The sequence below is a fragment of the Streptomyces sp. NPDC038213 genome (assembly GCF_055600495.1).
The window spans coordinates 57672-114329 of the sequence record NZ_JBVJYM010000020.1 but is presented as its reverse complement, the minus strand read 5'-3'; the positions used below and the strand labels follow the sequence as shown (position 1 = coordinate 114329).

50 protein-coding genes and 2 riboswitches (2 of these 52 running past the window's edge) are annotated in these 56658 nt (G+C 73.3%); of the genes, 26 read left to right on the top strand and 24 right to left on the bottom strand.

Translation table 11 applies throughout. From position 1 onward, the window contains the following. On the top strand, window positions 1-214 hold the 3' portion of the coding sequence (locus ACZ7JZ_RS24815) for a hypothetical protein (RefSeq protein WP_470942954.1). 509 nt of this gene lie to the left of the window's left edge; 214 of the gene's 723 nt are visible here — the last part of the coding sequence; its start codon lies off the left edge, out of view; it ends in the stop codon at window positions 212-214. 98 nt (window positions 215-312) lie between these two features. Here ACZ7JZ_RS24815 and ACZ7JZ_RS24810 read toward each other — a convergent pair whose 3' ends face one another. Both ACZ7JZ_RS24810 and ACZ7JZ_RS24805 read right to left on the bottom strand, forming a co-directional pair. Then, window positions 313-1428, bottom strand: a complete 1116-nt coding sequence (locus ACZ7JZ_RS24810; protein ID WP_470942952.1) for a glycosyltransferase — start codon at window positions 1426-1428, stop codon at window positions 313-315. Then, window positions 1425-1964, bottom strand: coding sequence for a WcaF family extracellular polysaccharide biosynthesis acetyltransferase (locus ACZ7JZ_RS24805; protein WP_470942951.1), 540 nt, complete (start codon window positions 1962-1964; stop codon window positions 1425-1427). Before ACZ7JZ_RS24805 ends, ACZ7JZ_RS24810 begins: the two co-directional genes overlap by 4 nt. Window positions 1965-2064: 100 nt before the next feature. Here ACZ7JZ_RS24805 and ACZ7JZ_RS24800 point away from each other — a divergent pair, with 100 nt between their 5' ends. Further along, window positions 2065-3612 carry a hypothetical protein gene (locus ACZ7JZ_RS24800; protein ID WP_470942950.1) on the top strand — a complete coding sequence of 516 codons (1548 nt, stop codon included), beginning with the start codon at window positions 2065-2067 and terminating at the stop codon, window positions 3610-3612. Here the strand turns inward: ACZ7JZ_RS24800 and ACZ7JZ_RS24795 are convergent. From ACZ7JZ_RS24795 to ACZ7JZ_RS24785, 3 genes are read right to left on the bottom strand one after another with little or no spacing between them, the layout of a single operon-like run. Then, a complete protein-coding gene (locus ACZ7JZ_RS24795) occupies window positions 3532-4896 on the bottom strand; it encodes an MATE family efflux transporter (protein WP_470942948.1) in 1365 nt (454 codons plus the stop codon). The genes ACZ7JZ_RS24800 and ACZ7JZ_RS24795 overlap by 81 nt on opposite strands. Continuing rightward, window positions 4893-6638 (bottom strand): lipopolysaccharide biosynthesis protein, encoded by a 1746-nt coding sequence (locus ACZ7JZ_RS24790; protein WP_470942946.1) that lies wholly within the window; start codon window positions 6636-6638, stop codon window positions 4893-4895. Before ACZ7JZ_RS24790 ends, ACZ7JZ_RS24795 begins: the two co-directional genes overlap by 4 nt. Next, on the bottom strand, window positions 6635-7870 hold the full coding sequence (locus tag ACZ7JZ_RS24785; RefSeq protein ID WP_470942945.1) for a glycosyltransferase: 1236 nt from the start codon (window positions 7868-7870) through the stop codon (window positions 6635-6637). The genes ACZ7JZ_RS24790 and ACZ7JZ_RS24785 overlap by 4 nt, the downstream gene beginning before the upstream one ends. A 142-nt stretch (window positions 7871-8012) precedes the next feature. On the opposite strand from ACZ7JZ_RS24785, the gene ACZ7JZ_RS24780 reads away from it, so the two are divergent. Continuing rightward, window positions 8013-8507 (top strand): FAD synthase family protein, encoded by a 495-nt coding sequence (locus ACZ7JZ_RS24780; protein WP_470942943.1) that lies wholly within the window; start codon window positions 8013-8015, stop codon window positions 8505-8507. Here the strand turns inward: ACZ7JZ_RS24780 and ACZ7JZ_RS24775 are convergent. The 3 genes from ACZ7JZ_RS24775 to ACZ7JZ_RS24765 all read right to left on the bottom strand — a co-directional run bounded on the left by ACZ7JZ_RS24775 (window position 8488) and on the right by ACZ7JZ_RS24765 (window position 13192). Continuing rightward, window positions 8488-9210, bottom strand: coding sequence for a CDP-alcohol phosphatidyltransferase family protein (locus ACZ7JZ_RS24775; protein ID WP_470942942.1), 723 nt, complete (start codon window positions 9208-9210; stop codon window positions 8488-8490). The genes ACZ7JZ_RS24780 and ACZ7JZ_RS24775 overlap by 20 nt on opposite strands. Window positions 9211-9392: 182 nt before the next feature. After that, window positions 9393-11324 carry an ABC transporter ATP-binding protein gene (locus ACZ7JZ_RS24770; protein ID WP_470942940.1) on the bottom strand — a complete coding sequence of 644 codons (1932 nt, stop codon included), beginning with the start codon at window positions 11322-11324 and terminating at the stop codon, window positions 9393-9395. Beyond that, window positions 11321-13192, bottom strand: a complete 1872-nt coding sequence (locus ACZ7JZ_RS24765) for an ABC transporter ATP-binding protein (protein WP_470942938.1) — start codon at window positions 13190-13192, stop codon at window positions 11321-11323. The genes ACZ7JZ_RS24770 and ACZ7JZ_RS24765 overlap by 4 nt, the downstream gene beginning before the upstream one ends. 66 nt (window positions 13193-13258) lie before the next feature. Here ACZ7JZ_RS24765 and ACZ7JZ_RS24760 point away from each other — a divergent pair, with 66 nt between their 5' ends. After that, window positions 13259-14521 carry a hypothetical protein gene (locus ACZ7JZ_RS24760; protein WP_470942937.1) on the top strand — a complete coding sequence of 421 codons (1263 nt, stop codon included), beginning with the start codon at window positions 13259-13261 and terminating at the stop codon, window positions 14519-14521. Here the strand turns inward: ACZ7JZ_RS24760 and glgX are convergent. After that, on the bottom strand, window positions 14511-16784 hold the full coding sequence (gene glgX, locus ACZ7JZ_RS24755; protein ID WP_470942935.1) for a glycogen debranching protein GlgX: 2274 nt from the start codon (window positions 16782-16784) through the stop codon (window positions 14511-14513). The two genes, ACZ7JZ_RS24760 and glgX, sit on opposite strands and share 11 nt — an antisense overlap. A 148-nt stretch (window positions 16785-16932) precedes the next feature. Between glgX and ACZ7JZ_RS24750 the strand changes: the two genes are divergently transcribed. The 8 genes from ACZ7JZ_RS24750 to ACZ7JZ_RS24715 all read left to right on the top strand — a co-directional run bounded on the left by ACZ7JZ_RS24750 (window position 16933) and on the right by ACZ7JZ_RS24715 (window position 27794). Further along, a complete protein-coding gene (locus ACZ7JZ_RS24750; RefSeq protein WP_470942933.1) occupies window positions 16933-18153 on the top strand; it encodes a L,D-transpeptidase in 1221 nt (406 codons plus the stop codon). 109 nt (window positions 18154-18262) lie between these two features. Beyond that, window positions 18263-21154 (top strand): SpaA isopeptide-forming pilin-related protein, encoded by a 2892-nt coding sequence (locus ACZ7JZ_RS24745; RefSeq protein ID WP_470942932.1) that lies wholly within the window; start codon window positions 18263-18265, stop codon window positions 21152-21154. Between the two features lie 519 nt (window positions 21155-21673). After that, window positions 21674-22378 (top strand): L,D-transpeptidase family protein, encoded by a 705-nt coding sequence (locus ACZ7JZ_RS24740; protein WP_470942976.1) that lies wholly within the window; start codon window positions 21674-21676, stop codon window positions 22376-22378. A 166-nt stretch (window positions 22379-22544) separates the two neighbouring features. Further along, a complete protein-coding gene (locus ACZ7JZ_RS24735; protein ID WP_470942931.1) occupies window positions 22545-23792 on the top strand; it encodes a L,D-transpeptidase in 1248 nt (415 codons plus the stop codon). Between the two features lie 90 nt (window positions 23793-23882). Further along, a complete protein-coding gene (locus tag ACZ7JZ_RS24730; RefSeq protein ID WP_470942929.1) occupies window positions 23883-24650 on the top strand; it encodes an enoyl-CoA hydratase/isomerase family protein in 768 nt (255 codons plus the stop codon). Between the two features lie 231 nt (window positions 24651-24881). Further along, window positions 24882-25388 (top strand): ATP-binding protein, encoded by a 507-nt coding sequence (locus ACZ7JZ_RS24725; protein ID WP_470942927.1) that lies wholly within the window; start codon window positions 24882-24884, stop codon window positions 25386-25388. Window positions 25389-25797: 409 nt separating this feature from the next. Then, entirely contained in the window at window positions 25798-26601 is an 804-nt protein-coding gene (locus tag ACZ7JZ_RS24720; RefSeq protein ID WP_470942926.1) for a polysaccharide deacetylase family protein, read from the top strand. Next, complete coding sequence (locus tag ACZ7JZ_RS24715) at window positions 26598-27794, top strand: YncE family protein (RefSeq protein WP_470942925.1); 1197 nt, start codon at window positions 26598-26600, stop codon at window positions 27792-27794. Before ACZ7JZ_RS24720 ends, ACZ7JZ_RS24715 begins: the two co-directional genes overlap by 4 nt. 128 nt (window positions 27795-27922) lie before the next feature. Here ACZ7JZ_RS24715 and ACZ7JZ_RS24710 read toward each other — a convergent pair whose 3' ends face one another. Both ACZ7JZ_RS24710 and ACZ7JZ_RS24705 read right to left on the bottom strand, forming a co-directional pair. Then, a complete protein-coding gene (locus tag ACZ7JZ_RS24710; protein WP_470942923.1) occupies window positions 27923-29155 on the bottom strand; it encodes a cytochrome P450 in 1233 nt (410 codons plus the stop codon). After that, on the bottom strand, window positions 29136-29873 hold the full coding sequence (locus tag ACZ7JZ_RS24705; protein WP_470942921.1) for a tRNA-dependent cyclodipeptide synthase: 738 nt from the start codon (window positions 29871-29873) through the stop codon (window positions 29136-29138). The genes ACZ7JZ_RS24710 and ACZ7JZ_RS24705 overlap by 20 nt, the downstream gene beginning before the upstream one ends. Window positions 29874-30174: 301 nt before the next feature. On the opposite strand from ACZ7JZ_RS24705, the gene ACZ7JZ_RS24700 reads away from it, so the two are divergent. Continuing rightward, entirely contained in the window at window positions 30175-30387 is a 213-nt protein-coding gene (locus ACZ7JZ_RS24700) for an EF-hand domain-containing protein (protein ID WP_470942920.1), read from the top strand. A gap of 52 nt (window positions 30388-30439) precedes the next feature. On the opposite strand, the gene ACZ7JZ_RS24695 is transcribed toward ACZ7JZ_RS24700, so the two are convergent. The 10 genes from ACZ7JZ_RS24695 to gcvT form a co-directional block, all read right to left on the bottom strand. Next, window positions 30440-31018 carry a PadR family transcriptional regulator gene (locus ACZ7JZ_RS24695; protein WP_470942919.1) on the bottom strand — a complete coding sequence of 193 codons (579 nt, stop codon included), beginning with the start codon at window positions 31016-31018 and terminating at the stop codon, window positions 30440-30442. Between the two features lie 20 nt (window positions 31019-31038). Next, a complete protein-coding gene (locus tag ACZ7JZ_RS24690) occupies window positions 31039-31866 on the bottom strand; it encodes an ATP-binding cassette domain-containing protein (protein ID WP_470942917.1) in 828 nt (275 codons plus the stop codon). An 8-nt stretch (window positions 31867-31874) separates the two neighbouring features. After that, complete coding sequence (gene cbiQ, locus ACZ7JZ_RS24685; protein WP_470942916.1) at window positions 31875-32624, bottom strand: cobalt ECF transporter T component CbiQ; 750 nt, start codon at window positions 32622-32624, stop codon at window positions 31875-31877. 3 nt (window positions 32625-32627) lie between these two features. Then, window positions 32628-32981, bottom strand: coding sequence for an energy-coupling factor ABC transporter substrate-binding protein (locus ACZ7JZ_RS24680; RefSeq protein ID WP_470942914.1), 354 nt, complete (start codon window positions 32979-32981; stop codon window positions 32628-32630). Next, complete coding sequence (locus ACZ7JZ_RS24675; protein ID WP_470942913.1) at window positions 32981-33736, bottom strand: energy-coupling factor ABC transporter permease; 756 nt, start codon at window positions 33734-33736, stop codon at window positions 32981-32983. Before ACZ7JZ_RS24675 ends, ACZ7JZ_RS24680 begins: the two co-directional genes overlap by 1 nt. 29 nt (window positions 33737-33765) lie before the next feature. After that, window positions 33766-33959, bottom strand: a riboswitch (cobalamin riboswitch). Between the two features lie 131 nt (window positions 33960-34090). Beyond that, window positions 34091-34630: an AMIN-like domain-containing (lipo)protein gene (locus ACZ7JZ_RS24670; protein WP_470942911.1), complete on the bottom strand. Its 540-nt coding sequence runs from the start codon at window positions 34628-34630 to the stop codon at window positions 34091-34093. A gap of 125 nt (window positions 34631-34755) precedes the next feature. Continuing rightward, window positions 34756-36138 carry an L-serine ammonia-lyase gene (locus ACZ7JZ_RS24665; RefSeq protein WP_470942910.1) on the bottom strand — a complete coding sequence of 461 codons (1383 nt, stop codon included), beginning with the start codon at window positions 36136-36138 and terminating at the stop codon, window positions 34756-34758. Between the two features lie 313 nt (window positions 36139-36451). After that, complete coding sequence (glyA, locus tag ACZ7JZ_RS24660; protein ID WP_470942909.1) at window positions 36452-37708, bottom strand: serine hydroxymethyltransferase; 1257 nt, start codon at window positions 37706-37708, stop codon at window positions 36452-36454. 21 nt (window positions 37709-37729) lie between these two features. After that, window positions 37730-38104, bottom strand: a complete 375-nt coding sequence (gcvH, locus tag ACZ7JZ_RS24655) for a glycine cleavage system protein GcvH (protein WP_470942907.1) — start codon at window positions 38102-38104, stop codon at window positions 37730-37732. Window positions 38105-38189: 85 nt separating this feature from the next. Further along, entirely contained in the window at window positions 38190-39305 is a 1116-nt protein-coding gene (gene gcvT, locus ACZ7JZ_RS24650; RefSeq protein ID WP_470942906.1) for a glycine cleavage system aminomethyltransferase GcvT, read from the bottom strand. Window positions 39306-39472: 167 nt separating this feature from the next. Continuing rightward, window positions 39473-39582, bottom strand: a riboswitch (glycine riboswitch). Window positions 39583-39729: 147 nt separating this feature from the next. Between gcvT and ACZ7JZ_RS24645 the strand changes: the two genes are divergently transcribed. The 3 genes from ACZ7JZ_RS24645 (at window position 39730) to ACZ7JZ_RS24635 (ending at window position 42263) form a co-directional block, all read left to right on the top strand. Then, window positions 39730-40506 carry an AAA family ATPase gene (locus tag ACZ7JZ_RS24645; protein ID WP_470942904.1) on the top strand — a complete coding sequence of 259 codons (777 nt, stop codon included), beginning with the start codon at window positions 39730-39732 and terminating at the stop codon, window positions 40504-40506. Window positions 40507-40552: 46 nt separating this feature from the next. Beyond that, window positions 40553-41404: an enhanced serine sensitivity protein SseB gene (locus ACZ7JZ_RS24640; protein ID WP_470942903.1), complete on the top strand. Its 852-nt coding sequence runs from the start codon at window positions 40553-40555 to the stop codon at window positions 41402-41404. A gap of 118 nt (window positions 41405-41522) precedes the next feature. Then, window positions 41523-42263, top strand: coding sequence for an enhanced serine sensitivity protein SseB C-terminal domain-containing protein (locus ACZ7JZ_RS24635; RefSeq protein WP_470942902.1), 741 nt, complete (start codon window positions 41523-41525; stop codon window positions 42261-42263). A 40-nt stretch (window positions 42264-42303) separates the two neighbouring features. Here ACZ7JZ_RS24635 and ACZ7JZ_RS24630 read toward each other — a convergent pair whose 3' ends face one another. Further along, window positions 42304-43284, bottom strand: coding sequence for an ArsR/SmtB family transcription factor (locus ACZ7JZ_RS24630; protein ID WP_470942900.1), 981 nt, complete (start codon window positions 43282-43284; stop codon window positions 42304-42306). Window positions 43285-43957: 673 nt separating this feature from the next. Between ACZ7JZ_RS24630 and ACZ7JZ_RS24625 the strand changes: the two genes are divergently transcribed. The 8 genes from ACZ7JZ_RS24625 (at window position 43958) to ACZ7JZ_RS24590 (ending at window position 53188) form a co-directional block, all read left to right on the top strand. Further along, on the top strand, window positions 43958-44953 hold the full coding sequence (locus ACZ7JZ_RS24625; protein ID WP_470942898.1) for an ABC transporter permease: 996 nt from the start codon (window positions 43958-43960) through the stop codon (window positions 44951-44953). 94 nt (window positions 44954-45047) lie between these two features. Further along, entirely contained in the window at window positions 45048-46832 is a 1785-nt protein-coding gene (locus tag ACZ7JZ_RS24620) for an ABC transporter substrate-binding protein (RefSeq protein WP_470942897.1), read from the top strand. A gap of 125 nt (window positions 46833-46957) precedes the next feature. Further along, window positions 46958-47956: an ABC transporter permease gene (locus ACZ7JZ_RS24615; RefSeq protein WP_470942896.1), complete on the top strand. Its 999-nt coding sequence runs from the start codon at window positions 46958-46960 to the stop codon at window positions 47954-47956. After that, on the top strand, window positions 47953-49062 hold the full coding sequence (locus tag ACZ7JZ_RS24610; protein WP_470942895.1) for an ABC transporter ATP-binding protein: 1110 nt from the start codon (window positions 47953-47955) through the stop codon (window positions 49060-49062). The genes ACZ7JZ_RS24615 and ACZ7JZ_RS24610 overlap by 4 nt, the downstream gene beginning before the upstream one ends. Then, window positions 49059-50150 carry an ABC transporter ATP-binding protein gene (locus ACZ7JZ_RS24605; protein WP_470942894.1) on the top strand — a complete coding sequence of 364 codons (1092 nt, stop codon included), beginning with the start codon at window positions 49059-49061 and terminating at the stop codon, window positions 50148-50150. The genes ACZ7JZ_RS24610 and ACZ7JZ_RS24605 overlap by 4 nt, the downstream gene beginning before the upstream one ends. A gap of 111 nt (window positions 50151-50261) precedes the next feature. After that, on the top strand, window positions 50262-50918 hold the full coding sequence (locus ACZ7JZ_RS24600; protein ID WP_470942892.1) for a trimeric intracellular cation channel family protein: 657 nt from the start codon (window positions 50262-50264) through the stop codon (window positions 50916-50918). Window positions 50919-51005: 87 nt separating this feature from the next. Then, window positions 51006-51887, top strand: coding sequence for a thioesterase family protein (locus tag ACZ7JZ_RS24595; RefSeq protein WP_470942891.1), 882 nt, complete (start codon window positions 51006-51008; stop codon window positions 51885-51887). Between the two features lie 137 nt (window positions 51888-52024). Next, window positions 52025-53188, top strand: coding sequence for a cysteine desulfurase family protein (locus ACZ7JZ_RS24590; RefSeq protein WP_470942890.1), 1164 nt, complete (start codon window positions 52025-52027; stop codon window positions 53186-53188). A 280-nt stretch (window positions 53189-53468) separates the two neighbouring features. Here the strand turns inward: ACZ7JZ_RS24590 and ACZ7JZ_RS24585 are convergent, their stop codons facing one another. After that, window positions 53469-54110 carry an N-acetylmuramoyl-L-alanine amidase gene (locus ACZ7JZ_RS24585; RefSeq protein ID WP_470942888.1) on the bottom strand — a complete coding sequence of 214 codons (642 nt, stop codon included), beginning with the start codon at window positions 54108-54110 and terminating at the stop codon, window positions 53469-53471. A gap of 73 nt (window positions 54111-54183) precedes the next feature. On the opposite strand from ACZ7JZ_RS24585, the gene mnmA reads away from it, so the two are divergent. Continuing rightward, window positions 54184-55317, top strand: a complete 1134-nt coding sequence (mnmA, locus tag ACZ7JZ_RS24580) for a tRNA 2-thiouridine(34) synthase MnmA (protein ID WP_470942887.1) — start codon at window positions 54184-54186, stop codon at window positions 55315-55317. A gap of 101 nt (window positions 55318-55418) precedes the next feature. Here the strand turns inward: mnmA and ACZ7JZ_RS24575 are convergent, their stop codons facing one another. Next, window positions 55419-56342, bottom strand: coding sequence for an NADP-dependent oxidoreductase (locus ACZ7JZ_RS24575; protein WP_470942885.1), 924 nt, complete (start codon window positions 56340-56342; stop codon window positions 55419-55421). A gap of 114 nt (window positions 56343-56456) precedes the next feature. Between ACZ7JZ_RS24575 and ACZ7JZ_RS24570 the strand changes: the two genes are divergently transcribed. Next, window positions 56457-56658, top strand: the 5' end (the start) of a protein-coding gene (locus ACZ7JZ_RS24570) for a GlxA family transcriptional regulator (protein ID WP_470942883.1). 776 nt of this gene lie beyond the right edge of the window; 202 of the gene's 978 nt are visible here — the first part of the coding sequence; it begins with the start codon at window positions 56457-56459; its stop codon lies beyond the right edge, outside the window.

Below are 56658 nucleotides of genomic sequence, written 5' to 3'. Positions count from 1 at the left end.
CGACGGCGTGCTCAAGGACCCGGAGCCGGGCAGCTACCGCGCCCTGACCCCGGGCCCGGACTGCACCTGGCAGGCCAAGGGCAGCGGCGGCAAGAGCCTGGCCGCCGGCCCGGAGCTCGGCGCCAAGGCCGGGGACCGGATCGTCGCCAAGATCCCCTCGGGGACCGCGGAGTTCACCTCCACGGGCTGCTACGCCTGGGTCCCCGTCTACTGACGGCGGTACGTACGGGCGGCCGCGCGCACGTACCCGCAGACCGGCCCCGCACGCGCCAGGCGCGTGCGGGGCCGCGTCGTGTGCGGGGTGCGCGTCCGCTACGGCAGGAGCCTCCCGTAGACCCCCAGCAGGGTGTCCAGCACCGCGTCCATCGAGAAGGACTCCGCGGCCAGCTTGCGGGCGGCCGCCGAGGCGCCGCCGTTCTCCTGCGGGTCCAGCAGCTCCCGCACGGCCGCGGCCACCCCCGCCGGACCCGGCTCCACCGCCCGGCCCGCGCCCGCCGCGGCGATGTCCTTCGCGAGGCCGTTGGAGTGCGTCACCACCGCGGGCACGCCCACCGACAGGGCCTCCAGCACCGACATGGGGAAGGGCTCGTCCACCGACGGCAGCACGTACACGTGCGCCCGCCGCAGCTCCTCCAGCACCCGCTCCCCGGACAGCGCCCCCGGTACCTCGAAGCGGTCCCCGAGCCCGAGCTCCGCGATCCGCCGGTCCACGGCCGCCCGCTCGCCCTCGTCGGGCCCGGCCAGCACGAACCGCGCGTCCGGGTGCGTCCCGAGCACCTCCGCGGCCGCGTCCACGAAGTCCACCGGCCGCTTGCGGGCCTGGAGCCGGGCGGCGTACAGGATCCGCGGCGGTCCGGACAGCGGCGGCCGCTCCTCCTGCGCCGGGGTGCCGTTGACCAGCCGTACCGCGCTCTCCAGCGGACGGCCCACCACGGCGTCCAGACCGGTCCGCTCGTGCGGGGTCAGGTACAGCACCGCGCCGGCGCCGCGCAGCACCCGGCGCACGGCCAGCGCGTCCAGCACCTTCGCCAGCAGCCGGTCGCTGGGGTCCACCATCCCGTGGGTCTGGAGCACCAGCGGCTTCCCGGCCCGCAGCGCCGCCAGCGCCACCGGCAGGGTCACCAGGTCCCGGGCCAGGTGCACGTGGACCAGGTCGGCGTCGCGCACCAGCCTCCCGGCCTGCGCGAGCAGGGCCGGGGAGGTCATCCCGCTGAACCCGAGCGGCAGCAGCCGGCGGGCCGGGTACAGCCGGGCCGGCACCCCCTCCACCCCGGTGGGCCACGGGTCCCCGAAACCCTCCCCGAGGGCCAGCAGACCGGCCTGGTGGCCGCGCGCCCGCAGCCCCTTGGAGAGGTTCAGGGCCACCCGCACCGGCCCCCCGAAGGCATGGGTGGGGGAGTGCAGGGTGACGGCGTGCAGGACTCTCACTTCGGCTCCTCCACGGGGCGGCGGCTGCCGTCCGCCGTCTGCAGGGTCAGTTCGGGCAGGTCCTTGTGGACCACGGAGCCGGCCCCGGCGACCGCGTGGCGGCCGACGGTGACACCGGCCAGGACGGTGGCGCGGGTGGCGATCCAGGCCCCGTCCGCCACCGTGATGGGCGCGTTGCGGTACCGGAAGTCGGCGGCCCGGTGGTCGTGGCTGCCGGTGCACAGCAGCGCCTCCTGCGAGACGCAGACGTGCGCGCCGATCACGACCGGCTCCAGGTTCAGCAGCCAGGCGCCCTCGCCGATCCACGTGTGGTCGCCGACGGTCAGCTTCCAGGGCCACAGCACCCGCACCCGGTGCCGGATCAGCACGCCGGTGCCGATCTGCGCCCCGAAGGCGCGCAGCAGCGAGACCCGCAGCCGGGCCGGGCAGAACCAGGCCATGAAGACGGTGTTCATCACGGCGAACCACAGGGCCTGTACGAGCAGCCCGCGGCCCTTGTCGTAGCCGGCCAGCGTGAAGGCCGGGAGATTGCGCATCGTTACCCCCACTGGCACCGCCCCGGGCGCCGACCGCTCACATTATCGGTTTACGGCGCACTAGACTGCGGCGGAACTCAAGGCACGGGGCGGGAGCACGGTGGCAACGGACACACACACGCCGGCGGCCGGACCCGCGCCCGCACCGGGCCCCGGGACTTCCGCAGCCGCCGCCGGGCCCGCGGCCGACCCCGCGCTCCAGTGGGGGCGGGTCACCACCCCGCGGACCCTGCTCTCGCGCGCCCTGTCCGTCCCCCTGGCCCTCGGCTTCACCGTCTTCCTGCCGCTGATGGTCGCCGTACAGACCGGCGGCGGAGCCAAGGACGGCGCCTTCTACCTCCAGCTCGCCCTCACCATGTACGCCGGCGCCCGGCTCTCGGCGATGGTCCTCACCAGCCGCCGCAAGCTCCTCCAGGGCTCCTTCTGGCTGTTCGTGTACATGGCCCTCGGCGTGGCCCCGCTCGCCCAGGCGGTCCTCGGGCAGGTCCCGACCCCCGTGGTCGGCCCGCGCACCGACCTCACCCAGGCCATCGCGCTGATCCTGCTCGGCTGCATCTGCTTCGACGTGGGCGCCCTGCTCGCCCGCCACCGGCCGGTGCGGCGCACCCGCAGCGGCCCGGCGGAGGTCCGACCGGTGATGGTGCACAAGCGCCGGCTCCAGCTGCTCACCGTGTTCGCTTTCCTGTGCAGCGCCGTCTTCGTGATGAAGCTGGGCGGGCCCGCGGTCTTCTTCAGCAGCCGCCAGGAGATCATCGCCGGCATCGCGGAGGCGGGCGTCTCGGCCGACGACGGCCAGGCCGGGCAGGCCTTCCTGCGCGGGTTCGGCACCGTACCCGCCCTGCTGGCCCTGCTGATCTACACCCGCTGGATGGTCACCTCCACCCGGGCCCGCCGCACCCCCTCGGTGATCGCCACCTGGGCCGCGCTCGCCGCGCTCAACCTGGTGGTCAACAACCCGATCTCGAACCCGCGCTACTGGTTCCTCACGGTCATGTTCGCCCTGCTCTTCACCGTCTTCCCGGTGAGCGCGGCGATGTACCGGGTCGCCCTGTCCATGGGCGTGATCGTGGCCCTGGTGATCTTCCCCTTCGCGGACCGCTTCCGGTACGACGAGAAGAACTACAAGCCGGTCGAGACCACGTCCGTCCTGGAGCCGATGGCCCTCAAGGACTACGACCAGGTCGGCATGTTCGCCAACACCATCACCTTCGTCGAGTCCGGCCCCGGCCACTTCTACGGGCGCCAGCTCGCCGGGTCGGTGTTCTTCGCCGTACCCCGCTCGGTCTGGTCCTCCAAGCCCCGCGACACCGGCGTGATGGTCGGCCAGTGGATGGGCACTGTCAACACCAACCTCTCCTCCCCGATCTGGGCGGAGCTGTGGATCGACTTCGGCCCGGTCGGCATGTCCGGCGGGCTGCTCGGGCTCGGCTACGCGGCGGCCCGGGTGGACCGCCGCTACGCCAAGCGCGCCACCCGGCGCTCACCGCCGGGCAGCCTGATCTCGGTGGTGGTCCCGCTGGTGGCGGGCTACTCCTTCATCCTGCTGCGCGGCCCGCTGCTCCAGGCCTCAGGCCGGGTGGCGATCGCGATGATCTGCCTGGCCCTCGTCGCCACCTACCGCACGGACCGCCGCCAGATGCTCCGCTGAGCCCCCGTCCGGCTCCGCCGGGCCCGCGGGCACGCGCAGCCGGGCCACGCGGGTCCAGGCGGCCAGCGCCTTGAGGGCGGAGCCCGCGGCCAGGCCCCAGGCGGCGCCCGCGGCGCCCGCGAGGGCGTAGCCGGCCAGCAGCAGGGCCACCGAGACCAGGGAGAAGACCACCTGTACGGACAGGGTGGCCTTCGGCGCGAGGACGCGCAGGGTGAGCAGGGCGCAGGTGCCCAGGCCCATGGCCGCGTACTGCGCCCCGGTCGCGGGCAGCAGGGCGGCGGCGGAGGCCCAGGTGTCGCCGAGCAGCTCGCGGCCGAGGCCGGCGGGCAGGGTGTACAGGGCAGCAGCCCAGCCCGCGCCGACCGCGGCCAGGACCAGCCCCAGCGCGCCGGTGGCGCGGACCACCCGGCGCTTGCCGCCCAGCCTGCCGAGGAACGGCGGGCCGAAGGCGTTCGCGGAGTTGAACAGGACGTTCAGCGGCCCGAAGAGGGTGCTGGCGCCGCGCAGGGCGCCGACGGCGAGCGGGGTCGCGAAGAGCCCGAGGCCGAGGACGGCGAGCTGGCTGGAGCCGTTGCCCACGGCGAACTCCACCGCGAAGCGCCGCCCCAGGTGGTCGCGGCGCAGGAAGCGCCGCAGGTCGCTGCGGTGCCCGGCCAGGAAGGGCCGCAGCAGGCCCAGCCCCAGCAGCAGGGCGGGCAGCGCCGACAGGCCCCAGACCAGGACCAGCCGGGCGGGGGAGGACCCCTGGGGCTGGCCGGACAGGGCGCCGACCACGCAGCCGAGCCGCAGGAAGTCGGCGAGGAAGGCCCGGTGGGGCTGGCGCACGGCGGAGAAGCAGTACCGCAGCCCGTCCTGGAGGAGGACCAGCGGCAGTACCGCGCCCAGCGCGAGGAGGGCCCGGCCGGCGTCCCCGGGGACGGCGAGCCCGGCCAGGAGCAGCAGGGTGCCGGCCGCGGTGGAGGCGAGGGCGGTGAAGGAGACGGCCGAGCGGCAGGCCGGACCGACGGCGCCGTCCCGTTCGAGGACGACCGTCTGGCCGACGTAGGCCATGCCCAGGCCGAGGAGCACGCTGAAGGCCACGTACACCATGGAGAAGGCCGCGAACCCGTCCGCGGACGACAGCCGCGCGGCGAGCACGAGCACGAGGATGTTGGTCAGGCTGGAGGCCGCCTGGTCGCCGACGGAGGCCAGCAGGGCCACCGCGCGCCGCGGTTCGCGGGGCAGGGCGCGCGGCGGCTCGGCCCGGGGCCCGGGGATCCGGGCCCCGGAGGGGGAGTCCGTCACCGCTGTCCGGTGCGTACGGTCCGCAGGGCCACCGTGTCGCTGCCGTCGCCCGGGATGTGCTGGTCCGGGTCGGGCATCCGCGGCTCGGGCTGCGGCCGGGGCTGCGGGGCGGGGGCGGGCGCGGGGGCGGCGGGGGCTGCGGGAGCGCTGCCCCGGCGGAGCTTCTTGCCCTTGCCGCCCTTGCGGCCGCGGCCCTCCTTGGGCTGGCCCCCGTGCAGGACGGCGCCGAGGACGGTGCCGCCCGCGCCGCTGATCAGCTCGCGGATGCGGACCAGGTCGGTGCGGTGCACGGCCCGCGGGTCGCAGACCACGAGGACCCCGTCCACGCGGTCGACGAGGGCGAGCGCATCGGCGTAGGAGAGCACGGGCGGGGCGAGCACGACCACGGTGGCGTTGGGGGAGTCGGCCTCGGAGATCAGGCCGCTGGCCCGCTGCGAGGTCAGCGACCGGGGCACGTTGCGCACCCGCTCGCCCGGGATCAGGCCGAAGGAACCCGACTCCCCGGCGTCCACCACGAGCTGACGGCCGTCGGGCCACTCCGCGTCGGCGCCGCCCGCCGACTGGCTCCAGCGGGGCCGGGCACCGGTGTCGGTACGCAGCTGGCTGGCCAGTACGGGGGTGCGCAGGTCCGCCTCGATCAGGAGCACGTCCTTGCCGGTCTCGGCGAAGGAGGCGGCGAGGTTCACCGCGGCGGCGGCCGCGGTCTCGCTGCTGCCGCGCGGGGCCACCACGAGCAGCCGGCGCCGGTCCGCGAACCGGGCGTCGTAGGCGAGGCGGAAGGCCACCGACCGGTACTCCTCCGCGAGCCGCGGATCCGCCTCGCCCGCGGCGAGCAGCGGCCCGCCGCCGGTCCGGTCGCGCGGCAGGGTGCCGAGCACGGGGGCCCGCAGGGCGCGGGCCACGTCGCCGTCGGAGCGCGGGGCCGGGTCGAAGACCAGGCGCACCCAGGCGGCGAGCAGCCCGAGCGCGAGGCCGACGGCCGCGCCGAGGGCCAGGGACATGGGGAGGCCGGGGCCGTCCGTGGAGGTCGGCGGGGTCGCCGTGCTGGTGACCCGGCCGGGGCTCATGTCGAGGGCTTCGAGCTTGGCGATGCTGCCCTGGAGGGTGCTGATCCGGCTGAGCATGTCGCTCTTGGTGGCGTACGCGGAGTCGCGGGCGGGGCCGTCGGGCAGCCCGGATATCTCCTTGACCAGCTCGTCGTGGCGCTTGGCGATGGGGTCGCGCTGGTCTTTGTAGCCCTTGACCATTTTGTCGCGGATGTTCTCGATGGACTCCTGGCGCTTGGCCAGGTACGCCGTCGTCAGGGCGTTGGCCCGCTTGGCGGCGGCCTGCGGGGAGTCCGAGGTGTACGTGAAGCGGAGCACGAGGCTCTGCGGCGGGTTGGTGACCTGGAGGCCGCTGCGCAGTGCGGCGACCGCGGAGTCGGGCAGGCCGAGCTTCTCCGCCGCCTCCTTGGCCACCGAGTTGCTGAGCGCCGTCTGGCGCTCTGAACCGACGTTGATCGCCTTGTCGAGCGAGATGCTCGGGTTGAAGGGGTCGTCGGTGGGTGTGCGCAGGACCACGTCCGCGCTCGCCACGTACGTGTCCGCCGTGCTGATCCCCAGCCAGGCGCCGCCCAGCAGGCCCACGCCGATGCCGCCGGCGATCAGCCGCCGGTAGCGCAGCAGCTGCCGGAACTGGTCCCTGAGGAGGTCCGGCTCGTCTTCGCCCGCGGTCACCGCGGTGCGGTTCGTCTCCGTCACTGCCGGGGACCCCCAAGTGCTTCGTCTACGAGTGCGTCGATGCGGGCCAGTCCCGCGTCACGGCTCAGGTGGGCCGCGACGTGGCGGGGGCCGGCCGCACCCAGCTCGTCCGCTGCCTGCGGGTCCTCGGCCAGGGCCCGTACGGCCTTGAGCAGGGCGTGCGGGTCCTCCGGCGGTACGAGCACCCCGGCGCCGGACCGCTCGACCTCCTGCGCGGTGCCGCCCTCGAACGCCACGGAGGCGACGACGGGACGGCCGGACGCGAAGTAGGAGGTCAGCTTGGAGGGGACGCTCATGTCGAGGACGGCCGCGTGCTGGGTGACGGCGAGTACGTCCGCCGCCGCGAGGATATCCGGGAACTGCCCGTCGGCGGCAGGGGGGATGATGTCCAGATTCGGTACGTCCGCGGACAAGTCCGCCAGAGCGGACCGCTGACTGCCGTCGCCCATCAGGACAAAGCGGACGTCCGGGTCCAGGCGCGCGGCGCCGACCAGGACTTCGAGCCCCTGCTTGAGGCCCATGTTCCCGGAGTGCAGGACCACGGTCTGGTCCGGGGCCCAGCCCAGGTGGTGACGGGTCTCACCCCGCGGCTGGGACGGGCCGGGCACGTGGGACCAGTTCGGGACGAGCCGGATCCGCGCCGGGTCCACGCCCATGGCCACCACGCGGTCCACGAAGGTCTCGTGGATCACGCCGACCAGCGCGGCCCGCTTGAGCGCGTAGGCCTCCGCCCGGCCGGCCAGCGCCGCGGCCTTGTCGCCGCCGCTGATCCCGCTCTGCGCGGCCGCCGCGCCCATGAGGTCCTGGACCACCGGGACGAAGGGCACCTTCCAGCGGGCGGCGAGCCGGGCCGCCAGCACCCCGCCGGCCAGGCTGGGCATCTGCGCCATCACGAGGTCCGGCTTCGGCATCCGGGGCGGGGCCGCGGCCCCGTGCGCCAGGATCGAGCCCTCGAAGAGGGCGCGCTTGACGGCGGTCTGGCGGGTGGGCACGGTGTGCGCGCGCCGGTGCACGGTGACCCCCGCGCGCCGCTCTGTGCGCCGGAGCGCCCCCTTGTACTCCGGTTCGAGGGACCAGGAGGGGTAGTGCGGCATGCCCGCGAGTACGTGGGTGTCGTGGCCGAGAGCCGCCCAGTGCTCGGCGATCTGGGTCGCGTAGGGCCCGATCCCTGCATGCTCGGGAGCGTAGTTGGTCGAAACGAGCAGCAGTCTTCGATGACCGGATATGGACACTGAGCGTCCCCTTCTCCCCCAGCTTGGTGCGGGGGACACCCTAATCGTTCACCCGCGCACCACGGAACGTGCACGCTATCGTCTGATAATCCGCCGCACTGGGGAGTGCGGTCTGTGGGGGGTACCGATGACGGAGCGAGACATGTCCGAGCACAACACGCCCGCGCGCAAGCCGTACCGGATCGGCTATGCGCCGGGTGCCTACGATCTGTTCCATATCGGACACCTCAATATCCTCCGCCATGCCCGCAGCCAGTGCGACTACCTGGTAGCCGGGGTGGTTTCGGACGAAATGGCCGAACTCGCCAAGGGGCGGCGGCCGATGATCCCGCTCGTGGAGCGCCTGGAGATCGTCCGCAGCGTCCAGTACGTGGACGCCGCCTTCGTCGAGACGGTTCCCGACAAGCTGGAGACCTGGAAGCAGGTCCGCTTCGACGTGATCTTCAAGGGCGACGACTGGCGGGACACGCCCAAGGGCGACAAGCTCGAGGCCGACTTCGCCACCGTCGGTGTGGACGTCGTCTACTTCCCGTACACGGTCCACACCTCCAGCACCCAGCTGCGCCGGGCGCTCGACGCCCTCGCGCAGCCGGTGGACCGGACCCTCCCCGAGCAGCTCACCGCCGAACGGCGCTGACCTCCCGGAACCACTTCGCGAGGAAGGCCGCCAGGAAGAGCGCGGCCAGCAGACCCAGCACCGCGTACGCCCAGCGGAACAGCCCCCCGCCGCCCAGCAGCAGGAACACCAGGCAGAACACGCCGTGGTCCACCGGCAGCAGCGCCACCGCGCGCAGGGTGGAGGGGGCTGCCGCGGGGGCGCCCGGCTCGGGCCTCGGCTTCAGCTTCTCCGTCAGCAGCCCGCCGAAGAAGGTCACCACCGAGGCGAACTGGAAGGCCAGCGGCACCAGCAGCCAGCCCGCGCCCGGTATGCCGTACTCCTCCGGGAAGCGGTAGAAGGCGATCAGCACGGCGGCGTGCAGGGCGGTGATCTTCGCGCAGTCCACCACGTGGTCCAGCCACTCGCCGGCCGCGCTGCCCCCGCCGCGCAGCCGGGCCAGCTGCCCGTCGGCCGAGTCGAACGCGAAGCCCACGGCCAGCGCCGCCCAGACCGCGAGCCCCAGCCCCCACGAGGGGGCCGCGAGCGCCACGGCGGCGATCCCGGCGAAACTGAAGGCGGCGCTGACCAGCGTCACCTGGTTCGGGGTGAGGCCCAGTACGTACGACCCGGCGGCCAGGTACCGGCCCGCGGGCCGGTTCACGAACCGCGAGTACAGCGATACGCCCTTCGCCGACTTCTGCGCCCCGCGCAGCTCCTGCAGCGCGGTCCCGACTCTGCCCATCCGCCCTCAGATCCCCTCATGCAGTGGAACGCGGGTGCGAACCGACCCGCTTGGGCGCACATCATCGCAGCACGGGACGACAGCCCCGGCCCGAGTGGTTCGCACGGAACGGTACGGGCCGGGCGAACCGGGAGAACCGCCGCAGACCGCCCCCGAGGCTCCCGCCGGCCCGCGCCGCCCCGTCAGACCAGGCTGTCGCGCCAGGCCCGGTGCAGGTCGGCGAACCGGCCCGAGCCCGCGATGAGCCCGGCCGGGCTGCCGTCCTCCACGATCCGCCCGGCGTCCATGACCAGGACCCGGTCCGCCACCTCCACGGTCGACAGCCGGTGCGCGATCACCACGGCCGTACGGCCCTGCAGCACGGTCTGCATCGCCCGCTGCACCGCCTGCTCGCCCGGGATGTCCAGCGAACTGGTCGCCTCGTCCAGGATCAGCACGGCCGGATCGGCCAGCAGCGCCCGCGCGAAGGCGACCAGCTGCCGCTGCCCGGCCGAGATCCGCCCGCCGCGCTTGCGCACGTCCGTGTCGTACCCGTCCGGCAGCGCCGTGATGAACTCGTGCGCCCCGATGGCCTTCGCGGCCTCCTCGATCTCGGCGCGCGTGGCGTCCGGGCGGCCCAGCGCGATGTTCTCGGCCACGCTGCCCGAGAACAGGAAGGCCTCCTGCGTCACCATCACCACCCCGCGCCGCAGTTCGGGCACGGACAGCTCGCGCAGGTCCACCCCGTCCAGCAGCACCCGGCCGCCCGAAGGGTCGTAGAACCGCGCCAGCAGCTTGGCGAGGGTGGACTTCCCCGCCCCCGTGGACCCCACGACGGCGACGGTCTGCCCGGCGGGCAGGGTGAGCCGGAAGGCCGGCAGCACCTCGGCCCCGCCCTCGCGGTACGCGAAGCGCACGTCGTCGAACACCACCTCGCGGCCGGGCTGTTCCCGCCCGTTCGCGGGCAGCTCCCGCGGCTCCTGCGGCTCCGGCACCGAGGGCCGCTGGGCCAGCAGCCCCGCGATCTTCGCGAGCGAGGCCACCGCCGACTGGTACGCGTTGAGGAACATCGACAGCCGGTCGATCGGCTCGTACAGCCGCCGCAGGTACAGCACCGCGGCGGCCAGCACGCCCAGTTCGAGCGAGCCGGTGGCCACCCGGTACGCGCCCCACAGCACGATCCCCGCCACCGCCGTGTTCGCGATCAGCCGCGAACCCACCACGTACCGGGCCATCTCGATCAGGGCGTCGCCGTTCCTGCGCTCGTGGCGCCGGTTCAGCTCCAGGAACTCCCGGTCGTTCGGCTGCTCCCGGCGGAAGACCCGTACCGGCCGGATGCCGTTCATCGTCTCCGCGAACTTCACGATCACCGAGGCCATCGCGTCCGAACGGGCCGAGAAGATCAGCTCCGAGCGCCGGCGGTACCCCTGCACCAGTACGTACAGCGGGACGAACGACAGCACCGCCACCGCGCCCAGCCCCAGGTCCAGCCAGAGCAGCAGCGCCGAGATGAACACGAACGACAGGACCACGCCCAGGAGTTCCTGGAGCCCCTCGCTCAGCAGCTCCCGCAGCGACTCCACGTCCGTCGTCGACCGCGAGATCAGCCGCCCCGAGGTGTACCGCTCGTGGAAGTCCAGGCTGAGGGCCTGCGCATGGCGGAAGATCCGCCCGCGCAGGTCGAGCAGCACGTCCTGGTTCACCCGGGCCGCCGCCCGGATGTAGCCGTACTGGAAGCCGCCCGCGCCCAGGGCGCACAGGAGGAAGCAGATCCCGACCACCACCAGCGGCCCGTCGTCCCCGGCCCGGAAGGCCGGCACCCCGCGGTCGATGGCGTACGCGACCAGCAGCGGACCGGCCTGTGCGGTGGCCTGCTGGGCCAGCAGGAGCAGCGCGCCGAGCGCCACCCCGCGGCGCCGGTCGCGCAGCAGGGAGCCCAGCAGGCGGCGGGTCTCGCCCGGCGGGGCGTCCAGCTCGTCCCGCTCCACGGCGTCCCCGGCGGCAGCGGCAGCCGCGTCCCCGCCCGTACCCGGGTCCGCACCCGTACGCGCGTCCCGGCCCGAGTCCGTACCCGAGTCGCCGCCCGTAGCCGTACCCGTACCCGTACCCGTGTCCGTCGTCTCCGCAGCGCTCATCGCGCGCCCCCCTCCGTCAGCTCCTCCTGCTCGCCCGGTGCGCCCTGTTCCGGCGGGGGCTGCGCCCCCGACATCAGCCAGGCGTACTCCGCGCTGTCCCGCAGCAGCTCCTGGTGCGTGCCCACGGCCGCGACCCGGCCGCCGGACAGCAGCGCCACCCGGTCGGCGAGCAGCACGGTCGAGGGCCGGTGCGCCACCACGAGGGCCGTGGTGTCCGCCAGCACCTCCCGCAGCGCCGCCTCCACCAGGGACTCCGTGTGCACGTCCAGTGCGGACAGCGGATCGTCCAGGACCAGGAACCGCGGACTGCCCGCCACCGCCCGTGCCAGCGCGAGCCGCTGCCGCTGGCCGCCCGACAGGCTCAGCCCCTGCTCGCCGACCTGCGTGTCGGCCCCCGCGGGCAGCGAGGCCACGAACCCGGCCTGCGCGGTCGCCAGCGCCCGCTCCAGCTCCGGCCCGCCCATGGCCACGTTCTCCGCCACGCTCGCCGAGAACAGCGTCGGCTCCTCGAAGGCCACCGACACCAGGGTCCGCAGCCGCTCCCGCGGCATCTCCCGGATGTCCTCGCCGTCCAGCGTGATCCGGCCGGCCGTCAGCTCGTGCAGCCGCGGCACCAGGGCCGTCAGCGCCGTCTTCCCGCTGCCCGTGGCCCCGACCAGCGCCATCGTCTCGCCGGGCCGCACGTGCAGGTCGACGCCGTCGAGCACGGGCACGGAGTCGGCGGGCGCGTCCGGGAACCGGAACCGCACCCCCTCGAACCGCAGCCCGCCGCCCCCGGAGCCCGCCCCGACGGCCCCCGAACCGCCCCGGCGCGGCCGCGGCACCGCGGCCGCCGCCCGCTGCGCGCCGTCGCCGGGCCCCGAGGGCCCCTCCGACTCCTGGGCCTCGTCCAGCACCTCGAAGTACCGCTCGGTGGCCGTGGCCGCCTCCTGGCACATGGCCAGCAGGTAGCCCAGCGAGTCCACCGGCCAGCGCAGCGCCAGCGCCGTGGACAGGAAGGCCACCAGCGTGCCCGCCGACAGGTCCCCGTCGGCCACCCGCACCGTGCCCAGCACCAGTGCGGTGCCGATCGCCAGCTCCGGCAGGGTGGTCATCACGGCCGAGATCCCGGCCAGCTGCCGGGCCTTGGCCAGTTCGGTGCCCCGCAGCTCCCCGGCCAGCCGGCGGAAGACCCGCGCCTGGCTGCGGTGGCGGCCGAAGCCCTTGATGATCCGGATGCCGAGGACGCTCTCCTCGACCACCGTCGTCAGATCGCCCGACTGGTCCTGCGCCTGCCGGGACACCACCGCGTACCGGCGCTCGAAGGCCCCCGCGAACAGGAACAGCGGCACCGCCGGGGCCAGCAGGACCAGCCCGAGCGTCCAGTCCTGGAGCAGCATGATCACCGCACCGGCCGTGATCGTGACGATGTTGACCAGCAGGAAGGTCAGCGGGAAGACCAGGAACAGCCGTACGGTCCCCAGGTCGGCCGTGCCCCGCGACAGCAGCTGGCCCGAGGCCCACTTGTCGTGGAAGGCCACCGGCAGCCGCTGGAGGTGCGCGTACAGGCCGCCCCGCATGTCCGCCTCGACCCGCGCCAGCGGCCGGGCCACCAGCCACCGCCGGAAGCCGAACAGCAGGGCCTCGGCGATCCCGAGGAGCAGCAGCGCCAGGGACCCGGCCCAGACCCCGGCCGTGTCCCCGCCGGCCACCGGGCCGTCCACCAGCCACTTCAGCAGCAGGGGGATGACCAGGCTCAGGCAGGAGGCCACGATCGCGATGAAGGCGGCGAGCGCCCAGCGGTGGCGCACGGGCCGGACGTACGGCCACAGGCGCAGCAGCGTCCGGACGACGGAGCGTTGTGTGTGGGGTGCATCTATAGAGGGCATCAGGCGCGAGCATACGATTCGCTCCTGACGCTGCCCAGCGAATATCGCGCAGTTCACGGGGGGAACATGAACAGGTTCAGCCGTGCCGTGCCCGTACCGCAGCCGGGAGGGCGGGCGGCCGCCGCAGCCGCCGCCGCCCTGCTCGCCGCCCCGCTGCTGGCCGGCTGCTGGGGGAGCGGCGGCACGGCGCAGGGCGAGGCGGTGTACGGGCAGCCGCTGGCCCGGCAGTTCACCGCCGCCGCCGCACAGACCCGGGCCGCCGGCACCGCCGCCTTCACCTCCGGCCTCGAGTACACCTCCGGCACCGGCACCGCCCGCCTGCTCACCACCGGCTCCGCGGACCTGCGGGCCGGCACCGCCCGCGCCGAGACCGTCCGCGAGATCCCCTCCGACTTCCCCGTCGAGGCCGCCCGGGTGCTCGCCGAGGGCCCGTACGGCCAGCCCCAGGCCTGGGCCGTGCACGGAGCCGACGTCTCCGCCCGCACCGCCGACGGCGGCTGGCTGCGCTGGACCCCGGCCGCCCGCGCCGCCCACGACCCGAAGGGCACCTCGCCCGCCGCCGCGCACGCCCCGGGCCGGGTCCTGCCCCTCGGCGGCACCCTCGCCGAACTCCTCGCCACCGCTGTTCCCGCCCGGGAGCCCGTCATCCGCGAGGACGGCGGTCGCGAGTACGCCGTCCAGGTCCCCGCCGACCCGGCCCTGCGGCTGCTGCCCGCCCACCTCGCCGCCCCCGCCGCGAGCCGCGCCGCCCGCCCGGAGCCCGTACCGCTCACCGTGGTCCTCGACGCCCGCGGCCGGCTCGCCTCCGCCGACCTGGACCTCGGCTTCGCCCTCGACCGCCTCACCGGCCCCACCGGCAGCCGCACCCTGCCCGGGGTCACCGCCCTCCACGCCGTCTTCCGCACCACCGGCTACGGCGTCCCCGCCCCCGAGGCGCCGCCCGCCGGCCGCACCGCCGACGCCCACCGGGCCGTCGTCCCCCTCTTCCGGCAGCCGAAGGGGACCTGCGTGCTGCCCGCCGCCGGCCTCGGGGACGGCACCAGGGTCCTGCGCGCGGACTGCGCCCGCCCGCACACCATGCGGCTGTTCGCCCTCGGCCGCAGCGCCGACATCGGCCGCCTCTCCGTGGGCCGCTACACCGAGCGGACCTGCGGCGGCCCCTTCCGCGCCCTGCCGGCCTCCTGGCGCCGCGGCACGAAACCGGCGTACGAGCGGGTCGCCTCCGTCCGCACCGGCGCCTTCTCCTTCCGGTCCGACGGCTCGGGGAAGGTCTCCGGCGAGCCCCCGGCCGTCTCCGTCACCGTCGCCTGCCTCCTCGTCAGGCGCTGACCCGCAGCAGCAGCACCGAGCGGGCCGGCACCGACAGCGTGCTCCCGCCCCGCACCGCCGTGCCCGGGGCCGCCGCCTGGTCCTCGAGGGAGGTGTCGAGCACGAGCTCGTACTCCTGCGCCCAGGGCGGGCCCGGCAGCTGCCAGGACAGCGGCCGGTCCCCGGAGTGCAGCAGCGCCAGGAAGCTGTCGTCCGTGACCTTCCCGCCGCGGGAGTCGCGCCCCGGGATGTCCCGGCCCGACAGGAAGAGGCCCACGGCCCCGGCGGGCGCGTACCAGTCGCCCTCGGTCATCTCCGCGCCCGCCGGGGTGAACCAGGCCAGGTCCCGCAGCCCGTCCGCCTCCTGCGCGCGGCCCGAGAAGAAGGCCCGGCGGCGCAGCACCGGATGGTCCCGGCGCAGCGCGACCAGCCGCCGGACCAGGTCCAGCAGCGGGCTCCACACGGGGTCCGAGGCAAGGGACCAGTCCACCCAGCCGGTCTCGTTGTCCTGGCAGTACGCGTTGTTGTTGCCGCCCTGGGTCCGGCCGAACTCGTCGCCGGCCACCAGCATCGGCACCCCCGTGGACAGCAGCAGGGTGGTGAGCAGGTTGCGCAGCTGCCGGCGGCGCAGGGCGTTGATCCGGGCGTCGCCGGTCTCGCCCTCCGCCCCGCAGTTCCAGGCGCGGTTGTCGTGCGTGCCGTCGCGGTTGCCCTCCCCGTTGGCCTCGTTGTGCTTGTGCTCGTACGACACCAGGTCGCGCAGGGTGAACCCGTCGTGGGCGGTCACGAAGTTCACCGAGGCGTACGGGCGCCGGCCGCCCCAGGCGTACAGGTCGCTGGAGCCCGAGAGCCGGTAGCCGAGGTCGCGCACGTCGGGCAGCGCGCCCCGCCAGAAGTCCCGTACGGCGTCGCGGTACCGGTCGTTCCACTCCGTCCACAGCGGGGGGAACGCCCCGACCTGGTAGCCGCCGGAGCCCACGTCCCACGGCTCCGCGATCAGCTTGACCCGGCGCAGCACCGGGTCCTGGGCGATCACGGCGAGGAAGGGCGAGAGCATGTCCACGTCGTGCATGGAGCGGGCCAGGGCCGCCGCCAGGTCGAAGCGGAACCCGTCCACGCCCATCTCCGTGACCCAGTACCGCAGCGAGTCGGTGATCAGCCGCAGCACGTGCGGGCGGCCCGCGTGCAGGGTGTTGCCGCAGCCGGTGTAGTCCGCGTAGCGGCGCTGGTCGGACTGGAGCCGGTAGTAGCCGCGGTTGTCGATCCCGCGCAGCGACAGGGTCGGGCCCAGCTCGCCCGCCTCCGCCGTGTGGTTGTAGACCACGTCGAGGATGACCTCGATGCCCGCCGCGTGCAGCGCCCGCACCATCCGCTTGAACTCGCCGACCTGCTGACCGGCCGTGCCGGAGGCGGAGTAGCCCGCGTGCGGGGCGAAGTAGCCGACCGAGTTGTAGCCCCAGTAGTTGCGCAGGCCCCGGCGCAGCAGGTGGTCCTCGTGCGCGAACTGGTGCACCGGCAGCAGCTCCACCGCCGTCACCCCGAGCCGGGACAGGTGCTCCACCGCCGCCGGGTGGGCCAGGCCCGCGTACGTGCCCCGCAGCTCCGGGGGGATGTCCGGGTGCCGCATCGTGAAGCCCTTCACGTGCAGCTCGTAGATCACCGAATCGGCCCAGGGGGTCTTGGGCCGGACGTCGTCCGCCCAGTCGTCGTCATCGTGGACGACCACCCCCTTCGGCACGTACGGGGCCGAGTCCCGCTCGTCGCGCACGGTGTCGGCGATGTACTGCTGCGGCCAGTCCCGCACGTGCCCGTACACCTCGGGGGGCAGGGAGAACTCCCCGTCCACCGCCCGCGCGTACGGGTCCAGCAGCAGCTTCGCCGGGTTGAACCGGGCGCCCGTCCACGGGTCCCAGCGGCCGTGCACCCGGAAGCCGTACCGCTGCCCCGGCCGCACCCCCGGCACGAAGCCGTGCCAGATCTCGTGCGTCAGCTCCGGCAGGGTGCAGCGGGTCTCGACCACCTCGCCCGCCCCGCCCTGCCCGTCGAACAGGCACAGCTCGACCTTCTCCGCGCCGTCCCCCGCCCACAGCGCGAAGTTCGTGCCCGCCACCCCGTCGGGCCCCGGGCGGTACCGGGCCCCCAGCGGGTGCGGGGCCCCCGGCCACACCGGCGGCCCCGGCAGCGGGCGCACCCGCCGCACCTCCGCGGCGGTCCCGGGGGCGGCGGGCACGACCGGCCCGCTCCTCCCCGCCGCCACCGCCTCCTGCTCTGCTGCGCTCGACACTCCGGGCCTCCCGCGGCTCTCGGTACCGGCGGGGTGGTGCTGCGGCGTCCCGGCCGCAGCCCGCCCCCGTCTGGTCCTTCCCCCTGTTCTGCCCGCAACCGGGCCCGCACTCACGTTTCCCCCGGAGGGCCGCACTCGTTGCACGGGCGTGAGCTATGTGAAGAGGCGGCTGCTGGCCGCCACGGTGGTGTGGGCGGCACTGGCCGCGGGGCTGGCCGGGTGCTCCGGATCCGGGGCCCCCGGCGTCGAGGTGGGGCTGCCCGGCCAGCCCAGGGCGCCCCGGGAGGCCATCCGCATCACCCCGGAGGACGGGGCCGAGGGGGTGCCGGCCGGGGGTCCGCTGACCGTGACCGTCCCCGAGGGCCGGCTGGAGCGGGTCGTGGTCACCAAGGTCGAGGACGCGCAGGAGGAGCCCGTCCCCGGCGCCATCGCCCCCGACGGGCTCAGCTGGAGCCCCGATCCCTCCGCCGGGCGGCTGGCCCTGGCCGCCAAGTACACCGTGGACGCGGTGGCCCTCGACGGGCACAACCGCCGCCAGGCCCGCCACACCAGCTTCACCACCTTCGTGCCCGGGGAGCGCTTCATCGGCTACTTCAAGCCCGAGCACCGCTCCACGGTCGGCACCGGCATGATCGTGTCCTTCCGCTTCAACCGCGCCATCGAGAACCGCGCCGACGTCGAGCGGGCCATCACCGTGACCGCCGAGCCCGCCGCCGAGGTCGTCGGCCACTGGTTCGGCTCCGACCGCCTCGACTTCCGGCCCCGCAGCTACTGGAGGCCCGGCACCGAGGTCACCGTCGACATGCGGCTGCGCGACCTGGAGGGCGCCCCCGGCTCGTACGGCATCCAGAGCAAGACCGTGCGCTTCACCGTGGGCCGCCACCAGGTCTCCACCGTCGACGCCGCCAAGCACACCATGGAGGTCCGCCGCGACGGCCGCCTGCTGTCCACCGTGCCGATCAGCGCCGGGGCCCCGAAGACCACCACGTACAACGGCAAGATGGTGGTCACCGAGATGTTCGACGTCACCCGCATGAACGGGCAGACCGTCGGCTTCGGCGGCGAGTACGACATCCCCGACGTCCCCCACGCCATGCGGCTGACCACCTCCGGGACCTTCCTCCACGGCAACTACTGGGCCGCCCCCGAGACCTTCGGCTCCGCCAACACCAGCCACGGCTGCATCGGGCTGCGCGACGACAAGGGCGGCGGCTCCGACACCCCCGCCGGCTGGTTCTTCGACCGCACCCTGATCGGCGACGTCATCGAGGTGGTCAACTCCGAGGACAAGCAGGTGGCCCCCGACAACGGGCTCGGCGGCTGGAACCTGAGCTGGGCCGACTGGACGGCGGGATCGGCGCTCACGTAAGGGTGATTGTCTGACCGGAATGCCGTAGCGGGGAGTGTCGCCCCGCCGTCCGCGCCGTCCGCGCCCGCAGCCTGTCAGGGCAATGCGGCCAGGTAACGGACGGAGTGTCATGACAGGAAGGAAGGCGGGGAGGCTCACCCTCGCCCTCGCGATCGGCGCGGTGCTGGCCACGGCGGCCCCCGCGGTCCCGGCGTACGCAGGACAGGCAGCCGCGCACGGCGCGGCCGCCGCAGCCGCCGGGAGCGCCGGGAAGGGCACCCCGCGGCCGGCCGTCCGGGCCGCGGCCGCCCCGCTCCCCGGCGGCCTCGGCCCCTGCGTACCGGGCCAGTGCCCGGCCACGTGGGACGAGCCCGGCAACATCGGGCCCAAGGGCACCGACAACGCGGTCAACGTCTACGCGGGCGGGGACTTCCTCGTCCGCGAGGGCGCAGCCGAGGCCGAGGGCCGCGTCGTCGTCCTCGGCGACTTCGACATGAACCGCACCCGCGGCGGCAGCGTCTACAACATCGGCATCGTCGGCGTCGGCTCCCAGGTCCAGCCCCCGCTGGGCTCCGACTTCCTCACCACCGGCGGGGACGTCAGCATCACCGCGGGCCAGTCCCTGCTCGCCGACGGCGGCACGGTCCGCTACGCCGGCACCCTGACGGGCACCGTCACCGGCACCCTGGACCAGGACGACGCCGCCGTCGCCCCGTACGCGGACCTGCGGGCCCAGCTCACCGCGGCCAGCCAGTGCTACGCCCGGGTCGACGGCCAGCCCCGCACGCCGACCGGCACCGTCCAGAACCTCGGCTACGAGGTCCTGTTCACCGGGGACAACACGGCACCGCTCCAGGTCTTCAACGTCACCTCCGACATCGCCAACAACGGCGCCCAGACGAGCATCCGCTTCGACGGCATCCCGGCCGGGGCCACCGTCCTCGTCAACGTCTTCGGCGACGACCCGCTGATCAACATCTCCACCGGCGTGCTCGCGAACGTGCCGAAGGAGAAGCTCCTGTGGAACTTCCCCGACGCCGAGCAGGTCGACCTCTTCGGCAGCGGACAGTTCCAGGGCTCCACCCTGATCGCCGAGCCCGCCTCCGTGGCCACCGTCCAGCTGCCCGGCGTCAACGGCCGGTTCTTCACGGCCGGCAGCATCACCCACACCAGCTCCGCGACGGGCGGCGGCGGCCAGGAGTTCCACTCCTACCCCTTCACCGGCGACCTGCCCGAGTGCGGTGACCCGAACCCGGTGACCGGCGAGGTGTCCGTCCGCAAGACCGACGCCGAGTCCGGCGAGGCCCTGCCCGGCGCGGTCTTCGAGCTGTGGGAGGAGACCAACGGCACCCCCGGCCTCCAGATCGCCGGCCCCGGCGCGGACACCAAGTCCGGCGCGGACTGCACCACCCCGGCGGACGGGGTCTGCACCCGCGAGGTGGAGACCGGTACGTACTACTGGCGCGAGACGGCGGCCCCGGCGGGCTACGACCTCCCGGCGAACCCGGTCGCGGGCCCGCTGGTGCTGACCGAGGCGAACGCCTCCGACGGCGTGTCCGTGCCCATGGCGAACTCCCGCACGGTCGTCCCTCCGGTGACCGGGGAGGTGTCCGTCCGCAAGGAGGACGCGGAGACCGGAGCCGTCCTGCCCGGCGCGGTGTTCGAGCTGTGGGAGGAGACCAACGGCGTCTCCGGCCTCCAGACGGCGGGCGCCGACCCGGACACCAAGGTCGGCGCGGACTGCACCACCCCGGCGAGCGGAGTGTGCTCGCGCGAGGTGGAGACCGGTACGTACTACTGGCGCGAGACGGCGGCCCCGGCGGGCTACGACCTCCCGGCGAACCCGGTCGCGGGCCCGCTGGTGCTGACCGAGGAGAACGCCTCCCAGGGCGTCACCGTCACCCTGGACAACACCGCGACCGCCGCGGTCACCGGCGAGGTCTCCGTCCGCAAGAGGGACTCCGCCTCGGGCGAGGCCCTGGCGGGCGCGGTGTTCGAGCTGTGGGAGGAGACCAACGGCGCCCCCGGCCTCCAGATCGCCGGCCCCGGCGCGGACACCAAGGTCGGTGCGGACTGCACCACCCCGGTGGGCGGGGTCTGCTCGCGCGAGGTGGAGACCGGTACGTACTACTGGCGCGAGACGGCGGCCCCGGCGGGCTACGACCTCCCGGCGAACCCGGTCGCGGGCCCGCTGGTCCTGACCGAGGAGAACGCCTCCGACGGCGTGTCCGTGCCCATGGACAACACCGCGAGCGTGGTGCCCCCGGCCAACGGCTCGGTGACCGTGGTCAAGACCGACCCGGAGGGCAACCGGCTGCCGGGCGCCCGCTTCACCCTGTGGCGCGAGACCAACGGCACCGCCGGCCTCCAGACCGGCGGCGCGGCCCCGGACACCGTGGTCAGCGCCGACTGCGTGACCACCGGCACCGGCCAGTGCGCGGCGTCCGTGCCCCCCGGCACGTACTACTGGCAGGAGACCGCGGCCCCCGACGGGTACGACCTGCCGGCCCGGCCCGTCGCCGGACCCCTGGTCCTGACCCCGGAGAACAGCGAGCAGGGCGTGACCGTGACCGCGGTCAACACCCGCATCCCCGCCTACCGCGGCGACATCCTGGTCTACAAGAAGGACCAGAAGACCAAGAGGCCGCTGCGCGGCGCCGTCTTCGAGCTGTGGCGCGAGTCGAACGGGGTCCGCGGGCTCCAGACCACCGGCCAGTCCACCGACACCCGGATGGGCCCGCGCTGCGCCACGGACCGCGTCGGCCTGTGCGTCTTCGAGGACCTGCCGGCGGGTGAGTACTACCTGCGCGAGACGGACGTCCCCGAGGGCTACCAGCTGCCGGACAACCCCGTGACCGGCCCGGTGCGCCTGCCCGGCGCGAACGGCGGCGAGAACGGGAACGTGTCCGTCCAGATCGAGAACAAGCGCGGCGAGGACGGCAAGGGCAAGGGCGGCAAGGGCAAGGGCCGCGGAGACAAGGACGGCAGGGAGGGCCGCGGGGACGCAGGACCCCGCAGCTGACCCCGGCCGGAACCGGCCCGGACCGCCCCGGGCGGGCCCGGGCCGGCCCGGCCCGGCCGCGCCCCCGGTCACCGACCGGGGGCGCGGCCGTCCGTGCGTCCGGGGGAGTGGCGCCGTCACCGCATCGGCGCACGCGGGCGCGCCGGGCCGCCGCCCCCTCGGTTAGCTGGGGGCACGGCGCCCGCCCCCGGGCGCGAGGAGGCCCCGATGGCAACACCCCCGATACGGCGCACCCGGCGGACGCCCCCGCCGGTACCCCGTCACGAGCCCGGCACGCCCCCGCCCGGCGGGCACCCGCCCACCGCCGCGGGCCGCCCCCGGCCGGCGCCGGTCCCGCCGCTGCCCCGGCACCCGCCGCCCCCGCCCCGGCCCGCCGCCCCGCCCGCCGCGCTCCAGCCGCCCGTACCCGTACCGCCCGTACCCCCGGCGCCCGTCCCCCCGCGGCCCCCGTACCCGCCCGCCGCGGCGCCCCCGCCGCCCCCGGTGCGCAGGGCGCGCTCCCGCCCCCTGCGCGGGCGGCTGTCCGCCCGTACGGCCGTGCTCGCCACCGCCGCCGCGGTGGCCCTGGCGCTCCTCGGCCCGGCCCGGGCCGCAGCCGATCCCGCCGCCGCGGCCGCCCCCGCGGCGGAGCCGCCCTGCACCGCCGAGACCGGCCCGTACCAGCGGGAGATGGAGGAGCACCTCGGGCGGCCGGTGGACGGCCGGCAGTCGGCCGCCGACTGCGCCGCGGTCCGCGCCTTCCAGAAGCGCCACGGGATCGCCCCCGCCGACGGCTACCCCGACCTGATGACCTACCGCACGATGGTCGCCGTCACCGCCCGGGCGAACCCGAACGCCGCCAAGCGCTGCCCCGTCCGCCCGCACCGCGTCACCTGCATCGACCTCGACCGGCAGCTGCTCTGGGTGCAGCGCGACGCCCGGATCGTGTATGCGCCCGTCGCCATCCGCACCGGCCGCGACGGACTGGAGACCCGGCTCGGCTGGCACGAGGTCTACTGGCGGAGCAGGGACCACCACTCCACGCTGTACGACGTCCCCATGCCCTACGCCCAGTTCTTCGACGACGGGCAGGCCCTGCACGGCCGGGTCGGCGACCTCTACGACAGCGGCGGCTCGGCGGGCTGCGTCAACCTCACCGTCCCCGACGCCGAGCGCCTGTGGAACCTGCTGACCGAGGGGGACGCCCTGTACGCCTGGGGCACCAAGCCCGGCACCGACGACTGAGGCCGCCCCGCCGCCCTTCCCCGGCGCGCTCCCACGCCCCCTTCCCCCCCTTCCCACTTGGGACGGAACGGTGACAACTCCGTTGCCCGCCGTGACGCACCCGTGTGATTTCCTGTCGGCATGCGCGCGACTGTCCGCGCGCGGGGGACATGGGGAGAAACAACACGTGAACGTGCAGCCGATACCGGCCGCGCCGCGCGCGCGGCGCGGCCGGGCCCGTACCGGGGCGGCCGCCCTCCTGCTCGGCGCCGCCCTGCTGCTCAGCTCCGCCTGCAGCGCGGCGGGCGGCGGCAGCGGCGATGACGCGAAGAGCGGCGGCAGGGGCCCCGCGGCCGGCGGCGGTACGGAGGCCTCGCAGGCCGTCGTGACCGTCGCGCCCGCCGACGGCGCCAAGGAGGTCGCCACCAGCGGGGTCCTGAAGATCACCGCGGCGAACGGCAAGCTCGCCACCGTCACCGTGGCCGACACCAAGGGCAACGCCGTCGAGGGCACGCTCACGGCCGACGGGCGCAGTTGGGAGCCCGTACGCCACCTCGGCGCGGCCACGGAGTACAAGGTGCACGCCGTGGCGAAGGACTCCGCCGGACGGGAGTCCGCCAAGGACGTCACGTTCACCACGCTCACCCCGAAGAACACCTTCATCGGCCACTACACCCCCGAGGACGGCACCACCGTCGGCGTGGGCATGCCGGTCTCCATCAACTTCACGCGCGGCATCACGGACCCGGCGGCCGTGGAGAAGGCCATCAGCGTGACGGCCGTGCCGTCCGTGCCGATCGAGGGCCACTGGTTCGGCAACGACCGCCTCGACTTCCGCCCGGAGAAGTACTGGGCCCCCGGCACCAAGGTCACCGTCAAGCTGAACCTCGACGGGGTCCAGGGCCGCCCCGGGGTCTACGGGAAGCAGACCCGCACGGTCAACTTCACCATCGGCCGCTCCCAGGTCACCACGGTCGACGCGAGCACCAAGCAGATGCAGGTGGTCCGCGACGGCAAGGTGCTGCGCAACGTCCCCGTCACCGCCGGCGCCCCCGCCACCACCACGTACAACGGCCAGATGGTCATCAGCGAGAAGTACAAGGTGACGCGGATGAACGGCGCCACCGTCGGCTTCGGCGGGGAGTACGACATCAAGGACGTCCCGCACGCCATGCGGCTGTCCACCTCGGGCACCTTCGTCCACGGCAACTACTGGGCGCCCCCGAGCACGTTCGGCTCGCAGAACGTCAGCCACGGCTGCGTCGGCCTGCGCGACGTGCGCGGCGCCTGGGACGGGAAGACCCCGGCCGCCTGGTTCTTCGACAACTCGATCATCGGTGACGTGGTCGTCGTGAAGAACTCGAAGGACAAGCAGATCGCCCCCGAGAACGGCCTCAACGGCTGGAACATGCCCTGGTCGGAGTGGACCGAGTAGGACGCGGACACGGGACCGGCCCCCGCGGGCCCGGAGCTGTGACCGACAGCACCGGGCCCGCGGGCGTTAACCGGTACTAACCTTCCCGGCATGACCATCTCTCTCGAAGTCTCCGAAGGCGTCGGCACCCTCCTCCTGGACCGCCCGCCCATGAACGCCCTGGACATCGCCACCCAGGACCGGCTGCGCGAGCTGGCCGCGGAGGCGACCGCCCGTGCCGACGTCCGCGCCGTGGTGATCTACGGCGGCGAGAAGGTGTTCGCGGCCGGCGCGGACATCAAGGAGATGCAGGTCATGGACCACGCGGCGATGATCGCCCGGTCCCGCGACCTGCAGGACGCCTTCACCGCCGTGGCGCGGATCCCCAAGCCCGTGGTGGCTGCCGTCACGGGTTACGCCCTGGGCGGCGGCTGCGAGCTGGCGCTGTGCGCGGACTTCCGGATCGCCGCGGAGAACGCCAAGCTGGGCCAGCCCGAGATCCTCCTCGGCCTGATCCCGGGCGCCGGCGGCACCCAGCGGCTCTCCCGGCTGATCGGCCCCTCGAAGGCCAAGGACCTCATCTTCACCGGCCGGATGGTCAAGGCGGACGAGGCCCTCTCCCTCGGCCTGGTGGACCGGGTGGTCCCGGCGGAGAAGGTGTACGAGGAGGCGCACGCGTGGGCCGCGAAGCTGGCCCAGGGCCCGGCCATCGCTCTGCGCGCGGCCAAGGAGTGCGTGGACGCGGGCCTGGAGGCGGACATCGACACCGGCCTGGCCATCGAACGGAACTGGTTCGCGGGGCTGTTCGCGACCGAGGACCGCGAGCGCGGGATGCGGAGCTTCGTCGAGGAGGGCCCCGGCAAGGCGAAGTTCGTCTGACATCCCCCCTGCGGGTGGCTTAGCGCAGACTTAAAGAAACCTTAAGAGCTTATGGAGATCGACTCGCTGTAGCGATCTCCGCGCTCTGTGTAGTCGCAGGTCAACTCCCCTTTTGTCCTGTGAAGATTGCCTACGGCATATGACAAAACGACCCCTCGGAACCAGCCGTTCCGAGGGGCGTTTTCGCGCGGAACGGCCCGGCGGGGCATCCCTGCACTCCATGATGGGTGCATGGCGGGCCTGGAGGGTGTGGAGCAACCGCGGCAGCGCAGCAGCGCTTCCGCCGCACGGCCGACAGCGGCCTGCGGGGACGAACTGAGCCTGAAGTTAATGGAGTTGTACGGTAATCCCGCCGAGGCGGGAGCGGTACTGCCGTCCCGTCCGGAGTCGGCGGGGGACGCGCGCCGGCTGGCGCAGTACGTGGTCGTCCGGCAGTGGGGCCTGTCCGCCGCGGTCGCCGAGCACGCGGTGCTGCTCGTCTCCGAACTCGTCGGCAACGCCGTCCGGCACACCGGCGCCCGCTCCTTCGGGCTGAAGATGGCCCGCGGCCGGGGCCGGATCCGGGTGGAGGTGCGCGACCCCTCGCGCGGGCTGCCCTGCCTGCTGCCCGTCCACGAGCTCGACATCAGCGGCCGCGGGCTGTTCCTGGTGGACAAGCTCTCCGACCGCTGGGGCGCGGACCTGCTGCCGCGCGGGAAGATCACCTGGTTCGAGATGCGGGTGGCCGACCGGCACTGAGCCGGGCCGCCGCCGGGCCGTATCGCCCCGGGAAACGCAGAAGCCCCCTGTCGCCGTGGTGGGGCGGTGCGGGGGCTTCGTGAGTGCGCCGAGGACCTGAAGGGGGTGTGGTCCTCGGCGGTGAACGACCTCGCTCGGGTCAACGGGGAAGTCGTGGTTCCGACTATGGCAGAAGAGCGCCATGTTCGCCAAAAGTCCCGACTCGGACATAAGTGTGCATATCGTAAGAGTTTCTCGTTAAAGTCAAGGTGAGATGGGCCACGAACCTCTCTTTCGATGAATAACTATCGAATCAGACGGGTGAATCATCACCCTCCAGCCCCTCGGGCGGGTGAACGGACGGTTCCGGCGAAAGTCCCGAATTGGGTCAATCATTACCTTTAGCAGCATCCACCCCTTAAATGGGCTGGTGCCCTGTTACCCGGACCGCCGGGCCGTTCTCGCCGCCGGTGCGGCCGCCGCGACCGGGGCCCTCGCCGCCTGCGGCCCGGGCCGCCCCGCCGCCCCGGCCACCACGCCCGTACGCCCCGCAGCCCCGCCCCCCGCGGCCGCCACCGGCCCCGCAGCCCCGCCCCGCGCCCCGGCCCCCGCCCCGCGCACCTTCGCCGGACAGCCCCTGCAGATCGACCACGGCCCCCGCGACCGCCCCCGCGTCGCCCTCACCTTCCACGGCAACGGGGACCCCGCCACCGCCCGCGCCGTCCTCGCCGAGGCCGAGCGCGCCGGGGCCCGCCTGACCGTCCTCGCCGTCGGCACCTGGCTCGACGCGCACCCCGCACTCGCCCGCCGGATCCTCGACGGCGGCCACGAACTCGGCAACCACACCCAGCGCCACCTGGACATCTGCGCCATGCCCGAGGCCGAGGCCGCCGAGGAGATCGCCGGCTGCGCCCGCCGGCTGCGCACCCTCACCGGATCCGCCGGCAGCTGGTTCCGCCCCTCCCGGGCCCGCTACGCCACCCCGCTGGTCCGCACCCTCGCCCAGCGCGCCGGCTACCCCCACGTCCTGTCGTACGACGTGGACTCCCTCGACTTCACCTCGCCCGGCGCCGCGGCCGTCATCCGCAACGTCACCGGGGCCGTCCGCGAAGGATCGGTGGTGAGCCTGCACTTCGGCTACGCGGACACGGTCGCCGCCATGCCGCCCCTCCTCGACGACCTCGCGCGCCGCGGACTGCGCGCGGTGACCACCACGGAGCTGCTGACCCCATGACCCCCGCCTCCCCGCCCCGCAAGACCACCGCCCTCCTCGCCGGACTGCTCCTCGCCGCCCTGGCCGGCTGCGGGAGCGCCGACCGCAGCGCGCCCGAGGCCCCGGCCGCCGCCGGCAGTCCGGGCGCCCCGCGCCCCGCCCGCGCCGTGCCGGCCGCCCCGCCCGGACTGCCCGGGATGCCGCCCGTCCTCGACCCGAAGGACGTCTACGCGGCCGACCGCCCGGGCCTGCTCTCGCCGGTGGTCAAGGACTTCCCCTCGCGGGTCTACGTGCCCAACACCAACTCCAACACGGTCTCGGTCATCGACCCCGCGACCTACAAGGTGGTCGAGACGATCCCGGTCGGGGTCCAGCCGCAGCACGTGGTCCCCTCCTGGGACCTGAAGACCCTCTGGGTCAACAACAACCGCGGGCACACGCTCACCCCGATCGACCCGGCCACCGGCAAGGCCGGAAAGCCCGTCGAGGTCCACGACCCGTACAACCTGTACTTCACGCCGAACGGGAAGTACGCCGTCGTGATGGCCTCGATGGACCGCGAGCTCGTCTTCCGCGACCCGCACACCATGGAGCGCCGGAAGACGGTCCCGGTCACCTGCTACGGGGTCAACCACGCCGATTTCTCGGCGGACGGGCGGTACTTCATCGTCTCCTGCGAGTTCTCCGGAGAACTGCTCAAGGTCGACACGGAGAAGATGGAAGTCGTCGGCCAGCAGAAGATCCCCTTCGAGGGGTCCATGCCGCAGGACGTGAAGATCTCGCCCGACGGCAAGACCTTCTACATCGCCGACATGATGGCCCACGGCATGTGGGTCCTCGACGGGGAGAAGTTCACCACCCCGAAGCTGCTGCCCACCGGCAAGGGCTGCCACGGCCTCTACGTCAGCCGGGACTCCCGGGAGATGTACGTCTCCAACCGCGGCGAGGGCACGGTCTCGGTCTTCGACTTCCCGAAGAACCGCGTGACGAAGAAGTGGGAGCTGCCCGACGGCGGCAGCCCCGACATGGGCGGGGTCTCCGCCGACGGCAAGGTCCTGTGGCTCTCCGGCCGCTACGACGGCGAGGTGTACGCGATCGACACCACCACCGGGAAGCAGCTGGCCCGGATCCCGGTGGGCGGCGGCCCGCACGGGCTGGCCGTCTACCCGCAGCCCGGCCGCTACTCCCTCGGCCACACCGGCGTCTTCCGGTAGCCGGTCCGCACGCCTGCCCGTACCCGCACGGGTCCCGTACCGCTACGGGTACCCGTACGGACGCGGACGCGGCGGTGCCCCGGGGGCCGTACCGCCCCCGGGGCACCGCCGGCCTCACCGCGGGCCGCTCACCAGGCGACCGGGAGACGCTCCGGCAGCCGCTTGATGAAGCCCGTACGCCACACGAGGTTCTCCGCCGGGACGGCGAGGCGCAGTCCGGGCAGCCGCTCGACCAGCACCTCCAGGGCGATCTCCGCGTGCGCACGCCCCAGCGCGGAGGCCGGGCAGAAGTGCCGGCCCGCGCCGAAGGACAGGTGCGGGTTGGTCTCCCGACCCAGGTCGAGGCGGTCGGGGTCGGTGAACACCTCCGGGTCGAAGTTGGCGCCCTCGACCAGGACGAGCACCAGCTCGCCCTGCTTCACCAGCACGTCCCCGAGCTGCACGTCCGCCATGGCCAGGCGCGGCAGGCCGTCCCCGATGGACAGGTTCCAGCGCAGCAGCTCCTCCACGGCCGCCCCCGTGCGCTCCGGGTGGTCCCGCAGGTAGCCGACCAGCTCGGGCCGCTGGAGCAGTGCCAGCACCGCGAGCACCAGGAACGACGACGTGGACACCGCGCCCGCACCGAACAGGGACACGGCCACCGTCGCGAACATCTCGTCCGTCAGGTGCGCCGAGCCGGGGTCCGCCTCCCGCAGCTCCGCGAACCGGCCGAGCAGGCCCGTGCGCTCCCCGGCCGGCCGGCCCAGCTGGGCGTGGAACCGGTCGACGAAGTAGCCGACGTCCTTGTACCAGTTGAGCGCCGAGTCCTCGAAGGGCTCCGCCGCCGTCATGAACGCCACGTCCAGGCCCGCCATCAGGCGGCGCCAGTCCTCGAAGGGCGTGCCCAGGACCTCGCAGTGCAGCGCCGCCGAGAAGGGGTCGGCGAAGCCGGACCGCAGGTCGGCGGGGCCGCCCTCGGCCTCGAGCGCGTCGAGCAGGGCGTGCGCGGTGCTCCGCAGGAAGTCCTGGAGCCCCTTCTGGCGCGGGTTGAGGGACTTCATCACGGCGTTGCGCAGGCCCGCGCCGTTGATGTTGCCCATGTTGTTGACGACCTCGGGCGGGATCGTCAGCGCGTACTGCCGGGGCACGCCCGCGTTGGCGGTGTCCTTCAGGCTGAACCGCTCGTCCTCCAGCACCTGCTTGGCCAGCGCGAAACTGCTCACCAGCCAGGCCGGGTCGCCGGTGAGGGTGCGGACCCGGGCCACCGGGGCCTTCTCGCGCAGCCAGGCGCACTCCTCGGGGAGCACGTCGCCGCGGCGGGAGAGCGGGAAGTCCAGCAGGGCCTCCCCGGCCCCCGCGGACTCAAGCTGCTCGACACTCATCGGCGTTCCTTTCGGCTGCTTCCGGGCGCACGACCGCGTACGCCTGGTTGCGGGTGGCCCGCAGGCCCCCGCCACGGGCATAGAGCACCTCCGTCAGCGGCATGCTGACGTGGTAGGCGGAGACGGAGGAGGGCACGTCGAGAATGCTCGGCGTGTCCAGGAAGAACGGCAGTTCCGCGGCGATGTAGTCGAAGCACACGCCGAGCTGCTCGTCCGTGACGGCCTCCCCCTCGGGGAGTTTCGATCCGACGAAATGCAGGGCCATCCGCTCACAGCCCTTGCGGAAATCGTCATCGTTCTCCAGGAAATGCAGCACCCGCCGGTGCAGCAATTCGTATACCTGGTTCCCGCGGAATTCGGAGAGCGCCCGCACACGGATCTCCTGGTGTGGGGTGCGGGATTCCTCCACCCCCTTGAGTATCCTGCGCCGTACTGCCTTTATCTCCTTGGCGGCACGCTTCTCCGCGTGCTCCTGCGTGTAGCCGAACGCGGCGAACATGCGGTCCACATGGAGGTCTGCGTAGACGAAGTCGACCTGCGCGAACCGCTCCGTGGCCCAACGGGCGAGACCGGCTATCCGCTCCGCGCTGAAGTAGCTGTTGCCGGGACTCACGCCGATCAGGACGTGGTCCCCGTCTTCCCAGATGTGCTGGCAGGTACGAGTGAAGGGCAGGACCTCGAATGATGCGTCAATTGCAACGTCAGTAGTGATCGTCACCTGTGTGATCGCCCTTGTTGCCGCATGTCCCTGGGAGCCCTGCGCTCCTGGTGTGGCGGCAATGCCGTTAAGTTATCCCGTGGCGTCGGAGCGTGACAAGTGCAGGCCGGATTTGTTGGCTGGAATTATTGCTTCCGCACTACGGAAGGGTAATTGAATACCTGTCGTCTGTTCGGTCGGGAGACGGCGGACGGGCGGGCGGGAGGAGGGCGGCGGGCGGCCGGGACCCCAGGGGTACGGCCGGGCCGCGGCCGCCGCTACCCTGAGCCGGTCAGCAAGCACCAAGAAGGGGTGGATCCCAGTGGCGGACATCGAGAGCGCACGCGAGACCTTCGGCCGGTTCGACGTGAACGGCGACGGCTTCGTGACCGCCGACGAGTTCAAGCAGGCCATGGCTCAGATGGGCGACCCGTTCGTCACCGGCCCGGTGGCCGAGGCGGTCATCGCGTCCAAGGACGCGAACGCGGACGGCCTGCTGAGCTTCGACGAGTTCTGGGCCGCCCTGAACAAGTGAGGCCCGGCCGCGGGCCGGCGCACCGCCCCGGCCCGCGGAGACCGCCCCGCACCTACGCCGTCTCCTCCGGGACACCCTCAGCGGCCGCCCCGGCCCCCGCCGCCTCCCCCACCTCGGCGAGCGCCTCCTCCAGCCAGCGCAGCCAGAAGTGCTCCATGCTGATCCCGCCGCGCAGCACCAGCCGGTGCAGCCGGTCCTGCTCCGAGTCCCGGTCCGGCGGGAAGTCCCGGGCCCCGATGGCCTCGTACATCTCCAGCTGCCGCCGGTGCAGCTCCACGTGCCGCCGCAGCTCCGCCGCCAGCCCGTCCGTACCCACCACGCCCGCCGCGCGCATCCGCAGCAGCAGCGGGTCCCGGATCGGCTTGGGGTCCTGGCTCCCGGCCACCCAGCGGGTCAGCTCCGCCCGCCCCGCGGGCAGCACCTCGAACTCCTTCTTCTGCCCCCGCGTCGGCTGGGCCGAAGGCAGCGCCCGGATCAGCCCGGCCTCCTCCAGCCGGCCGAGCTCCCGGTAGATCTGCTGGTGCGTCGCCGACCAGAAGTACCCGATCGACTTGTCGAACCGCCGGGTCAGCTCCAGCCCCGACGAAGGCCTTTCGAGCAGGGCGGTGAGGATGGCGTGCGGCAGCGACATACGGCCATCGTAGACAGGCCCTAGGCGCGCACCGCGGGCCAGGAGCCCAGCTCCTCCGGGGTGCGGGGCCCCGGCTCGCGCTCCGCCAGCAGCCCCTGCGCCCGCAGGAACCCGGCCACCGCCGGCGCCCAGGCCGGGCGCAGCCGCGCCGAGCGCAGCAGTGCGGCGTCCGACAGCAGCTCCGCGGCCGGGCCCGTGCGCAGCCCGTCCGCGGCCAGTACGGCCGCGTCGTCGGCCCAGCGGACGGCCAGCTCCACGTCGTGCGTGGACATCACCACCGTCGTCCCCAGGTCCCGCAGACCCGCCAGGGCCTCCAGCAGCCGCTCCTGGCCGTCCGGGTCCAGCCCGGCCGTCGGCTCGTCGAGGATCAGCACCCGCGGCCGCATGGCCACCGCCCCCGCGATCGCGGCCCGCTTGCGCTGCCCGTACGACAGCAGGTGCGTGGGCCGGTCCCGCACGGCTTCGATGTCGAGTGCGGCCAGGGCCGCGTCCACCCGCTCCTGCACCTCGGCGGTGCCCAGCCCCAGGTTCAGCGGCCCGAAGGACACGTCCTGGGCCACGGAGGCCGCGAACAGCTGGTCGTCGGGGTCCTGCACCACCAGCTGCACCGAGGTCCGCAGCCGGGTCAGCCCCGCCCGGTCGTAGCGCACCGGCTCTCCGTCCAGCAGCAGTGCGCCCCCGCCGCGCGGCAGCCGCAGCCCCCCGCTGAGCAGCCGCAGCAGCGTGGTCTTGCCGCTGCCGTTGCGCCCCAGCAGGACCAGGGACCGGCCCTCCGGGATGCCGAAGCCGATCCCCGAGAGCACCGGCGGCCCGTCCTCGTAGGCGTACCGCGCATCGACCAGTTCCACCAACGGCCTCACAGCCAGAGCCCTTTCAGTACGAGGGTGACCGCGACGACCGCGCCCAGCAGGGCGCCCGAGGCGGTCAGGAAGCGGCCCGAGACGGCCGCCTGGGGCACCAGCACCCGCAGGGTGCCGTCGTACCCGCGCCCGGCCAGCCCCGACTGGAGCCGCCCGGCGCGGTCGAAGGCCCGGACGAACGCGGTCGCGCCCAGCCCGGCCAGCGAACGCCAGGCCGCGGCCCGGCTCGTGTGCCCCAGCCGGGCGGCCTGGGCGCGCCGCACCTGCGCCAGCGAGTCCAGCAGCAGGAAGCCGATCCGGTACATCACCAGGGCCACGTCGACCACGGGCGCCGGCACCCCCGCCCGCACCAGCCGCGGCAGCACGTCCGAGACGGGGGTCGTGAACGCGAACAGGAGCACGCCGAGGGAGGCCGCCGAGGTCCGCAGCAGCAGCTCGGCGGCCAGTCGCGGGCCGCCGGGGGCCAGGGAGACCCAGCCCGCCGGCCCGCCCACGGCGAACAGCAGCGGCACCGCGCCGGTGAAGCAGAAGCCGAGCGGGATCCGGAAGGCCCGCCACAGCTGGCGGGCAGCCACCCCGGCCGGTCCCAGCAGGACCGCCAGGGTGGCGGCCGCGACCACCGGACCGCCCGGCCAGGGCGGCAGGCACAGCGCACACAGCGTCAGGCCCAGTCCCAGCAGGGCCTTCTCCAGCGGATGGCGGCGGCGCCAGCGGCTGCCGTGCGCCGCGGCGTCGATGGGCAGCACCGGCTACGCGTTCCCGTCCGCGGTGCCCGCAGCGCCCCCGGCGGCGGCACCCGCCGCCTTCGCCTCGCCCTGCCGGCGGCCGCGGCGCACCCCGAAGTAGTACGCGAGCACGCCCGCGCCGATCGCCGCCTGGAGGGCGAACAGCGCCGACTCGACCTCCCCGGACGGGGGCTCGTACAGCGGGGAGAACCAGGGCTCGTAGTCCGGCTTCAGCTCGGTGATGGCCGCTTCCGCCTGTGCGTCCGCACCGGCGAACGGCTCCTCCTTGCCCTCGCCCAGGCCCAGGGCCAGCGGCAGCACCGCCAGGGCGGCGACCAGGAGCAGCAGCAGGGTGTTGATCTTCGCGTTCCGGCTCATCAGACCGAGGCCTCCGTCTTCGTGCCCGACTCCGTACCCCTGCCACCGTCCGCGCCCCCGGCGTCCCCGGTGATCCCGGCGGTCTTCGCGTCCTTGCGGCCGAGCACGCCCAGGCGGATCAGGTCGGCCGCGCTGGACTGCCGCAGCAGCCGCACGACGAGGACGGTCAGCAGGCCCTCGCTGACCGCGAGCGGGATCTGCGTGACGGCGAAGATGCCGCCGAACTTGGCCAGCGCTCCGGCGAAGCCGGTCCCCGGGTCGGGGAACGCCAGCGCCAGCTGCACGCTGGTCACGCAGTACGTGACCAGGTCGGCGAAGAAGGCGCCGAAGAACACCGACACCATGAGCGGGGTGCCCGAGCGGCGCAGCAGCCGGTAGACGGCGTAGCCCGCCCAGGGCCCGGCGATCGCCATCGAGAAGACGTTGGCGCCGAGTGTGGTCAGACCGCCGTGGGCCAGCAGCAGTGCCTGGAAGAGCAGGGTGATGGTGCCGAGCACCGCCATGATGGGCGGCCGGAACAGGATGGCCCCGAGCCCGGTACCCGTCGGGTGCGAGCAACTGCCCGTCACCGAGGGGATCTTCAGGGCGGACAGGACGAACGTGAAGGCGCCGGAGGCGCCGAGCAGCAGGGTGCTCTCAGGGTTGGACTTGACCTCGCGGGTCAGGGCCCGGACGCCGTGGACGACGAACGGAGCGGACGCGGCGCCCCAGGCGGCCGCGTGCAAAGGGGGCAGGAACCCCTCGGCTATATGCATGAGTGGGGAGACCTCTCCAGCACCTCGTGGATGGACAACGCGCCCCGGCCGGTCTCCTGGCTCACGGGTGTTGCCGCCCTGGCTCCGCCTTCCCGGTCTTCGCAGTCACCCGCAGCGGACCAGTGGCTTCCCGCAGGAGTGGAGCCGGACTTCCCGATCACAGTGGCGAGGGCCGCACCGGTTTTCCACCGGTTTCCCGAACACCAAGGCCGTACGACCCTAGTCGGCCGCCCCGCCGCCCACAACCTGCCCCCTCGGCCCGGGTCCCCTGCCGTGACCTGGACGTACGTACCTGCGGGGGCGCTGCGGCCCGCCCGCGGCCGGGTGGATCACCGGCCGCGGGCGGGCCGGTCCTCAGCAGACGTTCCTGTGCTGGACGTCCACGACGAAGCGCTCCGGCTTGTGGAGCTTGAAGGTGGAGTAGGAGGGCTTGGTGGTGAAGGCGGCGCCGAAGGTCACGTACCCCTCGTAGTCGCCGGTGAGGGCGAGGCCCTTGAGCTTGGGCAGCCAGATCCTGGTCAGCTTGGGGCCCTTGTAGACGGACTGCCCGGCGTCGTTGTGCGCCTGGGCCGGGTTCAGCCGGATCTCCAGGAAGTACTTCCCGGCGAGCGGGACCTTCTTCCCGGACCCGTCGTAGCGCAGTTCGGCCACCCGCTTGACGGTCACCGAGGGTATGTAGCCCTTGATGTCCACGACGATCCGGTCGAAGGTGCAGTGCCCGCCCCAGCGGGCGTTGACCACGAGCGGGGTCTGGGTGGCGGCGGTGAGCTGCGGCGCGGCGGCCGCCGGAGCCGCGGCGGCGGAAGCCGGGGCCGCGAGCGCGACACCGGCGGTGAGCAGGACGCCCGTGGCCGCGGCCACGAGTCGCTGACGGCGGACGGAACGGTGAGGCATGACGACCCCCGGTTCTCCTGAGGCGGGGACAATGCTGTCTCCAGAAGAGACATCCCTCACACTCCCGCCGGTTCCCCCCTCCGCCGCCGATTTCCGGCGGCGGAGGGGGTCGGGCGGTCAGGCGGTCAGCACTCGATGACGTTGACCGCGAGGCCGCCGCGGGCCGTCTCCTTGTACTTGACCTTCATGTCGGCGCCGGTCTCCTTCATGGTCTTGATGACCTTGTCGAGGGAGACCTTGTGGCTGCCGTCGCCGCGCAGGGCCATGCGGGCGGCGGTGACGGCCTTGACGGCCGCCATGCCGTTGCGCTCGATGCAGGGGATCTGGACCAGGCCGCCGACCGGGTCGCAGGTCAGGCCCAGGTTGTGCTCCATGCCGATCTCGGCGGCGTTCTCCACCTGCTCGGGGGTGCCGCCCATGACCTCGGCGAGGGCGCCCGCGGCCATCGAGCAGGCCGAGCCGACCTCGCCCTGGCAGCCGACCTCGGCACCGGAGATCGAGGCGTTCTCCTTGAAGAGCATGCCGATGGCTCCGGCGGCCAGCAGGAAGCGGACCACGCCGTCCTCGTCGGCGCCGGGCACGAAGTTCACGTAGTAGTGCAGGACGGCCGGCAGGACGCCCGCCGCGCCGTTGGTCGGGGCGGTGACGACCCGGCCGCCGGCCGCGTTCTCCTCGTTGACCGCCATCGCGTAGATCGTCGTCCACTCGCTGCGGTGCAGCAGCGGGTCGCCCTCGGTGCGCAGCTGGCGGGCCGTGGCGGCGGCGCGGCGCTTGACGCGCAGCCCGCCCGGCAGGATGCCCTCGCGGGAGATGCCGCGCTGCACGCAGGCCTGCATGACCCCCCAGATCTCCAGCAGGCCGGCGCGGATCTCCTCCTCCGTACGCCAGGCCTTCTCGTTCTCCAGCATCAGGGAGGAGATCGACAGCCCGGTCTCGCGGGCCAGGCGCAGCATCTCGTCGCCGGAGCGGAAGGGGTACTTCAGCACCGTGTCGTCGAGCTTGATCCGGTCCTCGCCCACCGCGTCCTCGTCGACGACGAAGCCGCCGCCGACCGAGTAGTAGGTCTTCTCCAGCAGCGGGGTGCCGGCCGCGTCGTACGCGAAGAGGGTCATGCCGTTCGCGTGGTACGGCAGGGAGCGGCGGCGGTGCAGGATCAGCTGGTTCGGCTCGTCGAACGCGATCTCGTGGGCATCGTCTATCTCCGTGCCGAGCAGGCGCAGCCGGCCCGTGCGGCGGATCCGCTCGACCTCGTCGTCGGCGCTCTCCACGTCCACGGTGCGGGGGGAGTGCCCCTCCAGGCCCAGCAGCACGGCCTTCGGCGTGCCGTGCCCGTGCCCGGTGGCGCCCAGGGAGCCGAAGAGCTCCGCGCGCACCGAGTCGGTCTGGGCGAGGACCCCGTCCTTCTTCAGGCGGTTCACGAACATGCGGGCGGCCCGCATGGGGCCGACCGTGTGGGAGGACGACGGCCCGATGCCGATGGAGAAGAGGTCGAACACGGAAATGGCCACGGTGGCGGACTCCCTTGTCAGCTCGTGGGGTGGGAGGGGGCAGGAGGTGCGGGAGGTGCAGGAGGGGGCGTGAGGGGGTGGAGCAGCGGGGCGTTTCGGGGATTTTGTCCGGCAGAAGAGCGTATCGCGGCCAGGTGAACGGCAGCTCTGCCCGAGCCGTCCGCCGGGCGTCGCCCCGGCGTGAGCCGCCTCACGCCGCCCCGGCCCGGCCCGCAGGAGCAGCAGGGGAGCGCGGGCGGCGCGAAAAGAACGACAAGCACGAAAAAGGGGCCCGGCCTGTGGAGAACGAAGGCCGGGCCCCTCCCGTACGCGTCTAGAGCGACGGGTACAGCGGGTGCTTCGCCGCCAGCGCGGAGACGCGGGCCTTCAGCGACTCGCTGTCGTACTCCGGCTTGAGCGTCTCGGCGATGATGTCGGCGACCTCGGTGAAGTCCTCGGCGCCGAAACCGCGGGTGGCCAGGGCCGGGGTGCCGATCCGCAGGCCCGAGGTGACCATCGGGGGCCGCGGGTCGTTCGGGATGGCGTTGCGGTTGACCGTGATGCCGACCTCGTGGAGGCGGTCCTCGGCCTGCTGGCCGTCCAGCTCCGAGTTGCGCAGGTCCACCAGGACCAGGTGCACGTCGGTGCCGCCGGACAGCACGTCCACGCCCACGGCCTTGACGTCGTCCTGCACCAGGCGCTCGGCGATGATCTTCGCGCCGGCCAGGGTGCGCTCCTGGCGCTCCTTGAACTCGGGCGAGGCGGCGACCTTGAAGGAGACCGCCTTGGCCGCGATCACGTGCTCCAGCGGGCCGCCCTGCTGACCCGGGAAGACCGCGGAGTTGATCTTCTTGGCCAGCTCCTGCGTGGACAGGATGACGCCGCCGCGCGGACCGCCGAGGGTCTTGTGCGTGGTGGTGGTGACCACGTGGGCGTGCGGCACCGGGTTCGGGTGCAGGCCCGCGGCGACCAGGCCCGCGAAGTGGGCCATGTCGACCATCAGGTACGCGCCGACCTCGTCCGCGATCCGGCGGAAGGCGGCGAAGTCCAGCTGGCGCGGGTACGCGGACCAGCCGGCCACGATCAGCTGCGGCTTGGACTCCTTGGCGAGGCGCTCGACCTCGGCCATGTCGACCTGGCCGGTCTCGTCCACGTGGTACGGGACCACGTTGTAGAGCTTGCCGGAGAAGTTGATCTTCATGCCGTGGGTCAGGTGACCGCCGTGGGCCAGGTTCAGGCCCATGATCGTGTCGCCCGGCTTCAGCAGCGCGAACATCGCGGCGGCGTTGGCCTGCGCACCCGAGTGGGGCTGCACGTTGGCGGCCTCGGCGCCGAAGAGGGCCTTGATGCGGTCGATCGCGATCTGCTCGACCACGTCGACGTGCTCGCAGCCGCCGTAGTAGCGGCGGCCGGGGTAGCCCTCGGCGTACTTGTTGGTCAGGACCGAGCCCTGGGCCTCCATGACCGCGACCGGAGCGAAGTTCTCCGAGGCGATCATTTCCAGGGTCGACTGCTGGCGGTGGAGCTCGGCGTCGACGGCCTTGGCGACGTCCGGGTCCAGCTCGTGGAGGGGAGTGTTCAGAACAGACATCGGATTCCCTCTAGGTGGTGGTCAGCCCGCGATCTCGGTGTACTGGTCGGCGGTGAGCAGGTCGGCCGGCTCCTCCGCGACGCGCACCTTGAACAGCCAGCCGCCCTCGAAGGGCGCGGAGTTCACGAGCGCCGGGTCGTCCACGACGTCCTGGTTGGCCTCGACGACCTCGCCCGTCACCGGGGCGTACAGGTCGCTGACCGACTTCGTGGACTCAAGCTCGCCGCAGGTCTCGCCGGCGGTCACGGTCTCGCCCACCTCGGGGAGCTGGGCGTAGACGACGTCACCGAGCGCGTTGGCCGCGAACTCGGTGATGCCGACCGTCGCGACGCCGTCCTCGGCGACCGACACCCACTCGTGCTCCTTGGTGTAGCGCAGCTGCTGGGGGTTGCTCATGACCTGATTCTCCTGGATGCGGGGGAGTGCGATGGGACAGAGGTGGTACGGGAGTCCTGCGGTGCGTCCGGGCCGGGCCCGATCGTCACTTCTGGCGCTTGTAGAACGGCAGGGCGACGACCTCGTACGGCTCATGCGTACCGCGGATGTCGACGCCGACGCCGGAGGTGCCCGCCTCGGCGTGGGCCGCGTCGACGTACGCCATGGCGATCGGCTTGCCCAGCGTCGGGGACGGCGCACCGGAGGTGACCTCGCCGATCACCTCGCCGCCGGCGACGACCGGGAAGCCGGCGCGCGGGACGCGGCGGCCCTCGGCGACCAGGCCGACCAGCTTGCGCGGCGGGTTCGTCGCGGCGCGCTCGGCGGCGGCCTCCAGGGCGGCGCGGCCCACGAAGTCCCCCTCCTTCTCGAACTTCACGACCCGGCCCAGACCCGCGTCGAACGGGGTCAGCGCGGTCGTCAGCTCGTGCCCGTACAGCGGCATGCCCGCCTCCAGGCGCAGGGTGTCGCGGCAGGACAGCCCGCAGGGCACCAGGCCGGCGGACTCGCCCGCCTTCGTGAGGGCCTCCCACAGCTGCACGGCGTGCTCCGGCTTCACGAAGAGCTCGAAGCCGTCCTCGCCGGTGTAGCCGGTACGGGCGATCAGCGCCGGGACCCCGGCGACGGTGCCCGGCAGGCCCGCGTAGTACTTCAGCCCGTCCAGGTCGGCGTCGGTCAGCCGGGCCAGGATGCCGGGGGACTCGGGGCCCTGCACGGCCAGCAGCGCGTACGCGTCGCGGTCGTCGCGGACCTCGGCGTCGAAGCCGGCGGCGCGCTCGGTCAGGGCGTCGAGGACGACCTGCGCGTTGGAGGCGTTCGCGACGACCATGTACTCGGTCTCGCCCAGGCGGTAGACGATCAGGTCGTCGAGGATGCCGCCGTCGGCCTGGCAGATGTGCGTGTAGCGGGCGCGGCCGACGCCGACCGTGGAGATGTTGCCGACCAGCGCGTAGTCCAGGAGCGCGACGGCCCCGGCGCCGGTCACGGTGATCTCGCCCATGTGGGAGAGGTCGAAGAGGCCGGCCCTGGTGCGGACGGCGTTGTGCTCGTCCCGCTCGCTGCCGTAGCGCAGCGGCATGTCCCAGCCCGCGAAATCGGTCATGGTCGCGCCGAGCGCGCGGTGGACGGCGTCCAGGGCGGTCAGACGGGGGGTGTTCGTCATAAGGCTGGCTCTCCAAGGCAGGTCCGCGACAGGGTGAGGACTTTCCTCCCCATCTGTCATCGGAACCTGAGAGGTTCATCACGACCGTACGTGTATACGGAAGCGACTTGCACCTTGGGTGGAGCCGGCGGTCCGTGACAACCGCACGCCTCGCTTTTCAGATGTGCCTCGCCCGCGCGGTACGGGGCCTGAGAGATTCAAGGGAGGGACTTGCTCCTTCGGCGTCCGACCGCGTCTCGTTATTCGGACAGCGGCGGAACTCTCCCGCGCGGATTCAAGCGGCCTTTATGCAGTTGGTCGTACGGCGTGGCGGGCACATCATTGCACGGGCGGAACCGGCCCGGAACCGTGGGCCGCGCATTACCGTCTCTTTACACGCCGTGGGCAAGGGTCCGGAGTGGCCCGACTAGGGGAGGCGAACGCTGTGCGGAGATTCGGAGCTCTGGCGGGTACGACCGGGGGAGCGGTACCCGCTGCCGGGGTCGCCGCGCCGGGGGCCGCCGCGGGGGTCCCGGCCCAGCCCGGCAGCCGCCACCGCGCGCGCCTGGCCGCCGTCCTGGAGCCCTCCCGGCGCGCCCGGGTGGAGGCCGTGGAGACAGGGGAGGCCGGCGTGACCGTGCGCGACCTCCGCGGCCGCGGGGGAAACAGCCCCGACCGGCTGGAATTCGCCGCCGGGGACGTGGTCGTGGTCTCCGGGCTCCCCGGCAGCGGCAAGAGCACGCTGATGAAGCGCGCCGTCGCCGGCGGCGGCATCGACTCCCAGGACGTGCGCGAGCAGTGGGAGCGCCGGATGCCCGCCCGGCTCCCGTACGCCCTCTACCGCCCCCTCGTCCGCCTCGCGCACTACGCCGGGCTGCGCCGCGCCCTGCGCTCCGGCGCGAGCGTCGTCGTGCACGACTGCGGCACCCAGCCCTGGGTGCGGGCCCTGCTCGCCCGCGCCGCCCGCCGCCGCGGCAGCTCCCTCCACCTGGTCCTCCTCGACGCCACCCCCGGCGAGGCCCTCGCCGGACAGGCCGCCCGCGGCCGCGGGGTCTCCGCCTACGCCTTCGCCCGGCACCGCAGCACGGCCGGGCGGCTGCTGACCGCCGCCGAGGCGGGCGCCCCGCCCGCCGGCTGCGCCTCCGTCGTCCTCCTCGACCGCCCGGCCGCCGCCGCCCTGCAATCCGTCGGCTTCGCACCCGGCCCCGCCGGGACCGCTTAGTGTCTACGCGTCGGCCGTGCGCGCCGGCAGGGCGGGAAGGGCGCGGGTGATCATGCAGGACGGGACGTACGCGGGCGGCTCCGACGGGTTCGGGGGCGGCGCGCCCGGTGCGGCGTACGGGGACGGGTACGGGCAGGCGTACGGGGACGGCGGCCCGGCAGGCCCCCCCGGCAGCACCTGGCCCGCCAACGAGCTCGAGGAGGCCCTCACCGCCTCCCTCGGCAACCCCGCCGCGGGCGGCCGCCTCCTGGAGGTCCTCGGCCGCAGCCAGGTGTGGGTCCCGCTGCCCGGGGGCGGCGGCCCGGACCGCCCCAGCCTGACCCTGCCCACCATGGACATCGGCGGCGCCGCCTTCGTGCCCGTCTACAGCTCCCAGCAGCAGTTCGTGCAGTGCGCCGGCGCCCACATGCCCTTCGCCGTGGCCCCCGCCGTCGAGTTCGCCCGCGGACTGCCGCCCCAGCTCGGCATCGCGGTCAACCCCGAGGGCGCCGTCGGCCTGCCCCTGCCCCCCGAGGCCGTGGCCGAGCTGTGCCGGGCCGGGCGCACCCCCCTCGACGGCCCCTCGACCGGCGGCCGCGTCCGGCTCTACGAGCCCGACTGGCAGGAGGACCCGGTGGACTTCCTGTCCGCCGCCGGCGAGGAGTTCCGCGCCACCGGCGTGGTCGCCTCGGCGCGCCGCTGCCTCGCCAGCATCGAGGGCGGCGAACCGGTGATGTTCATCGGCGTCCAGTTCACCGGCTGGGAGGACGCCGACAGCAACGCCCCCATGGAGGCCCTCTCCCGGGCCCTGGGCCGGATCCGGCCGCCCTGGCCGGTGAACCTGCTCCTCCTCGACGCGGCCCAGGATCCGGTCGCCGACTGGATGGCGGAACACGTCCGCCCCTTCTACCTGCCGTAGCCGCCCTTAAGCTGGTTACATTTCCTCGCCGACCCGCAGCGGCACCGTGCCGGCGCGACGGCCGGAACGCGCCGGGTACGCGGTGCGAAGTGTCGGAGTGACTGAAGAGGGGTACCGGGTGAGTGCGTCAGGCACGGCCGCGGCCGGCCAGGTCGAGCACATGCTGCGCCAGGTCACGCCCGGGCGCTACGAGAGCTACGAGGCCCTCCTGCAGGCCCTCGCCGACGGGCAGCTGTGGATGCTGCTCTGGCAGGGCCGCTCCGGATCCCCGGACGCCCAGTACGGCAGCATGGAGGTCGACGGCCTCGGCTACGCGCCCTGCGTGACCTCCCCGCAGGAGCTGGCCGCCAGCGGCTGGGGCCGCGGGTACGAGGTGCTCTCCGGCCGCGACGCGGCCCGCGCCCTCTACCCCGACCGCTGGGGCATCTGGCTGAATCCGCACGTCCAGGGCGGCGGGGTCGGCATCCCCTGGGCCGACCTGCGCCGCATCGCCACCGGGCTCGACCGGATGCCCGCCGGGCCGCTGCGCCTGTCGGAACCCGCCATCGAGCTCCCGCAGTTCTACGCCCTGCTCACCCAGCACGCGCACCGCACCCCGGCCGTCCGCTCCCTGCGGCGCGTCTGGGTGCAGCCCGCGCTCGGCACGGCGTACCTCGCCATCGGCCTCGACCTGTACGAGGGCTCTGCGGCGGCCGTGGAGTCCGCGCGGGCCATGATGCGCCAGGCCGTCGCGGCGGTCCCGGAGGGGCTGCCCGTGTCGACGGTCGCCATGGCCGACGAGCACGACCCGGTCGCCATGTGGCTGCGGGCCCAGGCGCGCCCCTTCTACGACCGCGAGTCCCAGGCCGCCGGCTACTGACCGGACCGGGGGCCGGGCCCGCCCCGGCTCCCGCCCGCCCTCACTCCTCCCCGGCGGCCAGCAGCGAGCTGGCCAGCGGGGTGCGCCGGTGCAGGATCCAGCGGCCCGAGCGCTGCGAGGTGACCAGCCGAGAGCGGCGCAGCACCCCGAGGTGCTGGCTGACGGCCGCCGGGCTCATGTTCAGGTACGCGGCGAGCTGGGTGGTGGACACCGGCAGGTCCAGATGGGCGAGCAGGGCCGCCCGGCTGCGCCCGAGCAGGTCGCCGAGGGGTTCGGCGGCCGCCTGCGGGGTGTCCTCCCACAGGGTGGCGATCCCGCGCGGGGCGTAGGCCAGGGCCGGCTGGTAGGGCTCGTTGTGCAGGACGTACAGGTTCGGCCAGGCGAAGACGCAGGGCACCAGCACCAGTCCGGTCCCGCTGGCGTCGCGGAGGGCCGAGTGGCCCGGTTTGTCCACGAGCAGCCGGCCGTCGGCGAACGCGGCCTGCGGGTGCAGGTCGGCGAGCACCCGGTCGAGCCCGCCCGCCGCCAGCTGGTGCGAGCGGTGGACGAGGTCCGCGTCGTGCAGGGCCCGCACCCGGGGCCAGACCGGTTCGACGGCGGCGGCCCAGTACGCGCCGAGGGTGTCCGCCAGCTCCGCGAGCCCGCGGGCGGGCCGCTCGTACAGGCCGTGCAGCTCCTCGGGCAGCTGCCCGTCCGCCGTGCGCAGCTCGTCCAGGGAGCGGCGCACCTCGGCGGGCGGGGTGGCGGCCACCGCGGCGAGCTCCTCCGGGAAGCTGCCGGTGAGCCGCTCCGGGGGCGGGGCCAGGAAGTCGGGCAGGAACCGCGGGCCCCGGACCAGGGCGTGCAGGACGCGCAGGTCCAGCCCGGCGGCCCGGGGGCGGGCCATCGCCACCCAGGGCCGGTGCACGGCGGGGCGGCGGGTGCCGACGAGCACGGGGACGCTGTGGACCAGTTCCTCCAGCGGCGACCGGGCGAAGCGGATGCGGGCCAGGTCACTGGCGGCGAGCCGTATCTCGATCACCCGGCGGAGCATAGGCAGCCCCGGGCGCGGCGGCAACGGGGTCCCGGGGCGGGGCCCGTCCGCGGGCGGGGCCGCCGCGGGCGGAGGGCGGGCGGCCGATTAAGCGGTGACGAAAACGTGGTGCGCGCGACGGCGGCCGGGGGAATCTGTGGGCGGGTCGGAGCCGGCCGGTACGGCGGCCCCGCACCCGGGCTGTACCGCACGGAAAGGCGGGGGCGGCGGGTCTGGGCCGGCCGCCCCCACGGGGGCCGCACTGCCGGCATCCGGCTCCGCACCGTGTCCTGCCGGAGTCCGGATGCTGGACAGTGTGTCCGAAAACAGCCGTCGGCCGTTTTGTCCGGCGCCCCAATTCACCTCGGCAAAAGCGGGGTTGGGGGCAATGTCCGTTCCGCGATGAACGGGCCGTTGTGCACCGCTGAGTCGACTGGAGAGTTCGGATAACGGAAGCCCGCAAACCACATCACGGTTGCGCATCCATTCACCTGCAGGTCTGGCGGGTGATCGCGCGACCGTTGAAGACTCCCCCCACCGAAGGCCGGTCAATCCCGAAACCACCAGCTCTTCCGGTGCACTTCAGACGCAATTCGCACCAACAGCGACACCGATGTGAACCAAGCCGCTACAGCGGCGGGCATGGGCCGGCCATCGTCGGCCGAGAGGGGTCCCCACCACGATGACGGCACCACTTCACGACACGAGTACGGACGAGCCCGCAGCCGTTGTCGCCGCCGAACCGCCGCAGAAGGCGATCGAGGGGCGCTCCCCGTGGAAGATCGCCTGGTCCCGGCTCAAGCGCGACAAGGTCGCCCTGGCCGGCGGTGTCATCGTGCTCCTGCTGATCCTCGTCGCGGTCTTCGCGCCGCTGATCGTCAAGATGTTCGGCCACCCGCCGGACGAGCTCCACGAGGACCTCCTGGACCCCCTGCTCGGCCTCCCGCTGGGTGAGTACGGCGGCATCAGCAAGGACTTCCTGCTGGGCATCGAGCCGGTCAACGGCCGCGACGTCTTCAGCCGGATCGTCTACGGCGCCCGGATCTCCCTCCTGGTGGCCTTCCTCTCCGCCTTCGTCGCGGTCTCCCTCGGCACCCTCTTCGGCGTGATGGCCGGCTACTTCGGCGGCTGGGTCGACGCCGCGATCAGCCGTGTCATGGACCTGCTGCTCGCCTTCCCGCAGCTCCTCTTCATCATCGCCCTCATCTCGGTGATCCCGAGCAAGCTGTGGGGCTTCGAGGGCTCCGGCCTGCGCATCGCCGTCCTGGTCCTGGTCATCGGCTTCTTCGGCTGGCCGTACATCGGCCGCATCGTGCGCGGCCAGACCCTGTCCCTGCGCGAGCGGGAGTACGTGGAGGCCGCGCGCAGCCTCGGCGCGGGCCGGATGTACATCCTCTTCCGCGAGCTGCTCCCCAACCTGGTGGCGCCGATCACCGTCTACACGACGCTGATGATCCCCACCAACGTGCTGACCGAGGCCGCCCTGAGCTTCCTCGGCGTCGGCGTCAAGCCGCCCACCCCGTCGTGGGGCGAGACCCTCGCGACGGCCGTGCGCACCTACCAGGACGATCCGCTGTTCCTGATCTTCCCGGGCACGGCGATCTTCATCACCGTGCTGGCGTTCAACCTCTTCGGCGACGGCGTCCGCGACGCCCTCGACCCCAAGGGCGCCCGCTAGCACACCAGCAGGACCAGCAGGACCAGCAGGACACGCAGGAAAACCGGTACATCGGCTCCCAGAGGCCGGAACTACTACGGAGGTTGCGAGCATCGTGACTACCCACCGCATCTCGAAGCGCAGGCTGGCCGCAGGCACGGCCGTCGTGCTCGCGGCCATGCTGACGGCCACCGCCTGCGGCGGCGGCACCGAGTCCAAGGGCGGCGAGAAGAACGCCGGCGGTGCCGCGGGCTTCAACGCCGGCATCAACAAGGTCTCGAACGCGTCGGACAAGACGGGCGGCGAGCTCAAGTTCGTCGGTACCCAGGACGCCGACTCGTGGGACCCGCAGCGCGGCTACTACGGCTTCATGTGGGACTTCTCCCGCTACTACACCCGCCAGCTGGTCTCCTTCGCGCCGGCCCCGGGCACGGGCAGCACCGAGCTGGTCCCGGACCTCGCGTCCGCCCTGCCGGAGATCTCCCCGGACGGCAAGACGTACAAGTTCACCCTCAAGGACAACGTGACCTGGGAGGACGGCTCGCCCGTCACCGCCCAGGACATCAAGTACGGCATCCAGCGCACCTGGGCCCAGGACGTCATCTCCGGCGGCCCGGTCTACCTGATGCAGGTCCTGGACCCGAAGAGCGAGTACAAGGGCCCGTACAAGGACAAGGCCGCGGACAAGCTCGGCCTGAAGGCCATCGAGACCCCCGACGCCAAGACCATCATCTTCAAGCTGCCGAAGGCCAACGGCGACTTCCTGCAGATGCTGGCCATGCCGGCGGCCTCCCCGGTCAAGGCGGACAAGGACACGGCCGGCAAGTACGGCCTCAAGCCCTTCTCCAACGGCCCGTACAAGATCGACTCGTACGAGCCCAACAAGGGCATGAAGCTGTCCCGCAACGAGAAGTACGTCAAGGCCTCGGACACCATCCGCAAGGCCCTGCCGGACACCATCTCGGTCACGTTCATGGCGAACGCGGACGACATGGACAAGCGCCTGATGAAGGGCGAGTTCGACCTCGACATCAACGCGACCGGCATCGGCCAGGCGGCCCGCGCCACCGCGCTGCGCGAGCACAAGGGCAACCTGGACAACGGCCAGACCGGCTTCATCCGCTACGCGGTCATGCCGCAGACGGTCGCGCCGTTCGACAAGATCGACTGCCGCAAGGCCGTCATCTACGCCGCCGACAAGAAGTCCCTGCAGACCGCCCGCGGCGGCCCGCAGGCCGGTGGCGACATCGCCCCCAACATGCTCCCGCTCGGCATCAAGGGCGCCGACGGCGCCTACGACCCGTACGAGGTCCTGAAGAACGACGGCAAGCCGAACCTCGAGAAGGCCAAGGAGCACCTGAAGGCCTGCGGCCAGCCGAACGGCTTCAAGACCACCATCGCGGTCCGCAACAACAAGCCGGCCGAGATCGCCACCGCCGTCTCCCTGCAGAGCGCCCTGAAGGCGGTCGGCATCGAGGCGGACGTGGACCAGTTCGACGGCGCCCAGACCTCCGGCATCATCGGTTCGCCGAAGGTCGTCAAGGACAAGGGCTACGGCATCATCATCATGGGCTGGGGCGCCGACTTCCCGACCGGTCAGGGCTTCTCGCAGCCGCTGGTCGACGGCCGCTTCATCCTGCAGTCGGGCAACAACAACTTCTCCGAGCTCAACGACCCGGCGATCAACAAGCTGTTCGACGACGCCATCGCGGAGACCGACGCCGACAAGGCCGGCGAGATCTACAAGCAGATGAACCAGAAGGTCTCCGAGGCCGCGGTCTACCTGCCCTTCGTCTACGACAAGACGATCACCTGGCGCTCGACCCGTCTGACGAACGCCTACACCACCGACGCCTACAACGGCCGGTACGACTACGCCTCGCTGGGCGTCGTCAAGTAACAACCCGTCAGTTCCAGTTCCAGTGCCACACCCGCTAGGCACGAAGGGCAGGTGATGGCCGCGGCGGCGGCCTGGGGGCGCGTTCCATAAGAGGGCGCCCCCGGGCCGCGGCCAGGCCGAGCGCAGTGCTTGCATATCTCATCCGGCGTATCTTCGCCGTCGTCGTCATGCTGTTGGTCATCACGCTGATGACCTTCGGAATCTTCTTCCTCTTCCCCAAGATGATCGGGGCGGACCCGGCGCTCTACTTCGTCGGAAAGCAGTCCGACCCGGCCGCCATCGAGGGCATCCGGCAGAAGATGGGTCTCGATGACCCGATCCTCGTCCAGTTCGGTAAGTTCGTCGTCGGGCTGGTGGCAGGTCGTACGTACGCCAACGGCACCGACGTCACGCACTGCGCGGCCCCCTGCTTCGGGTACTCCTTCAAGACCGAGCAGGAGGTGTTCCCGCTGCTGACCGACTGGCTGCCGGTCACCCTCCAGCTCGCGGGCGGCGCCGTCGTCCTGTGGGTCCTCGGAGGAGTCGCCGCCGGCGTCCTCTCCGCCCTCAAGCGCGGCACCGTGATGGACCGCTCGGCGATGGGCCTGGCCCTCGCCGGCGTGTCCCTCCCCATCTACTTCACGGGCATGCTCGCCATCGCCCTGTTCTCGGACCAGCTCGGCTGGTTCGGCCGGCCCGAGGTCACCTTCGCCCAGGATCCGGCGAAGTGGTTCAACGGCATGGTCCTGCCGTGGGTCTCCCTCGCCTTCCTGTACGCGGCGATGTACGCCCGCCTCACCCGCGCCACCATGCTGGAGGTCCTCAACGAGGACTACATCCGCACGGCCCGGGCCAAGGGCCTCACGGAACCGGTCGTCATCGGCAAGCACGCCATGCGCTCCACGATGACCCCCATCCTCACCGTCCTCGGCCTGGACCTCGGCGCCCTCCTCGGCGGCGCGGTGCTCACCGAGTACACCTTCTCGCTGCACGGGCTCGGCTACAGCGCGGTCCGCGCGATCAGCGACCACGACCTGCCGGTCATCCTCGGGATCACGCTGATCTCCGCCTTCTTCGTCGTAGCCGCGAACCTCATCGTTGACCTCCTGTACGCGGTGATCGACCCCCGAGTGAGGCTGTCATGACCGATCTGACGAAGACGGGCGCCGTACACGAGCCCGTCACCGGATCCGCGCCGGGCAGCGCCTTCCTGGACGTCCGCGACCTGAAGATCCACTTCCCGACCGAGGACGGCCTGGTCAAGTCCGTCGACGGGCTCTCCTTCACCCTGGAGAAGGGCAAGACCCTCGGCATCGTGGGCGAGTCCGGCTCCGGCAAGTCCGTCACCTCGCTCGGCATCATGGGCCTGCACCGCGTCGGCCAGTACGGCCGCCAGAAGGCGCGGATCTCCGGCGAGATCTGGCTCGACGGCAAGGAGCTGCTCTCCGCCGACGAGGACGAGGTGCGTCGGCTCCGCGGCCGGGAGATCGCCATGATCTTCCAGGACCCGCTGAGCGCCATGCACCCGTACTTCACGGTCGGCAAGCAGATCTCCGAGGCCTACCGGGTCCACCACAAGGCCGACAAGAAGGCCGCACGCACCCGGGCCGTCGAACTGCTCGACCGGGTCGGCATCCCCGAGCCGCACAAGCGCTTCGACAGCTACCCGCACGAGTTCTCCGGCGGCATGCGCCAGCGGGCCATGATCGCGATGGCCCTGGTCAACAACCCCGAACTGCTCATCGCGGACGAGCCGACCACCGCCCTCGACGTCACCGTCCAGGCGCAGATCCTCGACCTCATCCGCGACCTCCAGCAGGAGTTCGGCTCCGCCGTCATCATGATCACGCACGACCTCGGGGTCGTCGCCGAGATGGCCGACGAGCTGCTGGTCATGTACGGCGGCCGCTGCGTCGAGCGCGGCACCGCGGAGAAGGTCTTCTACGAGCCCCGCCACCCCTACACCTGGGGCCTGCTGGGCTCGATGCCCCGCATCGACCGCGACCAGACCGAGCGCCTCATCCCGGTCAAGGGCTCGCCGCCCAGCCTCATCAACATCCCCAGCGGCTGCGCCTTCCACCCGCGCTGCCCGTACGCCGACGTCCCCAAGGACAACGTCACGCGCACGGTGCGCCCGGAGCTCACCGCCGGCTCCGGCGAGGACGGCGGCACCCGGCACTGGTCCGCCTGCCACATGTCGCAGGAGGAGCGGACCCGCATCTGGACCGAAGAGATTGCGCCGAAGCTGTGAGCGACGAGACGAAGACGACGGCCGCGGCCGTGATCCCCGAGCAGGCCAAGGACTCCCCGGAGCCGCTGCTGAAGGTCACCGGGCTGACCAAGCACTTCCCTATCCACAAGGGGCTGCTGCGCCGCCAGGTCGGCGCCGTCAAGGCGGTCGACGGGCTGGACTTCGAGGTCCGGCGCGGTGAGACCCTCGGCATCGTCGGCGAGTCCGGCTGCGGCAAGTCGACCATGGGCCGCCTGCTCATGCGGCTGCTGGAGCCCACCGGCGGCACCATCGAGTTCGAGGGCCGGGACATCACGCACCTCGGCGTCGGCGGGATGCGCCCGATGCGCCGCGATATCCAGATGATCTTCCAGGACCCGTACGGCTCCCTGAACCCGCGCCACACGGTCGGCACGATCGTCAGCGCGCCGTTCAAGCTCCAGGGCGTCACCCCCGAGGGCGGGCTCAAGGCCGAGGTCCAGCGGCTGCTGTCGCTCGTGGGCCTCAACCCCGAGCACTACAACCGCTACCCGCACGAGTTCTCCGGCGGCCAGCGCCAGCGCATCGGCATCGCCCGCGCGCTGGCCCTCAAGCCGAAGCTGGTCGTGGCGGACGAGCCGGTCTCGGCCCTCGACGTGTCGATCCAGGCCCAGGTGGTCAACCTGCTGGACGACCTCCAGGAGGAGCTCGGCCTCACGTACGTGATCATCGCCCACGACCTCTCGGTGATCCGGCACGTCTCGGACCGGATCGCGGTCATGTACCTGGGCAAGATGGTCGAGCTCGCCGACCGCAAGTCCCTGTACGAGGCCCCGATGCACCCGTACACCAAGGCCCTGATGTCCGCCGTCCCGGTCCCGGACCCGCGCCGGCGCGGCACCGACAACGGCCGCATCCTGCTCAAGGGCGACGTGCCCTCGCCGATCTCGCCGCCGAGCGGCTGCCGCTTCCACACCCGCTGCTGGAAGGCCACGCAGATCTGCAAGACGCAGGAGCCGCCCCTGCTGGCCCTCAAGACCGGCCACCAGGTGGCCTGCCACCACCCGGAGAACGCCCCGGACCAGGCCCCGGGCGACCCGGAGCTGCCGGAGGCGGGCGCGGCGCAGTAGCGGCCGCGCGTACGTGCAGGGACGCGCCCCGGCGGGGTGCGGAGGGGAGCGCGGAGGGGCCGGACCGCCGGTAAGGCGGACCCGGCCCCTCCGCGCCCCCACAATTGGGGAGTGGTACACGATCTCTTCCCCCCGTACGTCCAGCACGCACTGGACCTCGCGGGCATCTTCGTCTTCGCGACCGCCGGCGCCCTGCTGGCGGTCCGCAAGAACTTCGACGTCTTCGGCATCGGCGTCCTCGCCCTCGTCACCGCCCTCGGCGGCGGCCTCTTCCGCGACCTGGTCATCGGCGCCGTCCCCCCGGCCGCCTTCGGGGAGCTGAGCTTCTTCGTGACCCCGCTGGTCGCCGCCGGGCTGGTCTTCTTCCTGCACCCCGAGGTCCAGCGGATCAACCGCGCGATCAACGTGTTCGACGCGGCCGGCCTCGGCCTCTTCTGCGTCACGGGCACGACCAAGGCCTACGAGTACGGGCTCGGCCTGACCGCCTCCGCCGCCCTGGGCCTGGCCACGGCGGTGGGCGGCGGCGTACTGCGCGACGTACTCGCCAACGAGGTGCCCTCGCTGCTGCGGGACCGCGAGATGTACGCCGTACCCGCGGTGGTCGGCGCGGCCATGGTGGCCGTCTTCATCGGGATGGACCGGCTCAACGCCCTGACCAGCGGCATCGCCATCGTCACCACCTTCGTGCTGCGGCTGCTGGCGATGAAGTACCACTGGCGGGCGCCGCTGGCGTGGAACCGCAGGTCCTCGGTGGCGGAGGAGCCGTAGGGGGGCGGGGCCGGGGCAGCCGTCGGGGAAAGGCGGCCGGAAAGCAAAAGCTACCGCTTAGTAGCAACTGGGTGTAGCGTCGGTTCCATGACCCAGGCAGCTCGGGCCGCAAGCACGGCCACCACGGCGACCATCGGCGACAGCGAGTTCGACCGCGACACCCGCGTCAGGCCGCGGGGCGCGGCCGAGCCCGGCGTCTTCGACGCGGACCTCTCCGAAGGCTGGACGATCATCAGCGCCGTCAACGGCGGCTACCTCCTCGCCCTCGTCGGCCGGGCCCTCTCCGAGGCCCTCCCGCACCCCGACCCGGTCACCGTCTCCGCCCACTACCTGAGCGCCTCCGTCCCCGGCCCCGCGGTCGTCCGCACCGAGCTGGTCCGCGCCGGCGGCACCCTCTCCACCGGCCAGGCCTCCCTCTACCAGTACGAGGACGGCCGCGAGGTCGAGCGCATCCGCGTCCTCGCCTCGTACACCGACCTCGACACCCTCCCCGACGAGGTCCGCACCACCGCCGCCCTCCCCGACATCCCCGCGTACGAGCACTGCCTCGGCGCCGAGAGCGGCCCGGCCCCCATCCCCGGCAGCTCCAACATCGTCGACCGGCTGCGGCTGCGCCTCGACCCCACCACCGCCGGCTGGGCCGTCGGCGCCCCGTCCGGGCGCGGCGAGATGCGCGCCTGGTTCGCCCTGGCCGACGGCCGCGACGCCGACCCGCTCTCCCTGCTCCTCACGGTGGACGCCCTGCCGCCCACGGCCTTCGAGATGGGCCTGATCGGCTGGGCGCCCACGGTCGAGCTCACCACCCACATCCGCTGCCGCCCGGCCCCCGGGCCGCTGCGGGTCTCCATCACCACGCGCAACCTCGCCGGCGGCTTCCTGGAGGAGGACGCCGAGGTCTGGGACTCCGCCGACCGCCTGGTGGCCCAGTCCCGCCAGCTGGCCCGCGCCCCGCGGGTGCCGCGGGGCTGAGGGGGCGGGGGGTCCGGGCCGGCCGCTGCCGACTGCGTCGGCGGGGTCCGGCCGGGGTGGTGCCGGCGGGGTCCGGCCGGGTGGGCCGGATCACCCCGTATCTGGGGCCGCGGGGTCGGCCGTAGAATCTGGGGATCATGGCCTACCTCGACCACGCCGCGACCACTCCGATGCTGCCGGAGGCTGCCGCGGCGATGACCGCCCAGTTCGCGGTCACCGGAAACGCCTCGTCCCTGCACGCCGCCGGGCGCCGGGCCCGCCGCACGGTGGAGGAGGCGAGGGAGGCCCTCGCCGCGTCCATCGGGGCCCGCCCCAGCGAGGTGGTGTTCACCGCGGGCGGCACCGAGGCCGACAACCTCGCCGTCAAGGGCCTCTACTGGGCCCGCCGCGACGCCGACCCGGCCCGCACCCGGATCCTGGCCAGCCCCGTGGAGCACCACGCCGTCCTCGACGCCGTCCACTGGCTCGCCGAGCACGAGGGCGCCACCGTCGAATACCTTCCCGTGGACCACTACGGGCGGGTGCACCCCGAGGCCTTCCGCGCCGCCGTCGAACGCAACCCCGACGACGTGGCCCTCGCCACCGTCATGTGGGCCAACAACGAGATCGGCACCGTCCTGCCCGTTGCCGAACTCGCCGCTGTCGCGGGCGAGTTCGGAATCCCCCTGCACTCCGACGCGGTCCAGGCCTTCGGCCAGCTCGACGTGGACTTCGCCGCCTCCGGGCTCGCCGCCCTGACCATCAGCGGGCACAAGATCGGCGGCCCGTACGGGATCGGCGCCCTGCTGCTGGGCCGCGACCAGACGCCCGTACCCGTGCTGCACGGCGGCGGCCAGGAGCGGCACGTGCGCTCCGGCACCCTCGACGTACCCGCCGTCGCCGCCTTCGCCGTGGCCGCCACCCTCGCCGCCGAACGGCGCGAGGCCTTCGCCCGCGAGATCGGCGCCCTGCGCGACGAGCTCGTCGCCGCGGTACGGGCCGCCGTGCCGGACGCCGTCCTCGGCGGCGACCCCCGCGACCGCCTGCCCGCCAACGCGCACTTCAGCTTCCCCGGCTGCGAGGGCGACTCCCTCCTGCTGCTCCTGGACGCCCAGGGCATCGAGTGCTCCACGGGCTCCGCGTGCACGGCGGGCGTAGCCCAGCCCAGCCACGTCCTCCTCGCCACCGGCACCGACCCCGAACTGGCCCGAGGCACCCTGCGCTTCTCCCTGGGCCACACCTCCACGAAGGAGGACGTGGCCGCCCTGTCCGCCGCCATCGCCCCCGCCGTCTCCCGAGCCCGCGCAGCGGGCCTCACCTGAGCGGTACGGCCCCCAGCGGACGCCGTCTCCTCACCTGAGGGGTACGGGCTCCAGCGGACGCCGTCTTCCTCACCTGACGGGTACGGGCTCCAGCCCGCCGCGTCTCCTCCCCCGCCCGTGCGCCCCGGCCGACCGGTCTTTGCCCACCACCCCCGGGGCAGGCCGGGGTACGAGCCGGCGCCTGCCCCGGGGGTGGTCGGCGAGTGCCGACCAGCAGCGGCGGACGGGCAGGGGGCGGGACGCGGGCCCGGAGCCGGGGCCCGTACCCCCCGCCTCGAGTTCAGGCGGACAGGTGTTTGCGGATCAGGGTCAGGTAGCGGTCCCAGTTCCAGTGGGGGCCCGGGTCCGTGTGGTCGGCGCCCGGGACCTCGTGGTGGCCGATGATGTGGCGGCGGTCGGCGGGGAAGCCGTGGCGGCGGCAGATGCCGGCGGCCAGGCGGGCCGAGGACTCGTACATGGCGTCCGTGAAGTCCTGGGGGCGGTCCACGAAGCCGACGTGCTCGATGCCGATGCTGCGCTCGTTCACCTGGCGGTTGTTGGCGTGGTACGCCACGTCGAGCTCGCGGACCATCTGCTCCACGTGCCCGTCCTTGCGGACGATGTAGTGCGCGGAGGCCTTGTGCCCCGGGTTCCGGAAGGCGTCCACCGCCGAGCGGAAGCCGCCCTGCGTGACATGCACCACGATCCGGTCCACGCGGTAGTCCGCGGGCCGGTCGGCCATCCGCCAGTTCGCGGGGGAGGCGGCCGTCCAGCGGGCGCCCTTGTGGTCGAGCTCGCCGTCCTTGCGGGGCTTGGAGACCCCCGGCAGGAGCCAGTACCCGCGGGAGATCTCGTCCCGCCCGGCCACCGCGGCCCCGGCGAACACCCCGAGCCCGGTGATCAGCAGCGCCCGCCGTACGGGCCCACGCTTCCTGCCGCCCACCTGCACCACCCCCTTCAGGAGAGAAGAACGCCCGTGCCCCGGGTCCGGTTCCCCCCGTACTCTGGTGGGTGCTATGACTCAGAACCCGCAGCCGCGCCGTCCCCTCCGCGTACTCGCCGCCATGTCCGGCGGTGTGGACTCCGCCGTCGCCGCCGCCCGCGCCGTCGAGGCGGGCCACGACGTGACCGGCGTCCACCTCGCGCTCTCCGCGAACCCGCAGTCCTTCCGCACCGGGGCCCGGGGCTGCTGCACCATCGAGGACTCCCGCGACGCCCGCCGCGCCGCGGACGTGATCGGCATCCCGTTCTACTGCTGGGACCTCGCCGAGCGCTTCCGCGAGGACGTGGTGGAGGACTTCGTCGCCGAGTACGAGGCGGGCCGCACGCCCAACCCCTGCCTGCGCTGCAACGAGAAGATCAAGTTCGCCGCGCTGCTCGACAAGGCCCTCGCCCTCGGCTTCGACGCCGTGTGCACGGGCCACTACGCGACGGTCGTGCTGAACGACGACGGCTCCCGCGAGCTGCACCGCGCCTCCGACATGGCCAAGGACCAGTCGTACGTGCTGGGCGTCCTCGACGAGAAGCAGCTCGCCCACGCGCTGTTCCCGCTCGGCGACACGGTCACCACCAAGGACGAGATCCGCGCCGAGGCCGAGCGCCGCGGGCTGGCCGTCGCGAAGAAGCCCGACAGCCACGACATCTGCTTCATCGCGGACGGCGACACCCAGGGCTTCCTGGCCAAGCGGCTGGGCCGCGCCGAGGGCGACATCGTGGACGAGGAGGGAAACCGGCTCGGGAGCCACGAGGGCGCGTACGGGTTCACGATCGGCCAGCGCAAGGGCCTGCGGATCGGCCACCCGGCCGCCGACGGCAAGCCGCGCTACGTCCTCGACATCTCGCCGGTGAACAACACCGTCACGGTCGGCCCCGCCGAGTCCCTCGACGTCAGCGCCCTGACCGCGATCCGCCCCCGCTGGTGCGGCAGCGCCCCCGCCGACGGCCCGGCCGCGTACACGGCGCAGCTGCGGGCGCACGGCGGGGAGACCGCGGTGACGGCGGAGCTGGTGGCAGGCGAGCTGCGGGTGTCCTTCGCCGAGCCGGTCCGCGGGGTCGCCCCGGGCCAGGCCATCGTGCTGTACGACGGCACGCGGGTGGTCGGGTCGGCCACCATCGCGACGACGGCGAAGGCGGCCGCTGCAGCGGTCTGAGCCGGGCCGGACCCCTCCGCGGAGGGGTCCGGCCGCAAGCGGTACCCGCCCGCTCCGGCGGTCCCGGCCGTGCCCTGCCAGGCCAACACCGTCAGGCCCCGTCAGGCCACCGTCAGGACGATCTTGCCCTTCGTGCGCCCCTGCTCGCCGATCTCGTGGGCCTTCGCGGCCTCGGCGAGCGGCAGGACCGTGTCCACGGCCGGGCGCAGCCGGCCCTCCGCGATCAGCCCGGAGATCGCCTTGAGCCCGGCGCGGTCCGGCTCGACCAGGGTCCAGCCGGTGCGGAAGCCCTCCGCGCCCGCGGGTACGTCGTCGGGGCTGTTCAGGGTGACCAGATGGCCGCCGGGGCGCAGCACCTTCAGGGAGCGGGCGGCGTAGTCCCCGCCGATCGCGTCGATCACGACGTCCACGTCGGAGACGGCCTCCTCGAACTCCGTCGTGCGGTAGTCGATCAGCTCGTCGGCGCCGAGCGAGCGCAGGAACGCGTGCTTGGGGGCGCTGGCGGTGCCGATGACGTACGCGCCGAGGGCCTTGGCGATCTGTACGGCGAAGTGTCCGACGCCGCCGGCCGCCGCGTGGACGAGCACGCGCTGGCCGGGCTGGAGCCCGGCGGTGTCGGTGAGGGCCTGCCAGGCGGTGAGGGCGGCGAGCGGGACGGCCGCGGCCTCGACGTGGGTGAGGCCCTCGGGCTTGGGGGCGAAGTGCCGGGCCGGGGCGGTGACGTACTCGGCGTAGGCGCCGGCCTGGGCGGGGAAGTGCGGCATCCCGTAGACCTCGTCGCCGGGCCGGTAGACGGTCACGCCGGGGCCGACGGCCTCGACGATGCCGGAGACGTCCCAGCCGACGGCGGGCTGCCCGGCCCAGTCGATCAGGGCGCCGGAGGCCCGGGTCTTCCAGTCGACGGGGTTCACCCCGGCCGCGCGGACCCGGACGACGATCTCGCCCAGGCCCGGCTCGGGGCGCTCGAGCTCGGTCTCGGTGAGGACCTCGGGACCGCCCCACTGGCTGACGACTACGGCACGCATGACATCTCTCCTTGCTGGTCGGGGGCCGGTCGGCGCCCCGTGGTGACTCCAGAGTGGGGCCGCGGGCACGGCCGTGGTGGTGGCCGGATGGCCACTATGTGACAGAATCTGGCCATGAGTGGTCTGCACCGAGTGGTCGTCCTGGCCCTGCGGGGCTTCCCCGCCTTCGAGCTGGGCATCCCGTCCCGGGTCTTCGGAAATGCGCTCGGCCCCGGGCGGGCGCCCCTGTACGAGGTGCTGGTCTGCACGGCCGACGGGCGGCCGGTGGCCGGCGACGCGGGCTTCTCGATCACGCCGGAGCACGGCCCGGAGGTGC

Coding starts and splice junctions, on each gene's coding strand:
- ACZ7JZ_RS24775 (WP_470942942.1), bottom strand. CDS start 9,210: ATGGGCAGAGTCGGGACCGCGCTGCAGGAGCTGCGCGGGGCGCAGAAG.
- ACZ7JZ_RS24695 (WP_470942919.1), bottom strand. CDS start 31,018: ATGTCGCTGCCGCACGCCATCCTCACCGCCCTGCTCGAAAGGCCTTCG.
- ACZ7JZ_RS24610 (WP_470942895.1), top strand. CDS start 47,953: ATGACCGATCTGACGAAGACGGGCGCCGTACACGAGCCCGTCACCGGA.
- gcvH (WP_470942907.1), bottom strand. CDS start 38,104: ATGAGCAACCCCCAGCAGCTGCGCTACACCAAGGAGCACGAGTGGGTG.
- ACZ7JZ_RS24670 (WP_470942911.1), bottom strand. CDS start 34,630: ATGCCTCACCGTTCCGTCCGCCGTCAGCGACTCGTGGCCGCGGCCACG.
- ACZ7JZ_RS24760 (WP_470942937.1), top strand. CDS start 13,259: ATGAACAGGTTCAGCCGTGCCGTGCCCGTACCGCAGCCGGGAGGGCGG.
- ACZ7JZ_RS24680 (WP_470942914.1), bottom strand. CDS start 32,981: ATGAGCCGGAACGCGAAGATCAACACCCTGCTGCTGCTCCTGGTCGCC.
- ACZ7JZ_RS24730 (WP_470942929.1), top strand. CDS start 23,883: ATGACCATCTCTCTCGAAGTCTCCGAAGGCGTCGGCACCCTCCTCCTG.
- ACZ7JZ_RS24625 (WP_470942898.1), top strand. CDS start 43,958: ATGACGGCACCACTTCACGACACGAGTACGGACGAGCCCGCAGCCGTT.
- ACZ7JZ_RS24710 (WP_470942923.1), bottom strand. CDS start 29,155: ATGAGTGTCGAGCAGCTTGAGTCCGCGGGGGCCGGGGAGGCCCTGCTG.
- ACZ7JZ_RS24715 (WP_470942925.1), top strand. CDS start 26,598: ATGACCCCCGCCTCCCCGCCCCGCAAGACCACCGCCCTCCTCGCCGGA.
- glyA (WP_470942909.1), bottom strand. CDS start 37,708: ATGTCTGTTCTGAACACTCCCCTCCACGAGCTGGACCCGGACGTCGCC.
- ACZ7JZ_RS24765 (WP_470942938.1), bottom strand. CDS start 13,192: ATGCCCTCTATAGATGCACCCCACACACAACGCTCCGTCGTCCGGACG.
- mnmA (WP_470942887.1), top strand. CDS start 54,184: ATGACTCAGAACCCGCAGCCGCGCCGTCCCCTCCGCGTACTCGCCGCC.
- ACZ7JZ_RS24780 (WP_470942943.1), top strand. CDS start 8,013: ATGTCCGAGCACAACACGCCCGCGCGCAAGCCGTACCGGATCGGCTAT.
- gcvT (WP_470942906.1), bottom strand. CDS start 39,305: ATGACGAACACCCCCCGTCTGACCGCCCTGGACGCCGTCCACCGCGCG.
- ACZ7JZ_RS24770 (WP_470942940.1), bottom strand. CDS start 11,324: ATGAGCGCTGCGGAGACGACGGACACGGGTACGGGTACGGGTACGGCT.
- ACZ7JZ_RS24725 (WP_470942927.1), top strand. CDS start 24,882: ATGGCGGGCCTGGAGGGTGTGGAGCAACCGCGGCAGCGCAGCAGCGCT.
- ACZ7JZ_RS24595 (WP_470942891.1), top strand. CDS start 51,006: ATGACCCAGGCAGCTCGGGCCGCAAGCACGGCCACCACGGCGACCATC.
- ACZ7JZ_RS24805 (WP_470942951.1), bottom strand. CDS start 1,964: ATGCGCAATCTCCCGGCCTTCACGCTGGCCGGCTACGACAAGGGCCGC.
- ACZ7JZ_RS24590 (WP_470942890.1), top strand. CDS start 52,025: ATGGCCTACCTCGACCACGCCGCGACCACTCCGATGCTGCCGGAGGCT.
- ACZ7JZ_RS24745 (WP_470942932.1), top strand. CDS start 18,263: ATGACAGGAAGGAAGGCGGGGAGGCTCACCCTCGCCCTCGCGATCGGC.
- ACZ7JZ_RS24575 (WP_470942885.1), bottom strand. CDS start 56,342: ATGCGTGCCGTAGTCGTCAGCCAGTGGGGCGGTCCCGAGGTCCTCACC.
- ACZ7JZ_RS24675 (WP_470942913.1), bottom strand. CDS start 33,736: ATGCATATAGCCGAGGGGTTCCTGCCCCCTTTGCACGCGGCCGCCTGG.